Origin of the sequence: Janibacter alkaliphilus (assembly GCF_013408565.1) — a bacterium.
Classification (GTDB): Bacteria; Actinomycetota; Actinomycetes; order Actinomycetales; family Dermatophilaceae; genus Janibacter; species Janibacter alkaliphilus.
On the sequence record NZ_JACBZX010000001.1, the window covers coordinates 1,229,147 to 1,283,286 of the forward strand.

The following is a 54,140-nucleotide window of genomic DNA, read 5'->3' on the forward strand; positions in this document are numbered from 1 at the left end:
CGAGCCGGGTGCGCGGCAGCAGGATCATCATCGGCCCCAGCGACTCGACGAGCTCGAGGTAGAAGCGGTTCCCGGTCGCCGCGGCCACCGCCCGGTGGAAGGCGAAGTCGGCGGCCACCGCCCCTTCGTGCCCGGCCCGGCCGAGCTCGGCCAGCGCCTCCCCGATCGCTGCCACGTCCGCGTCGCTGCGCTGCCGCGCGGCCAGCGCCGCCGCCTCCGACTCCACCCCGAGGCGGAAGTCGATCATCGCGAGCACGTCGCCGTGCGAACGGATCTGGGCCGTCTCCCCGGCGAAGGGCGACGGCTCGGGCACCGCGAGCACGAAGGACCCACGACCCTGGTGCGTCTCCACGAGGCCCTCGGCGCGCAGCCGGGTCACCGCCTCGCGCACCACCGTGCGCGAGACGCCGAACTCGTCGATGAGCCGAGACTCGCTCGGCAGCTGCGAGCCGGGCGCCAGCGCGCCGCTGAGGATCTGCTCCTTGAGGCCGCTGACCACGCGGTGGGCGAGGGTCGTCATGACCCCAGTGTCACGCTCTCCTTCGTCAGCTGCCGCATCCGCTCGCTGAGGGTGAAGCCCAGACCCGGCCGGTCCGGCACCCACATCCGCCCGTCGTGGATGTCGATGCGCTCCTCGAAGAGCGGGTTCAGCCACTCGAAGTGCTCCACCCACGGCTCGATCGGGTAGGCCGCGGCCAGGTGCAGGTGGATCTCCATGGCGAAGTGCGGGGCGAGCGCGAGGCCGGCGTGCGAGGCCAGCGTCGTGAACCGCAGGAAGGGCGTGATCCCGCCGATCCGCGGCGCGTCCGGCTGCACGATCCCGCGGTAGCCGGCGTCGACGAGCGCCATGTGCTCCGGCACCGAGGTGAGCATCTCGCCGGTGGCGATCGGGGTGTCGAAGGTGCGCGAGAGATCGGCGTGCCCGAGGGCGTCCCAGGCGTCGAGCGGCTCCTCGATCCAGACGAGGTCGTAGCCCTCGAGCTCGCGGCACATCCGCCGCGCCCGCGCCCGGTCCCACTGCTGGTTGGCGTCGACCATGAAGGGGACGTCGCCGAGGTGCTCGCGGATCGCCTCGACCCGGCGCAGGTCCTCGCGCCAGTCCGGCTGCCCGACCTTGATCTTGATGCCGCCGATCCCGTTCGCCAGGGAGGCGTCCGCCTTCTCCTTGATCTCCTCGACGCTCGCCTGGAGGAAGCCGCCGGAGGTGTTGTAGACGGCGCACGAGTCGCGATAGCTGCCGAGCAGCTTGGCCAGCGGCAGGTCGGCGCGGCGGGCCTTGAGGTCCCAGAGGGCGACGTCGAGGGCGGCGACCGCCTGGGTGGCGACGCCGGAGCGGCCGACGGACGCGCCGGCCCACATGAGCGACTGGTAGATCCGGTCGATGTCGGCCGGGTCCTGCCCGATCGCGACCTCGGCGATCTCCTTGAGGTGCGCGTACTGCGCCGGGCCGCCGGCCCGCTTCGAGTAGCTGAAGCCCATGCCCTGGTGGCCCTGCTCGGTGCTCACCTCGACGAAGAGGAGGACGGTCTCGGTGAGCGGCTTCTGCCGGCCGGTGAGGACCTTGGCGTCGCTCACCGGGTTCTCCAGCGGGAGGACGACGTGGGAGAGAGTCAGGGAGCGGATCGCGTCTGCCATGAGGGTCCTTCGACGGTGGAGGTACGTGCTTATAGCATGAGTATGTAATTTGTATGATGAGTTTGTCCAGCGGGTGGTGTGCGACCTTCTGGGTGGACCGGCAGATCGAGACGAAGGGCGGTGACGGCGCGTGGTCGTCGGGTTCGTGACGATCCTGCTCGTCATCGCCGTCGGCGCCGGGCTCGCCCACCGCAGGGTGCTCGACGAGCGCGCTGTCCAGACGATGGGGGAGATCGCCTTCTTCGTCGCCACCCCGGCGCTCATGGTGGTCACCATCGCCGGGATCGACCTGGCCGCCGCGGGCAGCAACATCGTCGCCTCCGCGGTGGCGCTCGGCCTGGCGCTGACGACCTACGCACTGGTCGCCCGGCTGCGGTGGCGGCTGCCGACCGGTGAGGTGGTCATCGGGTCGCTGGCCGCCTCGTACGCCAACGTCGGCAACCTCGGCGTGGCCATCGCCGCCTACGTGGTCGGTGACGTGGCGGTGGTCGTGCCGACGCTGCTGCTGCAGATGATGATCGTGCAGCCGGCGGCGCTCATGGTGCTCGACCGAGCGCGCAGCGCGGGACTCGGGCTCGGGGCGGTGGTGCGTCGGCTGGTGACGAATCCGCTGACTGTGGCGGCCGTCGTCGGGGTCGTCCTGGCGACGACCGGCTGGACGCTGCCCGAGATCGTCGACGCGCCCCTGCAGCTGCTCGCCGGCGCGGCGATCCCGCTCATGCTCGTCTCCTACGGGGCGGCGCTGCGCCTGTCACCCCCGGTGGGGCGCACCGGCCACGTCCGCGAGGTCACGCTCGCCGCCGGGCTGAAGCTCATCGTCATGCCGGTGGTGGCCTGGGCGGTCGCGGTCTCGCTCGGCCTGAGCGGCCCGGCCCTGCTCGGTGTCGTGCTCACCGCCGCGCTGCCGTCGGCGCAGAACATCTTCCTGCACGCCACCCGCTACCGCACCGGCCGGGACGTCGCCCGCGAGACCATCCTCGTCACCACCCTCGCCGCCCTGCCGCTGGCGATGGTGCTGGCGTGGGTGCTGGGCTGAGGGAAGGGCGCGAGGCCAGGCGGCGCCGCGCAGCTGGCCTCCTGACTGGCGGCCGACGAGCCGCCGCTGCCACACTGCGCTGGTGCTGGGCATCACCGACCTCTCGAGCTACCTCGTCGGCCTCGTCGTCATCATCCTGCTGCCGGGGCCGAACTCGCTCTACGTGCTCTCGGTCGCGGCCCGCCGCGGGGTGCGTCAGGGCTTCCAGGGCGCGGCCGGGGTGTGGGTCGGCGACATCATCCTCATGACCCTCTCGGCCGCCGGGGTGGCCTCGCTGCTGCAGGCCAACGAGCTCGCCTTCGCCGTCGTGAAGTACCTCGGCGCCGGCTACCTCGGCTGGCTGGCCCTCGGGATGCTGCGCGGCGGCTGGTCGCTGTGGCGCAGCCGCCGCAGCGTCAGCGAGGAGATCGACGCGGCCGCCGCCGACCAGGGGCTGACGCCGGTCGCGGGGGAGCGGCCCTTCCGCCGGGCGCTGGTGATCAGCCTGCTCAACCCGAAGGCGATCCTCTTCTTCGTCGCCTTCTTCGTGCAGTTCGTCGACCCGGGCTACGCCCAGCCGTGGCTGTCCTTCCTCGCGCTCGGCACGCTGGCCACGGTGGCGAGCATGGCCTACCTCAGCGTGCTCATCTTCGGCGGCACCCGCCTGGCTGATCTCTTCCGCCGGCGTCGTGGCCTGTCCGCGGCCGGCTCGACCGGCGTCGGTGCCGTCTTCCTCGGCTTCGCCGTCAAGCTGTCCATCGCCAGCGCTTGACGCAGCAGGGGCAGTCGAGCGGGGCAGCCTCGCCCGCGTCCGGGCACCCCCGCAGGCACGACGATGAGCTGCGGTTGCACCACGGGTACGGGGGCCCAACCCGTTCAAGATGCGCCCTTGTGGGAACCGCTCTACTGTTCGATCACGAACCATCGAACGACGAGGAGTCGACATGCGTGAGAACACTGCAATGTCGGTGCGACGGACTGGAGTCGCCTTGGCAGCAACGGTTTCCGCCGTGGCGTTCGCATCACCCGCCTGGGCGGAGGGCTCCTGGAGATCCAGCCTCCGAGGCGTCATGGAAGGGTACGGATCCCGGACCTGGGTCGACAAGAACACCGACAGTTACAAGGGTCGTGTGGCCTTCTACGGATGCTCGGGCACCCAAACCAGCCGGCACGTCAAGGTGGCCGTGTATCGGAATCGTCAGTGGCCGGTACCTGACGTTAACGTCAAGCAGGGCAACACGTGCTCCAATACGACGCTGTACTACGGCGATGTCCAGCGTGGTGACTACCATTTCTCGATTAAGGATCTGTACGGCCGGTACAGCCTGAACGCTAACACCGTGATCGTGAGGTACTGACTCTGTGGCAATCGCGCCCGGCCCTCTCGTGTTCTCCGAGCTCACCTACTCGTACGGGAGGGTCCGGGCGCTGACCACCGCATCAGGCTCGGTGCCGACGGTGGGCCGGACCCTGCTGCTGGGAGAGAACGGTGCGGGCAAGTCGACACTGCTCAAGGTCCTCTCAGGAGCGACACGTCCGAGTAGCGGTCGCATCTCCATCGGGGGCCGCTCGCTGGACGAGCGGCGACGCCGCCAGCTGGTCGCCCTGATGCCTCAGCAGATCGTTCCGGTCCCTGGGCTGACCGTCCTGGAGCAGGTCACCTATGCCAGCTGGGTCGGCGGGTGCAGCAGTGCGGAGGCGGCGCGTCGAGCGAGCGAGGCTACCGGGCAGGTGGCGATGGACGAGCTGGCGGGGCGACCGGCCACCCAGCTCTCCGGGGGCCAGCTGCGCAGGCTCGGCGTCGCCGAGGCGCTGGCACGGCCGGGTCAGATGGTGCTGCTCGACGAACCGACCGCAGGGCTCGACCCCAAGCAGCGGGCCAGGTTCCGCACCCTGATCAGCGAGCTCACTGTCCCCTGCCTGCTGTCGACGCACCAGGTGGACGACGCCTCGGACATGTACGAGCACGTGATCGTCCTGCACCAGGGCACGGTCGCCTACCAGGGAGAGATGGTCGACTTCCTCCGGCGTGGTGCCGGACCACGGCCCGCGGAGAGCGCGTTCCTGAGCACGATCGGCGACTCCAGGTGACCCTCGCACGATCCGTCCGCTGGTCGCATCTGATCCTCATCCTGCCGCTCATCCTGGTCGCCACAGCGCTTGCCCTGGCGGACGGCGCGCAACCTAACCGATACTCGGTGTCGGCCACGGCCCAGGCATGGATCTCGGCTGTCCTCAGCGCTCCCCTTCTCAGCGCATGGGCGGCGTGGGAGAGCGGTCGGCTCCGAGCGTGGGTGCGGGGACACGCTGCCGGGGGCGAACGTCTCCGAGCGTTGGTCCCGACCGTGCTCCGCCCCCTCGGCGCCGCTGCACTGATCACTGCTGCGATGATCGCCGTTGCCAACCCTGACCTCGGTAGCGCTGGGGCGGTTGCGTGGAACGTGCTCGGCGCGATGACGCTGGTGACCGCGGTCGTCGCGGGAGCCGTCGCAGGCATCGTGCTCCCGCGGTACGCCGCGACCCCGGTGGCCCTCATCGGCTGGTACGCCTGGCTCGCCTTCCCTCTCGTGCTGATCGAGCCGTGGTGGCGGGCGTCGACCATCACCGGAGGCGGAGCGATGTGCTGCCTCCCGCAGGAGCAGCTGGCGACGCGGACTCTGGTGACGACGCTTCTCGTCGCGGGGATCCTGCTCGTGGGCAGCCTGGTCACCCTGGCACGGCACCGTCATCTCGCGGCGACGGCGCTCGCGGTTCTCGTGGTCGCCGGATCGACGGCCTTCGTCCTCGGCAGGGGCGGCAGCGAGACCGCGACGGAACCACGGCAGAGCGAGCTGGTCTGCCGGTCTGGTGAGGGCGTGGACGTGTGCGTGTGGCCGGAGAACGAGGACGACCTCTCCGCCATCGTGTCTTCGACAGCGTCAGTGACGACAGACCTCGGGGCCCTGGGCTCCCGGCTCCCCACGTCGTGGTCGGAGAACCCCGATGCCGCTGGTGTGACGTTCTCGTGGTCGCCGGACACGACACCTGAGGAGCAGCGCGGTGCCCTTGCGCTGTCCGTGGTTCAGCATCTCGGGTGCGACTCCGCGGGAGGCTCGGACGTGCGCTCGTTCGTGCTGCTGCAGAGCGGTCTCAGTCAGCAGGAGATCGACGAGAGGTTCGGTCCTGTATCGGAGCAGGCCGCGCGCGCATCGTCGCTCGGCGCTCCGGCTCAACGGGCATGGATCCAGCAGGCCGTAGCCGAGTGCGACGGATCTTCTGCATGACGTGGTACCTCGCCTCCCGTCGAGCAACGGCGCTGGGTCTCGTCTCGCTGGTCGTGGTGCTGCTGGCCTCAGCCGCCGGCGGGATCGTCGAGCTGCCGGCCGTTCTCGGCGGCGGGAGCAGCGTCCTGCCCTGGACCGCGCTGCTCCCCCTCGCCTCGGCCATCGTGCTCGGCTGGGCCTTCCGGTCGCGCCTGACGCACCACGCGCAGACGGCGGCACGGCCGATCTTCGTCTTCGACGCGATCCTGCTGGCGTCCGTCGGGCTCTGCTCTCTGGCAGCCCTATCTCTCTCGGGCAGCGCCTCCCTCATGACAGGGCGCAACCTGCTGCTGTGCCTCGGCCTCGTCGGCGCCGCATCAGTGACCAGCTCCGTCGCGCTGGGACCTCTGGCAGCCGCCGGCGTGACCATGCTCTCGTTGGTGTACGGACCGGGGAACCCCGCAGCGCGGTACGTGCGGATCGTGCAGGCCGAACCGTCAGCGGAGTGGCCGTGGCTGGTCGCCGCAACGGTCTTCCTCATCGGCCTGGTGCTCACTGCGCTCGGCCCGCGACGACGGGACCCGGACGCGCACCACTTCGGTTGACCTCGCCCGGGCTAGCTCTGGCCACCCATCGCGTCGACCCGGGCTAGCTCGCACCGGGCCGCGTTACGAACGCGTCCTACCCAGGTATCAGTCGAGGATCCGCCCTCCGACGGACGACCTGGGCACCGTGCTCCGGGAGAGTCGAGGACATGGATGTCGTTCGTACTCATCACCTGACCAAGCGCTACGGCAGGCGCACGGTCGTCGACGACCTCAACCTGCGGATCCCCGCCGGCTCGGTCTACGGGTTCCTCGGGCCCAACGGGTCGGGCAAGTCGACGACGATGAAGATGCTGCTCGCCCTGGTCCGCCCCACCGAGGGTGACGTCGAGATCTTCGGTCGCCAGATGACCCGGGACACCCGCCGCCAGCTGCTCGGGGGCATCGGGTCGCTCATCGAGGCCCCGCCGGGCTACGGGCACCTCACCGGTGCCGAGAACATGATGATCGTCCAGCGTTCCCTCCGCCTGGAGCGGGCCCAGGTCGAGCGCGCCGTCGCCACCGTGCGGATGACCGAGCAGATGGACAAGCGGGTGCGCGAGTACTCCCTCGGGATGAAGCAGCGCCTCGGGATCGCCATGGCGCTGGCCCGCGAGCCCCACCTGCTCGTCCTGGACGAGCCCACCAACGGTCTCGACCCTGCCGGCATCGAGGAGATCCGCGGGCTCCTGCGTTACCTCGCCGATCAGGGCATCACAGTGATGATCTCCAGCCACCTGCTCGAGGAGATCGACAAGGTCGCCGACCATCTGGGAATCCTCAGCGCGGGGCGGGTGATCTTCCAGGGCACCCGGGATCAGCTCTTCGCCGCGTCCGCACCCGATCTGCTCATCGACACCTCGCAGCCCGAGCGTGCCGGCGAGGTCCTGCGGGACAAGATCTCGGTGCAGCTGGACAGCACCGGCCATGCCGAAGGGGGAACCCTCCGTCTGCCGGGGGTGGACACCCCGACCACCGAGCGGATCGTCGAGGACCTGGTCTGCGCCGGGGCGGCCGTGCACGGGGTGCGTCGCGACGAGCAGTCCCTCGAGCACGTCTTCATGAAGCTCACCAGCGGGGGCCAGCTGTGACCGCCCTCGCCGTGCGTACCGAGTACGCGAAGATGCGCCACCTGCGCGTCGGCCTGCTCGCCGTCGTCATGGTTCTCGGGATCGCCGGGCTGAGCCTGGTGAGCACCGCCGCCAGCGGAGCCGACACTCGAGACCTGTGGGCCACCGCCCTGGCCGGCCTCGGGTTGTCCACCGCCATGGTCTCCCCCCTGCTCCTCGCCGTGATCGCCAGCCGCACCATGGAGATCGAGCACCAGAGCAACGGCTGGCTGATGAGCATGACCGCCGGTTCCAGCCGTGGTCGACTCTGCCGGGCGAAGCTGGTCAGCACCGGCCTGGTCGTCGCCGTCGCCACCACCGCTGCCTCGCTGCTGGTCCTCGCCGCCGGATCCCTGCTGGGCGCGGTCACTGCGACGCCGACCGGTCTCTGGGTGGGCTACACGCTCAGCGCGATCGTCGTGAACCTCGTCGTGCTCGCCCTGCACCTGATCGTGTCGGCACGCGTCGAGAACCAGCTGCTTCCGCTCGGCCTGGGCATCCTCGGGACCGTCATCGCGCTGTCGGCCGGCGCCTTCCCGGCATGGCTGGCCCACCTCACGCCGTGGGGCTACTACGCACTGATCGAGGCCGCCGAGTACCAGGGTGACCACGCCGTCACGCTGACACCCTCCTACCTCAGCGTGGCCGTGCTCGCCGCCCTCGGCGGCGCCCTCTTCTACTGGTTCACCCGTCGACTCGACCGCCAGGAGGTCTGAGCATGCCGACCCTTCGTCCCGAGCTCATCAAGCTCAAGCGCTCGCAGAGCTGGATCATCGTCGTCCTGCTGCCGGTGATCATGGCCGGCGCGGGCACCGTCAACACCGTCGTCTCGGGCGCCGCGCTCGACGACGGCTGGCACACGCTGTGGTTGCGCACCGTCGTCTTCTTCGGGCTCTTCCCGCTCGCCCTCGGCGTCGCGATCCTGGCGTCCTTGTCCTGGCGGGCGGATCACCGGGACGGCAACTGGAACGCCCTCATGGCCGGCACCGCCACCTCCGGCAGCATCGTGCGGGCCAAGACGGCGGTGATCGCCGGCCTGGCGGCGATCATGCAGCTCGTCATGCTCGCCACCGTCCTCGTGCTCGGCAAGGTCGTCTTCGGGCTGCCCGGGATGCTGCCGGCCGACCTGCTCGGGGTGAGCGTGCTCATCATGCTGGGGTGCATCCCGCTGGCGGCCCTGCAGTCCTGGCTCTCGATGCGCACCCGCTCCTTCGCGGCTCCGATCGCGGTCGCGCTCGTCGGGGCCGGCATCTCGGTGCTGCTGCTCAACGCGAAGGTGACCGGCGCGATCTTCGTCCTGCCGTACGCGCTGGCGGCGCGCAGCACCCAGCTGTCCACCGGCACCTTCGGTGACTCCGGCACGCTCACCCTGGGCGCGGTCGGCGCCGTGCTCGCGGCCACCGCCCTACTCACGGTCGTGGTCGTGGCTGTGGCGGGGCGGTCGCTGGACCGTCGGGACGTGGCTGCCTGACGTCGGGCGGTGGGGTCCGATGCGGTCGAGGTCCGACCCCGTCGCTGGGCTCAGTTGCCGTTCAGACCGTGCCGCGTCGTGTCCAGCGCCTGCTTGAAGTGGGACTCGGCGTCGTTGATCACCGCCTGGGGAGTGGCCCGGTCGAAGACGCGCAGCACCGAGTAGCGGAAGGTGCTCGGGTCGAGGCCTCGCAGCCCGACGTTGCCGCCGTGCCCGTCGGCGGCGTACGCCGACCAGCGCTGCCGGATCGTCTCGGCGCCGTCGGCCTTGCCGACGTACTGGCGTCCGTCGCGGGTGTCGGTGATGAGGTAGATGCCGGCGACGGACGACAGCGCGCTGCGCCAGTGCTCGTACCGGTGCTCGCGTAGCACCGCCTGCAGCGTCGCGTGGCTCAGCCGCAGCCGGTCGAACCCGGGGAAGGGCTCGCGCGCCGCGTCGGCGATCTCCAGCACCGGGTAGTCGGCGGCGGTGGCGCCGTGCACCCGCCAGGTGATCGGTGCCGGCCAGTGGATGACCAGCCGGTCCTGCAGGTCGGCCAGCGCGCCGGTCTCTCGGAGGTCGAAGTGGCGCAGCGTGTCGTCGCGGTGCACCTCGCCGTGGTTCTCCAGCACCCGCCACAGGCGGGCCCGGTAGGAGCCGTCGGTGACGAAGACGAGCCAGGTGCGCGGCGGGTCCGCCGGGAAGTGCCGCGAGGTCAGCGACTGGCGGCTGGTGTAGGCAAGGATCTCGGCGTCGGTCGAGTCCGCGTGGATCCCTGCCTCGCCGTCCTCGTGCATCGCCACGAAGCTGTGCCGGATCGCCAGCGCCTCACCAGGATCGATCGTCTCGCCCTGCAGGATGGTGCCGAGAGTCAGTGCCATGACCGGCAGTGTGCCTCGCCGGGTCAGCGTGGGACGTGCATGAGCGAGACGTGCACCGTCGCGGGGTCACCAGGGTCCACGAGGACGTACCGCCACCAGCTCGGGTTGTCCGGGTCCACCGCGTCGCACGAGCGTGACTCGGACGAGACCGGCAGGGCGCCCAGCACCGGCTCGTGCGTGGGGTTGAGGGTGACCGCCGGCAGCGAGCCGCCGAGGCCGCCCGAGCTGCAGAACTCCTCGACCTGGCTGCGGGCCAGCTGGAAGCTGACGGCGTAGGCCTCGTCGGCGTCCTCGACCTCGACGACGTCCAGTGACGCGGCCGTCGCCCCGGAGGGAAGGGCGAGACCCGCCCGGCCCAGAGCCTCGGCAGGGTCCGTCGCCACGTCAGAGCTCGAGGAGGCGCCGCTGCTGCGGTCGGTGCCCGGGGCATCGGTCGAGCAAGCCGCGAGCGCGAGGAGAGTGAGGGTGACGACGGCGAACGGGCGAAGGCTCATGAGACCTCTCCTGACGTGGTCTGCGGGGACGAGTTCCCGTACATCGTGTACTCCCGAGCCAGCCCGGCACGGTGCAGCTCGGCGAGCTGCGCGTCGGTGACCTCGATCCCGAGGATGTCGACACCCTTCCCTTTGTCCCAGTTGTACTGGTCCCGGTAGTTGACGGTCCTCTCCGTCTCGTACCGGTAGGGCCCACCAGGCGTCTCCGGCGGGTAGACGGTGATCTGTCCGGTCTGGTTGTAGCTCATCCCGCCGGTGGCGAAGAACCAGTTCTTGCTCTCATCCTCGCCCAGGTAGTGCCCCGCCCATGGGGTGTTCACCGGGTAGGTCACCGGCTCGGTGATCCCGTCGGCACGCGCCTGGTCGACGGCCTCCTGAGCCAGCTGGTCGGTCTGGGTGTCGACCTGCGCCTGGAAGCTCTCCACGTCCTCCAGCATCGCGTCGACATCCTGCTCCAACGGGTCTCCGGAGTTTCCCAGGAAGTGCTGCAGGTTCCGGGACGCATCCGGCCAGGCACCGGCCAGCGCCAGGGCGCCCGCCTCTGCCGCGTACTTGGTGGCGAAGTCCTTGGGGCTGGCCCACTCCGAGTCGTACTCACCGGCACCCTGGTCGGGAGGAGACCACTTCGGTGGTTCGGGTTGCTCGTCCAGATCGGTCCCGGGGACGGGCTCACCGAGTCCCTTGGGCGGCGGGCTGCCACCGTCGGTCCCGTCCGAGCCCTCGCCGCTGCTACCTCGTCGGTCGACGCTCGTACGCCCACGGTCCTGTCGGGCGCCCTCGGCCTCGCGAGCGTGGTCGTCAGGACCAGCGTCGGTCGGCGGAGGCAGGGCCGCAGCGACCGTCGCGGCGAGCGGGCTCGCGGCCGACGCCGCAGAAACCCCGTGCGGCGCCGCTGCTCCGGCGTGGGCGGCGCTGCCGTCGTCCTGCTGCTGTGCCTCCTCTTGCAGGCGTCGACCGAATGCACCCAGTGCGTCACCAGCGGCGACGATCTGACCGCGTGCGTGCTGCCAGTCGACCGACATGCGGTCGAGGTCGGGTCCTGCCCACGAACCAGCCAGCACCTCGATCATGCCCGTTCCGGAGCTCTCGACCTCGCGCATCCGGCCCGCCAGTGTCACCAGCTGGCTGCCGGTGCTCCTGAGCGCGGCCGTGTCTGCGCCATGCGTGACCGGAGCCATCTCCACTACCCCCATGGTTGTCAGTCTCGGGCAACACGTGCTCGTCGGGAGGCTAGCCGTGCCCTGGCGTGCGCGCGATGGGTAGCGCTCCCCACCACCAGCATGGTCGCCTCGGGAGGTGCGCCGGCGACGCGGCACGATGGAGGCATGAGCACCCAGCGGTGGCGAGCAGCACGCGAGCGCGTGCAGCCACGCCTGGACGAGCTCGCCGCGCGCCGGGACGCGCTGCGGCAGAGGGTGACCGACCGCGCGACGACCGCGGTGGAGGCATCCCCGGCGCCGGTGCGGACCGCCCTTCGCCTGGGGATCGCCACCGTTCGGGACGCGATGAAGGACCGGGTGCCCGGGCTGGCCGCCGAGGTCGCCCTCTTCACCCTCATCTCGCTGCCGGCGCTGGTGCTCGTCGTCCTCGGCTCGCTCGGCTACGTCGCCGAGGCGCTCGGAGAGGACGGCCAGGAGGAGCTGGAGCGGCTGGTCTTCACCGTGCCGAGCGCGGCGATGTCCGACTCCACCTACGCCGCCTACGAGTCGCTGGTCCGCCCGGTGCTGGAGTCGGGGCGGGTCGACGTCATCGGCATCGGGCTGCTGCTCGGCCTGTGGACCGGCTCGCGCGCGATGAACCGCATCCTCGAGACGATCACCATCGCCTACGATCTGCCGCCGCGCGCCAGCCGCGGCCGCACCCGGCTGCTGGCGCTGGGCCTGACCGTGGCCGGCCTGCTCGGTGCGGTGACGATCCTGCCGCTGCTCGTCCTGGGGCCGCGGCTGATCCGCGCGCTCGCCCCTGACGGCATCGCCGACGCCACCCTGCAGCTCCTCGACTGGGCGTACTGGCCAGCGATGGGCGCACTGGTCATCGCCGCTCTGGCCACGCTCTACCACGTCGGGGTGCCCTGGCAGACCCCGTGGCGTCGCGACCTGCCCGGGGCCGTGCTGGCGATGGCGCTCTGGCTGGCCGCGGCGGCCGGGCTGCGCGCGTACCTCTTCTTCGAGGGCAGCAGCATCGAGGGCGGCGAGCAGGTCTACCAGCAGCTCGGCACTCCGATCGCCGTCGTGCTGTGGCTGTGGGTCTCGGCGATCGCGGTGCTGCTCGGGGCCGAGCTCAACGCCGAGATCGAGAAGGAGTGGCCGACCCGCACGACCGACTCCTCGGTGGCAGGGTGAGGTCATGGCTCCTTCGCTGACCACCGTCCTGCAGCGCGCCGTCGACGACGGCACCGTCCCCGGAGCGGTCGCCCTGCTCTCCCGCGACGGGCAGCGCGAGCTCGTCGCCGTCGGGCGGATGGCGCTCGACGGGCCGCCGATGCGCGCGGACGCGGTCATGCAGGTCCAGTCGATGACGAAGGCGGTGACCGCCGTCGCCGCCCTCCGCCTCGTCGAGCAGGGGCGGCTCGACCTCGACGAGCCGGTCGCGCGGTGGCTGCCCGAGCTCGCCGAACCGCGGGTGCTGGCGCGCCACGACGGGCCGCTGGAGGAGACCGTGGCCGCCGCGCGGCCGATCACCGTGCGCCACCTGCTCACCTGCACCAGCGGCCTGGGCATCGTCGACCCGACCAGCCCGCTGGGCGCAGCCATGCAGGAGGCCGGGCTGGAGGCCGGGGCCGAGCCGCCGCCGGTCGGCGCCGACGAGTGGCTGGCCGCGCTCGCCGATCTGCCGCTGGTGGGGCAGCCGGGCGAGGTGTGGCGCTACCACCACTCCTTCGCCGTACTCGGGGTGCTGCTCTCCCGGGTCGTCGACCGCCCGCTGGGCGAGCACCTGCGCGCGGATGTCTTCGACCCGCTCGGCATGCCCGACACCGGCTTCTGGGTGCCGCAGGACGACCTCGAGCGGCTGCCCGCCGCCTACCGCCACGAGCCGGGCGGGCTGGTCGAGACGATGCCGCTGCACGGCGGCTTCTACGCCGGGCCGGCCCCCTTCGACGTCAGCCACGGGGAGCTCGTCTCGACGGCCTCGGACTACGCCACCTTCGCGCAGATGCTCGCCGGCGGCGGCATGGGTGGCGGGCGGCGCTATCTCTCCCGGGAGTCGGTGGCGATGATGACCAGCGACCAGGTCGATGCCGCGCTGAAGACGCCGGAGAGCTTCCCGTACGGGCCGGGCTTCTGGGATGGGATGGGCTGGGGCTTCGGCGTCGGGGTGCAGACGTCCGGGCCGCACGCGGGCCGGTTCGGCTGGTCCGGTGGGCAGGGCAGCGACGTGTGGGTCGATCCCCGCGGCACCCTCGCGGTGCTGCTCACCCAGGTCGAGATGGGACCGGAGGTCATGGGGCTCTTCATCGAGATCCAGGAGCTCGGCTGACCCGTCCGGGCGCCACTCCTAGGGTGAGCGCATGCGCGCTGTGGTGATCGACGAGGTCGGGGTCGAGCCGACGGTCCAGGACGTACCGGACCCGACGTGCCCGCCGGGCGGGGCCGTCCTCGATGTTGCGGCGACCGGCGTGTGCCGCTCGGACTGGCACGTGCTCGCCGGCCACGACCCGGTGACCCTGCCGCACGTGCCGGGGCACGAGTTGGTCGGCACGATCCGTGAGGTCGGCGAGGGCGTGACCCGGTGGCGCGTCGGCGACCGGGTGACCACCCCCTTCGTCTGCGGGTGCGGACGCTGCGCGCTCTGTGCGGCGGGGGAAAGCCAGGTGTGCCCGGATCAGCGGCAGCCCGGCTTCAGCGACTGGGGCTCGTACGCCGAGCAGGTCGCGCTGCATGCCGCCGACCACAACATCGTCGCCGTGCCGGAGACGATGCGCGACGAGACCGCAGCCGCGCTCGGCTGCCGCTTCGCCACATCCTACCGGGCGGTGGCCCAGCACGGCGGGGTGCGTGCGGATCAGTGGGTGGCGGTGCACGGCGCGGGCGGCGCGGGGCTGTCCGCGGTGCTCGTGGCGAAGGCGCTCGGCGCGCGTGCCGTCGTAGTCGACCTCGCACCGGCGGCTCTGGAACGCGCCACCGCGCTCGGAGTCGACGCCGCCATCGACGGACGCGGGCTGGACCCGGCCGCGATCGCTGCGGCGGTGCACGAGGTGACGGACGGTGGGGCGCACGTGTCCATCGACGCCTTCGGGTCGCCCGCCGCGGCTACGGCATCCGTGCTGTCGCTGCGCCGCCGCGGACGGCACGTCCAGGTCGGCCTGCTCTTCGGCGACGCGGCGCAGATCCCGCTGCCGATGGACCGGATCATCGCCTGGGAGCTGGCCGTCCACGGAAGCCACGGCCTCGCCGCCGCCGACTACCCGGTGATGCTGGATCTCGTGACGCGTGCCGGCATCGACCTCGACACCCTCGTCGGCCGGGTCGTCGGGCTGGACGAGGCTCCGGCCGCGCTGGCCTCGCTCGGTGAGACACCCGCCAGCGCTGGCGTCACCGTCATCCGTCCCTGAACTCTTGCGTCCGGGCTGCATCTCGAGGCTAGGCACATCCCCCTTCGGGTGCCTCCGTCGGTGCGTCACCTCATGAGCCAGAGGCCTGCGACTTGAGGGGGAGACGACTTTGGGACGGAAGTGGCTTGGGGAGCGGGCAAGCCTGACCGGCGCAGTGCCAGCCGTGCGCCCTGGTCCGCCACACGGGGCACCGACGTAGGCGCGCGGACGCGCTGCCCGGCGGCTCTGGCCGGCGTGACCGGCGACGTCTCGATGCGACACGCTACAGATGTATGCAGTGAAGACTAGACAGCCGGATAGGTTGCGATCTCATGGATCCGGTGACTAACCCCTACGCCCCTGGTGCGGGTCAGCGCCCGCCCGAGCTCGCCGGTCGCGACGACCAGCTGGACACCTTCGCGGTCGTGCTCAAGCGGGTCGCGGCCGGGCGCCCGGATCGTTCGCTCGTGCTCACCGGTCTGCGCGGGGTCGGCAAGACCGTGCTGCTCAACCAGCTCCGCTCGGCGGCGGTGCGGGCGAAGTGGGGGACCGGCAAGCTCGAGGCCAGGCCGGATCAGCGGCTGCGGCGCCCGCTGGCCGGCGCGCTGCACCAGGCGGTGCGCGAGCTCGGGCACACCCGGGACGAGGAGGTCGAGCACGTCCTCGGGGTGATCAAGTCCTTCGTGCAGCGCGACGCCGCGCCCGGTACCAAGCTGCGCGACCAGTGGAACCCCGGCATCGATGCACCTGCCGTCAAGGGCCGCGCCGACTCTGGTGACATCGAGATCGACCTCGTCGAGCTGCTCACCGACGTCGGTGGGCTGGCCGCCGACCTCGGCCGCGGGGTGGCGGTCTTCATCGACGAGATGCAGGACCTCGGGGCGGACGACGTCTCGGCGCTGTGCGCGGCCTGCCACGAGATCAGCCAGTCGGGGCTGCCGGTGATCGTCGTCGGGGCCGGGCTGCCGCACCTGCCCGCGGTGCTGTCGGCGAGCAAGTCGTACTCCGAGCGGCTCTTCCGCTACGTGCTCATCGACCGGCTGCCGCGGGAGATGGCCGAGCGGGCGCTGACTCTGCCCGCCTCGGACGAGGGCGCGGAGTACGAGCCGGCCGCGCTGGAGGCGCTCTACGCGGCGACCGGCGGCTACCCCTACTTCATCCAGGCCTACGGGAAGTCGGTGTGGGACAAGGCCCCTCGCTCACCGATCACCCCCGACGACGTCACCGTGGCGGCACCGGAGGCTGAAGCGGAGCTCGCCGTCGGCTTCTTTGGCTCTCGCTACGAGCGGGCGACGCCGGGGGAGCGTGAGTACCTGCGGGCGATGGCCGACGTGGCTGCCGACATCGCCGAGAAGGGGGAGGAACCGCTCGACGAGATCCAGTCCGTCGCCACCTCCGAGGTCGCCACCCACCTCGGCAAGAAGCCCCAGTCCCTCTCGCCCGCGCGCGACGCCCTGCTCAAGAAGGGCCTCATCTACTCCGGGGAGCGGGGGCGTATCGCCTTCACCGTCCCCCACTTCGGGCGGTACCTGCGCGAGCAGACGTGATACAGGTGGCGCGAGATCGACCTCAGCCCCAGTCCTTCGCCGCGGCGCGCAGCGATGACCGGTCGAACGTGGTGCCACAGTGCTCCGATAGAAGCTTGAGCAGCTCGCTCTCCTCGCGACTCACCCGACCTTCGACCGCAGCGGCGAGGAGGGCCCCGTCGTAGATGTGCTCACGCGCTCCCTTCGCCTCCGCGATCTTCGTCAGCACCAGATCTCGATCGACCTGGATCGTGTCCCGGACCGCTCCGAGCGCGTCGAGCTCGGGGGCATGCTCTCCGGCCATCTTGGTCAGCCAGTAGTTCGTTCCCGCAGTGAGCGGGATGCCCACCACAGGCACGGAGAACTTGATGAGGTTCCGCTGCAGGAGGTATCTCCCCACGACCGGCAAGCTCCTGACCGACTGCAGGACCGCGCCGCTGAAGACCTTCCTGACCAGCGGGCGTACGAAGGCTGGCGCGGCCTTGACAGCGACCCCGCTCGTTGCTTCGCCTGCCTTGATCGCGAACGTGATCCGGATGAACTTCCACAGGTCCTCGGGATCCTCCAGATCTAGTGGGATCCCGTAGAGCGCCGCGATGTCGTACGCCAACCGCAGCTGAAGCTGCGAGGTGAAGGTCAGATCTACCGCGAAGCTCGTCGCGCCGGCAGGCACTGTCAGAGCCGAGGCTCCACCTCCTGAACCGATTCGGCTTGCTGCCCAGGGCTTCTCGCTCGTCGGTGGCATCGGCGAGTGGCAGGACCAGTGGCGGATGACCTACGTCCGCGGCCCCGAGGGGATCATCGTCGCGCTCGCGGAGCGGCTCACCTGATCGTCGGTGCCTGACCGCCAGCATCTGCCCGGGTGAGTTGGCGCCGATGGCCGCCGAGACGTCCTCGGCGGAGGCGGTGTCGAGCCCGAGGTCCCGGAAGACCGCCGCGTTGTTCACCCACCCGGTCAGCGGCGCCAGGTCCTCCGCGAGCTCCGCGGCCTGCACCGCAGCAGCAGGATCCGCAGCATCGGCACGAAGGTGGTGGACCCGCGAGTGGTCGTGGTCGCTTGGGCTCGGGTCGAGGACGACGACGTGTCCGTCGTGGGCGAGATGCGCGGCGACCTCCCGCCCCACCCCGCCGGAGCCGCCGGTGACGACCACGGAGCGCTCCTGGCCGGTAGAAAGGTCTGTCGCTGAGGTCACCCGCCCAGGCTAGGAGCTGCCACCGCCCGACGGTGTCGGTGAGCGGGGCAGGATGGACCCATGCCCGCCCCCTTCACCGGCATCCCGCACGCCGCCACCGACTTCTACGCCGGGCTCGAGCTCGACAACACCAAGGCGTACTGGGACGCCCACCGCGAGGCCTACCAGCGCGACGTCCGCGAGCCGATGACGGCGCTGCTCGCCGAGCTCGACGACTACGGCGAGGCCAAGCTCTTCCGCCCCAACCGGGACGTGCGCTTCTCGGCGGACAAGAGCCCGTACAAGACCCACCAGGGCGGCTACATCCCGGCCGCCGACGCCACCGGTTGGTACGTCGAGGTGTCGGCCGACGGCTTCAAGATCGGGGGCGGCTGCTACCGGCTCGACCCGCCGCGGCTCACGGCGCTGCGCGCCGCCATCGACGCCCCGAGCACCGGCCAGGAGCTGCAGCGGGTCACCGACCGGCTCCGCGAGCAGGGCTGGTCCATCGACGGCGACCAGGTCAAGACGACCCCGCGGGGCTGGAGCGTCGACCACCCCCGCATCGAGCTGCTGCGGCACAAGACGCTCAGCGCCTCGGTCTGGATCGACGACGGCGACATCGTCACCACCGAGCGCCTCGTCGGTGAGGTGCGCGAGCGCTTCGAGCAGGTCCGGCCGCTCGTGGAGATCATCGCCGCCACCGCCCGCTGAGAGGGCAGTGCTCCCCATGGTGGGCCGGCGATCCCCGGCATAGCGTCACGGCCATGACGAGTGACAGCACCGCCAGGTGCCGGACCATCCGCCCACCGCGACCCAGCGCCGCCGGGATGCCGACGGCCACGCGGCGGGCGGCCGCGCTGTCCACGCTCGCCCTGTCGGCCCCCGTGCTGCTGGCCGCGTGCGGCACGAGCGGCCCTGCCGAGCCGGCCGGCACGATCACCGTGACGGCCACGGACTGGAGCGGCTGGCGGACCCCATCTCCCTCGCCCCCGACCTCGGGCACCGCGAGCAGCGCCAGCACCCCCGACGGCCCGACCGAGGTCGAGCTGCCGGCGAGCGAGGGCGCTTCGGTCGACGTGGAGACCCTCACCGGGGAGCTCACCATCACCGTCACCGACGTCGACGACGACGAGGTCGAGCTGGAGACCAGCCAGGGCATGTCGCTGAAGGGAGAGGGCGGGATCAGCCTCACCGACGTGCCGGACGAGTTCACCCTCGCGGCCGGGGAGACCCTCGCTCTCTCCACCCCGACGATGGACGCGGGCACCACCGTCGAGCTCACCTGGGAGCAGCCCGGCGCCACCTCCTAGCGGCGCACCCGCGACAGGAACGCCCGGGTCCGCTCCTGCTGCGGGTCGCCGATGACCTGCTCGGCCGTCCCCGACTCGTGCACCGTCCCGGCGTGCAGGAAGCACACGTGGTCGGCGACGTCTCGGGCGAAGTCGATCTCGTGGGTGTTGAGCAGCATGGTCATCCCCTCGCTGCGCAGCCGCCCCAGCAGCTCGAGCACCTCGCCGACGAGCTCGGGGTCCAGCGCCGAGGTCACCTCGTCCAGCAGCAGCAGCCGCGGCCGGTTGACCAGCGCCCGGGCGATCGCCACCCGTTGCTGCTGGCCACCGGAGAGGTCGTCCGGACGGGCGTGCGCCTTCTCTGCCAGGCCCACGTCGGCCAGCGCCGCGTGCGCCCGCTCTTCTGCCTCCCCCTTCGCCACCTTGTGCACCTTGCGCGGCGCCAGGGTGACGTTCTCCAGCACCGACAGGTGCGGGAAGAGGTTGTAGCTCTGGAAGACCAGCCCCATCGTCGAGCGCACCTCGTCGGCGTCCACCCGCGGGTCGGTGATCTCCTGCCCGTCGACCTCGATCACCCCGTCGTCGACGACCTCGAGCAGGTTGGCGCAGCGCAGCAGCGTCGACTTGCCCGACCCCGAGGCGCCGATGAGCACGACGCACTGCCCGGCCTCCACCGACAGCGACACGTCCCGCAGCACGACGTGGTCGCCGAAGGACTTGCGCACCCCGCGCATCTCCAGCAGCGCCATCAGAGCATCCCGCCCGCACCGTGGAAGCCCTGTCGCCGGGCGAAGGCATCGGTCAACCTGGCCATCGGCACGGTGAGGCAGATGAAGAGCACCCCGGCGACAACGTACGGCGTGTAGTTGAAGTCGCTGGCCGTCTCGATCTGCGCCGCCCGGATCGCGTCGACGACACCGAGCACGGCGATGAGCCCGGAGTCCTTCTGCAGCGACACGAGGTCGTTCATCAGCGGCGGCAGCACCCGGCGCCAGGCCTGCGGCAGCACGACATGCCGCAGCGTCTGCGCGTGGCTCAGCCCGAGCGAGCGGGAGGCCAGCCGCTGGCTGGCGTGCACCGACTCGATGCCGGCGCGGAAGACCTCGGCCACGTAGGCGGAGTAGCTGAGCACCAGCGCGCTGGCTCCCCAGAAGAGCGCCGACGTGGGCAGCCCCTGCAGCTCCAGCGCCGGCCCGCCGAAGCCGAGCAGGAAGAGCACGAGCAGCAGCGGCAGCCCGCGGAAGGTGTCGACGTAGGCGGTGCCGAGCAGCCGCAGCGGGAAGGCCACCGGCCCCCGCAGCGTCCGCGCGATCGCCACGGTGAGGCTGACCAGCAGGATGAGCAGCGCGCACAGCACGGTCACCCGGATGTTCAGCCACAGCCCGTCGAGCACCGCCGGGAAGGAGTCGACCGCCTTGTCCCAGGAGAAGTAGGTCTCCTGCACCCGCGGCCAGCCCGGCGAGCTGACCACGGCCAGCGCGGCGCCGCCGACGACGACGATCGTGCTGACCGCGGCGATCGCCGCGCTGCGGATGGTCTGCTTGCGCCGGTAGGCCTCCCGCTCGCGCTCGTGCGCCGAGGGCTCCCAGGCGTCGGTGCCCGGCTCAGAGGTGCTGGTGCTCACGACAGCTCGGGCGCGCCCTGCTCGGTGAGCCACTCCTGCTGCAGCTCCTCGAGCGTGCCGTCCTCGCGCAGCGCGTCCACGGCCTGGGTCACGCAACCGGTGAGCGGGCTGTCCTTCGCCAGCACCGCGCCGAACTGCTCCGGCTGCTCCTCGGCCGGCAGCTGGCCGACGATGACGCCGTCGTCGAGCTGGGCCGCGGTCATGTAGTAGGCGGTCGGCAGGTCGACGACGATCCCGTCGATCTGCCCGTTCTTCAGCGCCTGCACGGCCTGGTCGTTGGTGTCGTAGGTCGACGGGTCGGGGCCGGGCTGGATGGTGTCGGTGATCGCGGTGTAGCTCGTCGTGCCGACCTGCGCGCCCAGCGTGCTCTCGGCCAGCTCGTCCACGCTGGTGACGTCGGCCAGCGGGGAGCCCTCGGTGGTGACCACGGTCTGGCGCACGTCGTAGTAGCCGGAGGAGAAGTCCACGGACTGCTTGCGCTCGTCGCTGATCGAGACCTGGTTGAGGTCGAGGTCGAAGTCCTTGTCGCCGGGGGCCACCACCGTGTTGAAGGTGGCCGTGGTCCAGGTGACCTCGTCCTCGGCGAAGCCCAGCTCCTCGGCGATGGCGAAGGCGACCGCCGACTCGTAGCCCTCGCCGTTGCTCGGCTCGTTGTCGACGAACCACGGCTCGTAGGCCGGGTCGTCGGTGGCCACCGTCAGGGTGCCCTCCTCGAGAGTCTCCAACGACTCCTTCGAGCAGTCCTGCGACGCGGACGACGAGGTCTCGGACTCCTCGGCGGGAGCGGTGCAGCCGGCGGCCAGCAGGCCGCCGAGGGAGAGCAGGGCGAGGGTGGATCGGGTGGCGCGCACAGGGACTCCATCGGGGGTGAAGGGGGTCGAACCCGCCCCATTATTCGTGCCCCCGCCCGCATCCGTCTGCGGGGTCTCGGATGTCGGCCCTCGGGTCAGCCCGAGGGGGTCGTGGGCTGCAGCACCGCCTCGGCCAGCGCCTGCGACCGCAGGTGCGTGACCTGCTGGTACTCGGGGTCGGCGACCATCTCGCTGAAGGCGCGCCGGGTCGGGTAGCGCACCAGCAGCACCGCGTCCCACGCCTGGCCGTCCTCGGCGACCAGCGGGCTCGACCCGTCGCCGGAGTAGACCACCTCGCCGCCGTAGCGCGGCAGGAAGGTGGTGGTCACCGCCTCGGCGTAGCGGGCGTAGCTCTCCTGCCCGCCGTCGCGGAAGCGCAGCAGGTTGAGCATCACCACCGGCTCGTCGGGTCGGTCGGCCAGGAAGGCCTTGAGGTCGGCTCCGGTCGGGTCGATCGCCATGACCCGACCCTGCCATCCGGGCCCGCGCCGGGACAACGGGTGCCTATGCTGCCGTGGCGTCCGCTGCGGGCGCCCGTCCGTCCGTTCGCCGTCCCCCAACCCCTCGAGGTCCCCGTGCCCGTCCCCCGCCCCTTCGCCGAGGTCTGGCCGGCCGCCGAGCCGATCGACGGCTGGCTGACCCGCGACCAGGCCCAGGTGCTGCACGAGCAGGCGGCCCGGGTCGCCCCCGGGCTCGTCGTCGAGATCGGCAACCACCTCGGCCGCTCCACCGTCGTGCTCGGCGCCAGCGGCGCCGAGGTGGCGGCCATCGACCCCTTCCCCTCGGGCTGGAAGTACGGCGGCGAGGACACCGCGGCCCGCTTCGCCGCGAACCTGCGCACGGCCGCTGTGCACGACGCGGTCACCCAGCACCCGCGGCCGAGCACCGACGTGCTCGCGGACTGGGAGACGCCGATCCGGATGCTCTACGTCGACGGCAAGCACGACGCCCGCTCGTGCCTGCAGGACCTCGGCTGGACCCGGCACCTCGGGCGGGGCGACCGCTTCCTGGTGCACGACGCCTTCACCTCGGTGGGGGTGACCCTGGCGCTGCTGTGGTGGCTGGTCACCGACCGTCGCTCGCGCTACCTGGGGCGTACCGGCAGCCTGGCGCTGTACGAGATGACCCGGCCCACCGTCACCGACCGGGCGCGGGTGCTGGGCGAGCTGCCGTGGTTCGCCCGCAACCTGCTCGTGAAGGTGCTGCTGCGGCTGCGGCAGCGTCGGCTGGCCCGGCTGCTCGGGCACACCATCGCCGCCGACCCCTACTGAGAAGCCCGGGTCACTCCAGCCCGAGCGCCCACCCCAGGTGGTGCCGGGCCGCGACGCCCCAGTCCGCCAGCGAGGCGCGCGGCGCGTCCCGCACCGCGCCGAACCAGGTCTCGGCCCGCCCGACCGCCCAGACGATCGAGACGTCGTCCCACAGCCGCCGCACGTCGGCCAGGTCGAGGTCGCCCTCCCAGCCCTCGACGTAGGCCTCGAGCACGGTGTCGGCGACCACCTCGGGCTGCTCCTCGATCATCGCCTGCGGCACCCGCAGCACCTCCAGCGCGCACCCCCAGAGGGCGTCGCCGAAGTCGAAGACCCGCAGGTCGTCGTCGACGATGAGCACGTTGTTCGGGTGCAGGTCGCCGTGCTGCAGGGACAGCGGCAGCCCGGCCTCGGTGATCGCGGCCGCAGCCTCCACCACCCGGTCGCGTCGTCCGGCGAAGGCCTGCTCCTCGCGCCCGGTGAGGTAGGAGGGGTGCGTCGGCGGCAGCGAGCGCAGCCCGGCGAGCAGCGCGTCGAAGCGCTCCGGCGCGCTCGCCGGTGGCCGGTCCGGCAGCCCGGTCGTCAGCAGCCGCTCGCGGTGCTCGCGCAGCCGGCGCTGCAGCCGAGCCGAGTCGCGCACCACCCGGGCCCAGTCGACGGTCGTCGGTGGCCGGGTCGCCGCCAGGGTCTGGCCGCGGTCGCGGGTGAGGATCCAGCCGCGCTCGGGGTCGGTCCCGAGGGGCCGGTCCACCTCGGCCGGGGCGAGCTCCGCCAGGGCCAGGTGCAGCGCCGGCTCGAAGGCCATCGACGGGCAGCCCGCCTTGAACCAGGCCGGTCCGTCGGCGGTGGGGGCGACGAGCTGGGTCGACCAGGGCCGCACCCGGGTCTGCTCGATCTCACCGTCGACCGTGAGCCCGTGCTCGGCGAGGCGGTCGCCGATCCAGGTCCGCGCCTGCTCCAGCCACGCCTGGGTCGCCACCTCCTCGACGAAGGGCGTCGGCGTGGGCTGCTCCGCGTCGGACGTGCTCGGGGACATCCGGTCAACCTACCTGCACGCACGTGGCGGCGATCACAGATAAGGTAAGCCTGCCCTTGCCTTCAGCCGAGAGTTCAATGCCATGGACGAGAGCCCACGACGTCGCGGTCTGCGTGAGCCTGTCACCGACCTGCACCCCACCGACGAACGCACCTGCCCCGAGGGCCCGGCTCCGCCGCTGGCGGCCCTGCTGGAGCGCACGGCGCTGTCGGTGGCCCGGCGGCTCGCCCGCGGCGCCGGACGATGCAGCCTCGTCGCCTACCGCGAGGACCCGGGCCGCAGCCACGTCGCCCTGGCGCACGGGCTGTGCTCCACCGGCGAGGTCGCGGTCGCGCTCGCCGGCGCCCGCCCGTGCGGGCTGGGCGAGGGCCACCCCGAGGTCCGGCTGCGGGTGGACCAGCTGAGCGCGCACCACGAGCTGCGGGCGGCCATGGCCAGCCTGCACGCCCTGGGCCGGCTGCGCCTCGTCGGCCCGGACGAGGCGGCCGCGATGATCGTCGCCCACGTGCTGCCCCCGGCGGTCGAGGCTGCGGCGGCCGCCGGGGCCCGGGTGGCGCTGGTCGCCACCGAGCGGGTCCTCGTGCACGGTCCGCTGGGGATCGACGCCTACGCCCCGCAGCAGCTGGCCGGTCAGGGCTGCTTCCCGACCGTCGAGCAGGAGTGGGCGGTGGTCGAGGTGGTCGAGCGCCGTGGCGAGGCCTGGGCGCGGGCCCGGGTCACCGAGGTGCTGGCCGGGAGCAGGGCAGGTCGTCGCGGTGACCAGCGACCCCTGCCGGAGGTGGTCGCCCACCTGGCCGGCCGGGTGCTGCTCGCCGACGTGGACTCGGCGGCGCTCACCTGGCTCGTGCTGGACGCGACGTCGATCCGGACGGTGGTGCTCCCCTTCGCCGAGCCGGTGCGCACGCCCGGCGAGCTCGAGGCGGCCCTGGACTCGCTGACCTGATCCGAACCGACCCGGCCTGATCTGCCCGCCGTCCCTTCGCCCGGGGAACCGGACCGGATCCGCTCACGTCACACTGTCGTGGACCGGTCGCGGGGAAGGGGATCTGGGATGAGGCAGGGACGAGGTGCGCGCTCGCGCGCCAGGGCGGCCGTGACGCTCGGCCGCGCGGCGCTGGTCGCGGTGCTGGTGGCGCTGCTGCAGGTCGGCGGCCTGGCCGCACCGACCTGGGCGTGCGCCTGCGGCGGGCTGGAGCCCCTGGCCGACGGTGGCCCGGTGGTCATCGACGGGGAGACCGCGCTGGTGCGTCACGACGGGCAGACCGAGGACATCCTGCTCTCCTTCGACATGGCCACCGACTCAGAGTCGGCGGCCCTCATCCTGCCGCTGCCGGCCCGGGCCCAGCTCTCCCTCGCCGACACCGACACCTTCGAGGACCTCTACGAGCGCACCCGCCCCGAGGTCGTCGAGCGCACCCGCTGGCGCGGTCTCGGGATGCCCGGCTTCGGCATGTCGGGGGACGGCTCCGGAGGCGCCCAGGTCGGCAGCGGGGTGGACGTCCTCGAGCAGCGCGAGCTCGGCCCCTTCACCGTCACCCAGCTGACCTCGGACGACGCCGGCGCGGTCACCGACTGGCTCGGCGAGCACGACTACCGGGTGCGGGAGCCGGTCGTCGAGGCGACCCAGCCCTACCTCGACGAGGGCTGGGTGATCGCCGCGATCCAGCTCTCCCCCGGAGCCGAGGCGGACGGCTTCGACGGCGGGCTGCAGCCGGTCCGGGCGAGCTTCCCCAGCGACGAGATGGTCTACCCGATGCGGATGCAGGCCGAGGCCGAGCGCAGCCTGCCGGTGCGGATCTACACCCTCACCGAGCACCGCACCGTGCCGGCCCTCGGCGACGTCGAGCCCGAGCTGAAGTTCGCCGGAGACATCTCCGGGGACGTCACAGATGGTACGACCCTGGCCGAGCTGACCGACGGCGCCGGCTACCTCACCCGGCACGACCTCACGGTCCGGCCCGAGGACGCGACGACCGACATGACCTTCGCCGCCGACTCCACCGACGCGCCGTACCGGGAGCAGGTCGTGCACTGGCAGGACGCGCCGTGGGTGCTGCGGCTCTTCATCCCCTCGGCCGGCACCTTCCTCGCCTGGGCGGTCATCGTGCCGGTGCTGGCGGTCCCGACCCTGCTGGTGGTGATGCTGCGGCGCGCCTGGCGGGCCGGTCAGGGCCCCGGCTGAGCGGACGGCGAGAGGCCCGGCCCCCGACGGGGACCGGGCCTCTGGTCACGAGTGCTGACCGCTCACTGCTCCGGCTCGTCCTCCTGCGCCGCCTGACCGGCGGCTGCCGGCCGCTCCGCTGCGCGGGCGGCGCGAGCCTTGGACTCCACCTTCTCCAGGACCCGGGCGGCGGTCTCCCGGCCACCCAGACCGAAGGCGAGCGCCGCGGCGACCGCGGACCCGACGACCAGCGAGCCGAAGGCCAGCTCGATGATCGAGTCGGCGACGCCCATGTAGGTCAGGCCCATCGCGGCGAAGAGGATGATCGTCGCCCACCGGACCACCTGACCGGCGATCCCGGTGATCGCCCGGGCCAGCAGCCCGGCGACGTAGAAGCCGGCGGCGATGATCGCCCCGCCGAAGAGCACCCGGCCACCGAGGGCGAGCACCTCGGAGAGGAAGGTGGTGATCTGCGGGAAGCCCAGCATCTGCGCGGCCATCACCGAGAAGAACAGGACGATGGCGACCTGGGCGATCTTCGTGATCGTCGGGACCGCGCTGGACCCCTCGGGCAGCACCTCGGCCTCGCGCAGCGCCTTGTCGACCCGGACCCCGGAGAGGATCTGGCCCAGCAGGTCGCCGGCGAAGCGGGCGATGACGACGCCGATGCCGAGGATGATCGCCGCGGCGACGATGCTCGGCAGCGCGTCGAAGATCGTCGTGAGCATCTGCTCGGCCGGCCGCGAGATCGAGGAGATCCCGAGGATCTGCAGGGCCGCGATGGCCACGACGATCATGATCAGCGCGTAGACGATCGTCGCGATCGTCGACCCGATCGACGGACCGTCGCCCTGGCCGCCCGAGGGGCCCTGCGCCGACTGGCCCTGCGGCGGAGCGGGCTGACCCGACGGCGGGGCGGGCTGGCCGGACGGCGGGCCGCCGCGCAGGTCGGTGGCACCGGCCACCCGCTGCGAGGCGGAACCGGCGATCTTGCCAAGGTCCACGGTGGCCAGGCTGGTCTCGATGAGCTGACGCACGATCTTCGCGATGAGTGCGCCGATGAAGAAGACGAAGGCGGCACCGATGAGGTTGGGCAGGTAGCCCAGCACGGTGTCGAGCATCGAGGTGATCGGGCTGAGCACCTGGTCCAGGCTGAAGACCTGGAGCACGGCGACCAGGCCGAGCAGCCAGACGAGCAACGAGGCGATGCTGCCGATCGAGCTCCCCAGCGTCTGTCCGTCGCTGCCGGTGCGCTGCAGCGCCGGGATCCGGGTGACCAGCTTGGCGACGGCCCACCGGACCGCCATGGCGATGAGCCAGGTGACCACCAGGATCGCGATGACGGTCACCGCGTTGATGGCCATCTCGGCCCAGTTGATGTCCTCGAACGAGTCCACGAGATTCCTCCCCTTCGACTGTGGCGTCAGGTCGTGAAGCACCTCCACCATGCCCGCCGAGGCGCATCTGTGCAGGTCAGAGCCAGGTCACCGGTTCGCAACGACTGGTCCGGCCGGGCTCGAGGGCTCAGCCGGCCAGGCTCGGAGGGTGTGGCTCGGAGGGTGTGGCTCGGGGGGCCGGGCTCACGGTGCCGGGCGCAGCAGCTCCCGGGTGATCCCGGCGATGTCGGGGACGCCGACCAGGCCCATCGTCAGGTCGAGCTCGGCGATCACCGCGTCGATCACCGCGGCCACCCCGGCGGCCCCGTCGAGGGCCAGGCCGTAGACGTGCGGGCGACCGAGCAGGGCGGCGTCCGCGCCGAGGGCGAGGGCGACGAAGAGGTCGGCGCCGGTGCGCACCCCGCTGTCCAGCAGCAGCGTGGCCTCGGGCCCGACCGCCTCACGGATGGTGACCAGGGCGTCCAGGGCGGCGATCGACCGGTCCACCTGCCGGCCGCCGTGGTTCGACACAACGAGCGCGTCCACCCCGCTGTCCAGGGCGCGGCGGGCGTCGTCCTCGTGCAGCACGCCCTTGAGCACGATCGGCAGCCGGGTGCGCTCGCGCAGCGTCGCCAGGTGCTCCCAGGACAGCGCCGGGTTGGAGTAGATGTCGAGGAAGGTCTCCACCGCCGCCCGCGGCTCGGGGGAGCGCAGGTTGTCCAGGGTGCGTCCCGGGTGGGCGCGGGAGATCGAGAGCAGCGCGGCGGCCGCCCCGGCCACCCCGCGGGCCAGGCGCAGCGGTCGGCGCGGGTCGAGCCCGAGGCCGGCGGCGCCACCGGACGTGCTGGCCGCGAGGCGCTCGCGGACCAGCTCCATGAAGCGGGGGTCGGAGGTGTACTGGGCGATGCCCTGGCCACGGGCGAAGGGGAGCGAGCCGAGGTCGAGGTCCTGGGTGCGCCAGCCGAGCATGGTGGTGTCCAGGGTGACGACGAGCGCCTGCGCGCCGGCCGCCTCGGCCCGGCCGATCATCGAGTCGACGAGACCCTCGTCGCTGGACCAGTAGAGCTGGTACCAGAAGGGCGTGCCGGCCATCGCCGACGCGGTCTGCTCCATCGGGCAGCCGCCCTGGCTGCTGAAGACGTAGGGGATGCCGGCGGTGTGCGCGCCCTCGGCGATCCGCACGTCGGCGTCCGGAGCGACCAGGGCCGCGGCGCCCACCGGGGCGAGCATGAGCGGGGCCGCCAGGTCGGTCCCGAGCACGGTCGTCGACAGGTCGCGGCGGTCGGTGCCGTGCAGCACCCGGGGCACGACCTGCCATCGGTCGAAGGCGGCCCGGTTGGCGTCCACCGTGGTCCCGGTGCCGGCGCCGCCGGCGACGTAGGCCCACGCCCGTCGGCTCATCGCCCGTCGGGCGCGGCGCTCCAGGGCGTCGGTGTCGGTGGGCACCCGGGGGGTGAGCCCGAGGGTGCCGGGGCGGTAGATGGCGTCCTGGGCGGCCCGTCCAGCGCCGCGCGACCCGTCGTTGTTACCCATGAGTCACAACGTAGCGCCTCTGTCCACCCGGCGTGCGTCGCGCAGCATCTCGGGGTCGTGGGCGTTGACGACGAGCAGCCCCGGCTCGTCCCGGGCGATGAGCTCGGCGATCCGTCGGTGGTTCTGCTCGACCCGGTCGCGGTCGATGGCCATCGAGCGCTCCATGGTGCGCAGCAGCCACGGCGTGCTGCCGCCCTCGGTGACCTGCGAGCGGTGGTAGAAGGCATCGCCGACGTGCAGCACCCACCGGCCGCCGGCGTCGACGGCGACCGCGGCGTGACCACGGCTGTGCCCGGGCAGGGCGATGAGCACGACCCCGGGCAGCACCTCCTGGGCGGCGCCGAGCCCCCACCAGGCGTCGCCGTCCGGGGTGTGCTCGACGAGCGTCGGGTGGTGGGCGAGCTGGGCGGGGCGGTAGCGCGCCCGCTCCCCGGCGGTCTGCGGGGTGGCCGCGGCGGCCCGCTCGGCGGCGGTGACGTGCACCCGGGCCCAGGGGAAGTCGGCGATGCCGCCGACGTGGTCCGGGTCGAGGTGGGTGAGCACGATGTCGCGGACGTCGCGGGGGTGGTAGCCGGCGTCGCGGACCTGGTGGACGGCGGTCTGCGCGGCGGTGAGCACCGGCCGCATCAGGGTGCGGTTGCCGCCGAGCCGGACCACCGGTCGGTCGATGTCGTGCATGCCGTAGCCGGAGTCGACGAGCACCAGGCCCTCGTCCCGCTCGACGAGCAGCACGTGGCAGGGCAGCCCGCCCCGGACGAAGGGGGGTCGCATCGTGCCGCAGTCGAGGTGCCGGACGCTCATGCACCCATCTTGCCCGAGCCGCCTCGCGGGGCCCCCTCCCGTCCCCGCCGCCCGGGCACCAGGGGAGGGTGGTGGGGCGGCGGGGTGCCCCTCAGGGGGAAGGGGCTGCTCCGGGGGGCGCGGAGCGTGGTCACCATCGTGGGAGCGCTGCCTGTGCGCGACCTGTCAGGGGGTGCGGAGCGCGGTGTGCGTCCGAGGCCTGACCGCAGCTGCCCTCAGGTCCGGTGCGCCCGCCGCTCAGCCGCGGGTGACCCGGGCCCGCAGCCGTGAGGGGAGGCCGGCGACCGCGGCCACCCCGAGCGCGGTCTTCGGCTCGTAGCCGGCGCGCCACAGCCCGCCGTGCGCCGCGGCCTCGCTGAAGAGCTCCTCCGGGTGCGCTCGGGTCGGCCGCTCGCGGACGAGGTCGCGCACCAGCAGCGCCGCCATCAGCGGCCGCACCGTCTCCGGCTGGAAGACCTCCACACCGAAGTGGTGCGCCCCGGCGTACGCCGCGCCGAGCACCGGGTTCTTGACCACCGAGCGGGTCCACGTCGCCGGGGCGACGTTGAAGGACACCCGCTGCCCGCCCCCTTCGGCGGCCACCCCGCGCCAGCGCTGCAGCCGCTTGGCGATGGCGTAGTTCGGGCCCTGCTGCGGCACGAGGATGTCGGCGACACCGGCCCCGCCGTCCGGGGCGTCGGCGTACGCCGGGGCGAAGAGGTGACCGCGCCCGGCCCGGCGCAGCGGGGCCTGCGCCCCCTTCGTCACCGCCGACCGGGTGCGCCACCGCCGCCGGGCCTCGGCGACGACCTCCGGAGGCACGACGAAGGCGTCGGTCGGGGTGGCCAGCCAGGCTAGCGCGGTGCGCGGGTCGTCTGCGGTGAGCGCGGTCATCAGCAGGTCGGCGGCGGCGCTGACCCGGACGTGCACCCCGGAGTCGGCGTAGGCGTGCATGCCGACGGCCAGCGGGTCGCCGGTGCGCTCGCGACGGATCCAGTCGAGCACCTGCGCGGGCTGGTGGACCAGGTCGGCGCCGGAGTCACCGTGGGCATCGACCGGGAAGCTGAGCCGCCCGGCGCCGCCGGCGGCCAGGCCGCGCTTGTAGCGCCAGGCCTTCGAGCGGGGCAGGTCGATGGCGTGCACGTCCACGCCCCAGGAGAGCAGCGGCTCCAGCGGGCCCATCTCGGCGCCGGCGCCGACGAGCAGCACCTGCTGGTCGGGCAGCGCCAGCCACTCGGGCGTCGCGACCACCTCGCCGACGGCCTCGGCGAAGGAGGGCTCGACCACCCCGGCCTCCACCCACCGCTGCAGCTGAGCCAGCAGCTCGTCGCCGGCGAGCTCGCGGCCCTGGTAGGGCACCCGCAGCTCGGTGACCGGGTCGGCGGTGCCGTGCACCGACTCGGTTGCGAAGGGGGCCTCCACCGGCTCCCGGTCGAGGTCGACCTCGGCGAGGGTGGTCTCCATCTCGCCGTCCACCAGCACCATCCGGCGGCGCATCGCGGCCAGCCCGTCGGCGGCGATCCGGGTGCCCGCCTCGGGGGAGGTGGCCGAGGCGGCGGTGAGGGCGTGCACCAGCGGGACGTAGTCCTTGCGCCACGCCTGCGCGTCGCGGATCCGCCCGGCGAGGTCGGGGTCGACGCCCTCGACCGCGTCGGCGAGGACGCTCCGGGTGACCGGGGTGGTCGGTCGTCCCTCGCCCTCGCGCGGGAAGTGGATGCCGGCCGAGGTCCGCTCGCTGCTCATGGGCACATCCTCGGGGCGGGCCGCGGCGCCGGGCAACCGGCCGGCCCCGGTCGGCGCGAGGCTCAGACCGGTGGCGGCGGCTGCCCCGGCGGTGGCTGGCCGGTCAGGTGCTGGTGCGGGGTCGGTGACGACCCACCCGCAGGGACGCGCCACGGCATCCGTCCCTGCTGCAGGTCCTGCCCGAGCCGCTCGATGAGCCGACCGCTCTCCCGCCAGCCGCCGGCCTCGGTCTCCCACACCGGCTCCCAGCCCTGGCGGATCTCCACCCGCCAGGCCCGGCCGAAGAGGACCCGACCGAGGATCACCAGCGGGAGCAGCAGCAGCAGGAGCAGCAGCTCCAGGGCGACGGCCGCCATGACGACGAGGGCGACGATGAGGAAGGGCAGAGCGACGATGAGGATGATGACGCCGAAGATCATGCTGATCGGGTCGTCGCCGAGGGAGAGCCCGCTGGGCGTGGACGGCATGCCGCTGATCGGGTCGAGCGAGGTGCGGCGGCGCCAGGGCAGCCAGCGCCGCGAGACCCGCCAGGTGGCGCCCGACGGGCTGGTGACCTTCACGGGGGTGAGGCTACCGGGGCGGGTCGCGCCGACGTGCCGGCCCCGGGCTGCCTACACTCGGGCTCATGAGCACGCGCCGAGCCGCCCCCTTCGCCGTCGCGCTGCTGGCTGGTGTGGCGCTCGCCGGGTGCGGCACGGACAGCACCAGCCCCGCGTCGGGGTCCGGGGGGTCCTCCCAGGCCGGCTCGGGCTCGGGCAGCAGCAGCTCCAGCGACAGCTGTCCCCCCGAGGACGGCTCGGCCGAGCGGCGGACCAGCTTCGACGAGGCGCCGCCGATGTGCATCGACACCGCGAAGACCTACACCGCGACGATGACCACCGACGAGGGCGAGGTGACCATCGCCCTGGACGACGAGGCCGCGCCGCAGACGGTGAACAACTTCGTCGTGCTGTGCCGCTACCACTTCTACGACGGGCTGACCTTCCACCGGGTCATCCAGGGCTTCATGGCCCAGGGCGGCGACCCGGCCGGGACCGGCGCCGGCGGCCCGGGCTACAACTTCGCCGACGAGCTGCCCGACGAGGGCTACGAGGTCGGCTCGGTGGCGATGGCCAACGCCGGCCCGAACACCAACGGCTCGCAGTTCTTCATCGTCCTGGGCGACGACGCGGCCGAGCAGCTCGACCCCTCCTACAGCCTCTTCGGCGAGGTCACCGGGGGGATGGACGCCCTGCAGGCGATCGAGAAGGACGGCTCCGACGGCGAGGGTCGCCCCTCGGAGGTGCACACCATCGAGAAGGTCACCATCACCGAGTCCTGACCCGGGCGCGCCCCGGCCGCGCAGGCTCAGACGGGGCCGGCTCAGGCGGGGCTGGCCAGCGGGTAGCCCCGGCGGACGGTCCGGTCCAGGATGCCGAGGGTGCCCTTGAGGGCCAGCTCGCCGATCACCGGGAAGACCCCGGAGTCGCGCCACTCCGGCGCGAGGTCGGACCAGTCGTAGTAGCTCGTCACCAGCGTGCCGTCCTCGACCGGCTCCAGCCGGTAGCCGTAGACGTGCCGCAGCGGCGGCCGGATGACGCCCTCGATCGTCCAGGCGATCTCCCGGTCCGGCTCGAGGGCGGTGATGATCACGGTGACGTCGTAGCGGCCGAGGTCGTTGTCGCCCAGCGCCTCCCGGTCCATGTGCACGACGAATCGGTCCCCGACGCCGGTGACCCGCGGGCCGTCGGCGTCCTGCAGCATCCCGGAGGAGTCGATGGCTACATGACCCTGCGGGTCGGTGAGCACCGCGAAGATCGCCTCGGCCGCCGCCGGGATGGTGCGCTGGACCTCGATGCGTTCGCTCATGCCGCCACCCTCGCACCTGAGAGGCTGGCGGGCGTGGACGAGGTGATGGTCGAGCGGGTCCTGCGGGCGGTCGAGCTCGTCCCGGCCGGGCGGGTGGTCAGCTACGGCGACCTGGCCGCGCTCGTCGGCACCGGGCCGCGGCAGGTCGGCTCGGTGATGCGGCACTACGGCAGCAACGTCGCCTGGTGGCGGGTGACCAACGCGGCCGGTGAGCACGTGCCGCACCTGCGGGAGGCCGCCTTCGCCCGCTGGGCCGACGAGGGGATCCTGCTCACCCATGGCGGACGGGGCTGCCGGATCGCCGACCATCGGGTCGATCTCGTCGCGCTGGAGCGAGCCTGGCGGGAGCGGGTGGCCGACCTGCCGGAGTGAGCCCGCCCGTCAGGCGTGCTCGGCGATCGCCTCCTGCAGGATGTCCAGCCCGCGGTGCAGCTCGTCCTCCTCGATGGTCAGCGGCGGCGCGATCCGGAAGATGCCGCCCATCCCCGGCAGCTGCACGATGTTCAGGTGCAGGCCCCGCTCGAGGCAGGTCGCGGTGACCTGCTGGCCGAGGGCGTCGGCCGGCTCCTTCGTCGCCCGGTCGGTGACCAGCTCCAGACCCTGCAGCAGACCTCGGCCGCGCACGTCGCCAACGACCGCGGACCGCTCCTGCATGCCCAGCAGCCGCTCGCGCATCTGCTCGCCGAGCGCGGCGGCGCGGGCCACCAGGCCGTCGCGCTCGACGACGTCGAGGACGGTCAGGGCGACCTGCGCCGCCAGCGGGTCCGAGGCGTGGGTGGTGAAGAAGAGGAAGCCGCGCTCGGCCGCCTTCTCCTCGATCTCGCTGCGGACCACCACCGCGGCCACCGGCAGCCCGGCGCCGAGGGTCTTGGAGAGGGTGAGGATGTCCGGGGCCACGCCGTCCCGCTCGAAGGCGTACATGTGCCCGGTGCGTCCGATGCCGGTCTGCGCCTCGTCGAGCACGAGCAGCATGCCGCGCTCGTCGCACAGCTCGCGCAGCCGGGCGAGGTAGCCCGGGGGCAGCTCGATGATCCCGCCGGAGGAGAGGATCGGCTCGACGATGCACGCGGCCAGCGCGCCGGTGGACTGCTGGTCGATGAGGTCGAAGCCGAAGTCCAGCTCGGTGGCCCAGTCGTGGCTGCCGTCGGGGCGGCGGAAGGGGGAGCGGTAGGCGTTGGGGGTGGGCAGGGTGAGCGTGCCGACCCCCATCGGGCCGTAGCCGCGGCGCCCGGCCGAGTACGTGGCCGCCGCGGCGCCGGAGGTCATCCCGTGCCAGGACCGGTCGAAGGCGACCACCTCGTAGCCGCCGGTGGCGAGCTTGGCCATCTTCAGCGCGGCCTCGTTGGCCTCGGCGCCGGTCGTCAGCAGCAGGGTCTTGGCGACCGAGCCGGGCAGCGCGTCGGCGAAGCGGCCGGCGAGGTCGACCACCGGGCGGCTGAGCATCCCGCTGTAGAGGTGGTCGAGGGTGGCCACGGAGTCCTGCACGGTGCGCACGACGTCGGGGTGGGCGTGCCCGAGCACCGCGCTCATCTGGCCCGAGGTGAAGTCGAGGATCTCCCGGCCGTCGCTGTCGATCACCACGGAGCCGGTGCCGCGCTCGATGATCCGCAGGGTGAAGCCGGAGCCGTAGCGCACGAGGTGGCGCTCCGCGTCCTGCCAGAAGGTGTCCTCGGCCAAGTCGCTCTCCTTCGTGCTGGCGCTGCCCCCGCGCGCTCGGAGGTGAGCGCCCGAGCAGGCTACGACCCCGGTCAACACCCCGCGCTCACCCGGCCCGCTCGCCCCACCCCCGCAACTGCCCGGGCAAATCACAGACCCTCTCCGCAACTGCCCGGGCAATTCACACCAGGGTCCGCAACTGCCCGGGCAAATTACGGACCCCCTGCGCAACTGCCCGGGCAATTCACACCAGGGTCCGCAACTGCCCGGGCAAATCACCTCTCCCTGCGCAACTGCCCGGGCAATTCACCTTGCGAAGGGGGTCGGTCCGTCCTGGGGGAGGAGGGTCAGAGCTCGGCTCCCAGCTCGATGAGCAGGACGCCGGCCATGATGAGCCCGATCCCGAGCAGCATCGTCCGGGTCAGCGGCTCGTCGAAGAGGACGCGCGACAGCATCGCGGTCAGCGCCACCCCGGCGGCCGCCCAGATCCCGTACGCGACACCGAGTGCCATACCCGTCCCCAGCGCCCCGGCCAGCAGCCCGAAGGCCAGCAGGTACCCGGTCCCGACCGCCAGGTACCACCGGCGGTGGCCGTCGGAGGCGACCTTGAGCGACAGCGTCGCAGCGACCTCGCAGACGATCGCCCCGGCGAGCAGCAGCCAGCTCACGGCGAGGTCACCTCCTCCGGCGGCAGGGCGCGTCCGACCGGCGCCGCCGGGTCGGCCTGCTGGGCGCCGAGCTCGACGGCCAGGACCCCGGCGATGACCAGGGCGATGCCCACCCCCTTCAGCGGGGTCATGGCCTCGCCGAAGATGGCCGTCGACAGCACCGCGGTGAGGGCCACGCCGCAGGCCGACCACACCCCGTAGGCGACGCCGAGCGGCATCCCGCGGCGCAGCACGACCGAGAGCAGGGTGAAGGAGGTGCCGTAGCCGGCGGCGACCACGAGGTAGAGGACCGGGTGGTCGAGGGCAGCCTTGAGCGAGAGCGAGGCGGTCACCTCGCTGAGCACCGCGGCTGCCAGCAGCAGCCACGGAGAGGCGTGCCAGGACGACGACCGGGCCGGTGCGGCGCTCATCGATCCACCTCCAGCAGGTCAAGCGCGACCTGCGTGACCCCGTCCGTCTCCGCGGTGGTGAGCGCCACCGCACCGCTCGCCCGGTCGAACCAGATGCCGTCCGCCATCAGCCGCGCCGCGAGCAACCGGGAACGCTGGCCGACCGGCAGCTCACGCGGGACGGCCAGCCACGGTTCGAGGCGCTCGACCCATCGGGCGATGAGGGTGTCGCGCAGCCGAGGGTCGGCGACCATCACGAGGTCCGACGGGTCGAGGTCGGCCCGGCTGGCCCAGACGAGGTAGGCCGCGAGCCGCTGGGCGACGGTGCTGGTGGCCAGGGACGCGCCGGGGGTCAGCGCGGCAAGGGTGTCGGTGATCTCGTCCTCGTACCCCTGGATCACGTGGTCCAGCAAGCCGGTCATCAGCTCGGCCTTCGTGGCGAAGTGGTACATCAGGCCGGGCTTGGTGACCCCGGCCGCCTCGGCCGCAGAGGCCAGGGACAGGCTGCCGCTCCGGCCCAGCTCCCCCTTCGCCGCCTCGAGCATCGCGGCTCGGGTGGAAGGTCGGTGCGCGGGGCGGGTCGGGGGCATGGGAGGCACTTTACTGACCAATAGGTCAAGTAACAAAGCCGGACCGATCCTGTCGGGCCGAGCTGTTGCGACGGCTGCCCGTGATTCGCCCCGGCAGTTGCGCAGGGTCTGTGATTTGCCCGGGCAGTTGCGCGCTCCCCCCGTGATTTGCCCGGGCAGTTGCGGTGGGCGAGGTGATTGGCCCGGGCAGTTGCGCAGGGTCTGTGATTTGCCCGGGCAGTTGCGGGGGAGGGGGGAGGGGGGTTGCCGGAGGGCTGAACGAGCGTTTAGTATGCTGATCGTGCGTTCAGTATCCAGTGGGTCCGTGCCGGGTCGGGGCGGGTCGAGCGGTGCGTCGGGGCGTGGTGATCTGACCGCCCGCGCGGCGATCCTCGACGCGGCGCTGCGCCTCTTCGCCGAGCGGGGCGAGGACGCCACCAGCGTCCGGGCGATCGCCGAGGCGGCCGAGGTCTCACCGGCGCTGGTGCTGCACCACTTCGGCAGCAAGGCCGGGCTGCGCGAGGCCGTCGTCGACCGGGTCCGGCAGGTGATGGACGACGTCCTCGAGGAGACCTCGGGCATCGAGACCGCCGCCGAGGTCACCGGCGGTGAGTGGGACGGCATCGGCGAGACCATCGCCCGGGCCTTCCCCGCAGGCTCGCCGGTCCCGGCCTACCTGCGCCGGCTGCTGCTCACCGGCGACCCGGTGGCCACCGAGCTGCTCCGGCGCCAGCACGCCCGCACCGTCGAGATCTTCGAGCACTGGCACCGGGCCGGCCTCATGGACCTCGGACCGGACCCGGCCGTCCGTGCCGCGCTGCTGATGAGCGCCGACTACGGGCTGCTGCTCATGCGCGAGCAGTGGGCCCAGGTGCTCGGCGCCGACCCGGTCGGCGAGGGCATGGAGCGGGTCGCCGAGGACGCGCTGCGCATCTACGCCTCGGTGTGGAACGGCCCGCCCGAGGCATCGGCCCCACCCGAGAGCAGCTCCCCACCCGAGAGCAGCTCCCCACCCGAGAGCGCCGCCTCACCCGCGACCACCGCGCCACCTCAGCGCACCTCCCCCACCGAACGAGAGGACACCCCATGAGCCCGGTCATCGACGTCGAGGGTCTGGTCAAGACCTACGGCCGCACCCGCGCTCTCGACGGTCTCGACCTGCGCGTCGAGCCCGGGGAGGTGCACGGCTTCCTCGGCCCCAACGGCGCCGGCAAGTCCACGACGATCCGCGTCCTGCTCGGCCTGGCCCGCAGCGACGGCGGCCGGGCCACCCTCTTCGGCGGCGACCCGTGGCACGAGGCCACCTCGCTGCACCGGCGGCTAACCTACGTCCCCGGCGACGTCACACTGTGGCCCGGGCTCTCCGGCGGGCAGTGCATCGACGTGCTCGGTCGGGCCCACGGCGGCCTCGACGAGACCCGCCGTGCCGAGCTCGTCGAGCGCTTCGACCTCGACACCGGCAAGCGGGCCCGGGACTACTCCAAGGGCAACCGGCAGAAGGTCAGCCTTGTCGCGGCGCTCGCCGCCGACGTCGAGCTGCTCGTCCTCGACGAGCCCACCGCCGGCCTCGACCCGCTCATGGAGGAGGTCTTCCAGCAGTGCGTCCGCGAGCGGCGCGAGCAGGGCGTGACCGTGCTGCTCTCCAGCCACATCCTCGGCGAGGTGGAGGCGCTGGCCGACCGGGTGAGCATCATCCGGGCCGGGCGCACGGTCACCACCGGGACGCTCGCCGACCTCCGCGAGCAGACCAGCACCCGGCTGCACGCGGTCACCGAGCGGGACCTCGACCTGGCCGGCCTGGCCGGGGTCACCGACGTCGAGACCGGTCAGGCCGACGGGCTGCCGGAGACCCGCTGCCACGTCGACGCCGGCGCCGTCCCCGAGGCCGTCGCCCGGGTGCACGCCGCCGGGGTGCGCACCCTGACGATGACCCCACCGAGCCTCGACGACCTCTTCCTCGACCAGTACCGCGGCACGGATGACGAAGGGGGCCGGCCGTGACCGCCGTCGGCACGGGCGCGATGGCCCGGGTGCAGTGGCGCACCGGCTGGAGGGGGATCCTCGGCTGGACCTTCGGGCTGCTCGCCGTGCTCGGCATCTCGGCCGTCTCGGTCCTCGACCTCTACCAGACCCCGGCGCAGATCCAGACCTACGAGGCGAGCACGAGCAGCGGGGCCATGGCGATGCTCAACGGCGACGTCGCCGGCACCGACACCATCGGCGGGATCCTCGCCAACGAGTTCGGCTTCGTCGTCGCCTTCTTCGTGCCACTCATGGCGATCGCCCTGGTCGCCCGCTCCACCCGCCGGGACGAGGAGGCCGGGCGGCTGGAGCTGCTGCTCGCCTCGCGCATCGGCCGGCAGGCACCGCTCGTCGCGGCGATCGTGGTGGCCCTGCTCGCCCTGGCCGCGCTCGCGCTCGGCGTCCTCGTCCTGGTCGCCTCCAGCGAGGCCTCGACCGGCGGGGCCGCGCTGTACGCCGCCGCCCTCTTCGCCCTCGGCGCCGTCTACGTCGGGGTGGCCGCCGTGCTCGCCCAGCTCGTCGAGCACAACCGCTCGGTGTGGGCGGCCGGTCTGGCGGTCGTCGTGCTGGCCTACCTGCTCCGCGGGGTCGGCGCCGTGCAGGACAGCGGGCTGATCTGGGCGAGCCCGCTCGGCTGGTACGACAGGGTCGCCCCCTTCGGCGAGGAGCCGCGCCCGTGGGTGCTGCTGCTCTCGGCGGCGCTGGCCACCGTGCTCATCGGCGGTGCGCTCGTGCTGTCGGCCCGCCGGGACGTCGGCGCCGCGCTGCTGCCCGCGCGCCGTGCCCCGGCCCGGGCCACCGGGCTGCTGCGCTCGCCGTTCGGGCTGGCGCTGCACGAGCACCGTGGGCCGATCCTCGGCTGGGTGGTCATCGCGCTCGCGCTCATGGGCACCTACGGTGCGCTCGCCGGGGACGTGCTCGAGGCGATGGAGTCCAACCCCGACCTCGCCCAGTACATCGGCGCCGGTGGTGGCGAGCAGATCCTCGAGCAGGTCGAGGGCCTCTTCGTCATGATGCTCGCCATGCTCGCCGCCGCGCTGGTGATCCAGGCGGTCGGGTCGCTGCGCAGCGAGGAGTCCACCGGCCGGCTGGAGGCCCAGCTGGTCGAAGGGCGCACCCGGCCCGCCTGGCTGGCGGTGCACGTGCTCGTCGTGGCGGTGGGCGCGGTGCTCGCCCTGCTGCTCGGTGGGCTCGTCCTCGGGCTCACCACCTCGGCCTCCCTCGCCGACGACGCCTGGACGGCGCGGCTGCTCGGAGCGTCCGTGCCGCACCTGTCCAGCACCCTGTTCTTCCTCGGGCTCGCGGTCGCCCTCTTCGGCCTGGCGCCGCGCTGGCGCTCGCTGGCCTGGGTGGTCTTCGGGGCAGGGGCGCTGCTGGCCTGGATGGGCCCGGCGCTCGACCTGCCGACCTGGCTGGTGGAGGCCTCTCCCTTCGCGGCGGTCGGCATCCTCCCGGCCGAGGACGTCGACCTCGCCGGGGTGGCGGTGCTCGTCGGGCTGGGCCTGGTCCTGCTCGTCGCCGGGGTGGTCGGCTTCCGTCGCCGGGACGTGCCGCAGCAGTAGTCAGCCAGCCGTGGCGCCCTGCTCCGCGGCCGGGACGCCGGCCGAAAGCAGGGCGCGGAAGCCGTCGGCATATCCTTCGGGGTCCATGTCTTGGAGCAGGGCCCGCTGCACGATGAAGCCGGGCATGAGGCCGGTCATGACGCGAGCCACCTGCTCGGGGTCGGCGCCCGACGGGAGCCGACCGCGGGCGATCTCACGCTCCGCGATGCTCTGCCACAGCGCGCGGACCGCTCGCATCTGCGGGGCGAGGATCTCGTGGACCTCCGGGTCGCGCATCGCCTCCGCCCAGGCCTGCACCCCGACCACGGTGAGATCGCCCTCGGGGTCGCGAGCCAGCCGGTCGATGGCGTGCACGAGGTCGTCGAGGGTCTCGGCGAGACCGAGGTCGACGTCCGACTCCAGGCGCTGCTGCACCGCCGACAGCGTCCCGCCGATGGAGAGCTGCACCAGGGCCAGGATGATCTCCGTCTTGGAGGAGAAGTACCCGTAGACCGCGCCGGCGGACAGGCCCGACTCGCGGATGATGTCGGCCATCGTCGTCTTGTGGAAGCCCTCGCGCAGCACGCAGCGCAGCGCCGCCTCGGTGATCTCGCGGCGGCGTGCGTCCTTGTGCTCCTGGCTGACCCGTGGCATGCGCCGAGATTAAAACGAACGAACGTTCTTTGACAAGCATGGTCGACGATGGTTCAGTGGTCTCAACAAGAACGAACGTTCCATTTAGGAGGAGACATGAGCACCACCACCGACGACACCACGACCCCGAGCGAAGAGAGCGGCGAGACCACCAGCGAGACCACCAGCGAGACCCGCACGGTCCTGGCCATCGTCCTGGGCCTGACCACCCTGCCCGCCGTGATGCTCACCGCGTTCGCCTGGACCACCAGCGAGATCGAGCCGCGGGAGGTGCCGATCGTCGTCGCCGGTCCCGAGCAGGCGACCGGCCCCATGGCCGAGCAGCTGAGCGCCAGCGGCGAGGAGGCCTTCGAGGTCACGACGGTCGCCGACCGCGCCGCCGCGGTCGAGGCGATCGAGGAGCGTGAGGCCTACGCCGGTCTCGTCGTCGGCGCCGAGCCCGAGCTGCTCACTGCGCCCGCCGCCAGCCCGGCGGTGGCCAGCCTCATGACCGAGGCGCTGGCCGCCGACGGCGCGGGCACCACGGTCACCGAGGTCGTCCCGCTGCCCGAGGGGGACCCGAACGGCCAGATCTTCTCCTCGGTCGCGCTGCCGCTGCTGCTCGGGGGCATAGCCACCGGTGTGCTCGCCTCGATCGCCGTGCGCGGCCGCTGGGCGAAGGTGGCCACCATCAGCGGCGTCGCCGTCGCCGGCGGTCTCGTGCTCACCGCGATCCTGCAGCCGTGGCTCGGGGCCCTCGAGGGCAGCTACCTGGTGAACGCCTCGGTCATCGCCCTGGCCATCGCGGCCACCTCGACGGTCATGGCCGGCCTGCACTCGCTCATCGGCTACGCCGGCATCGGCCTGACCGCGCTGGCGGTGCTGCTCGTCGGGAACCCCTTCTCCGGTCTGGCCACCGGCCCGAAGCTGCTGCCCTCCGGCTGGAGCACGCTCGGCCAGCTGCTGCCCCCAGGTGCCGCCGGTCAGGCGCTGCGCTCGACGGCCTTCTTCGACGGCGCCGGTGCGGCGATGCCGCTGACGGTCCTCGTCGGATGGATCGTCGTCGGTCTGTCGCTGCTCGGCCTCTCCGCGGCGGCAGCCCCAGGCGGGCTGCGGCTGTCACGGAGAGCGCGTAGCGTCGGCCGGGACAGCAACCCCTGACGGAAGGTGGCACCAATGAGCGCGACGAACGAGCGCGGCGAGTCCATCGAGACCGCGCCGACCCCGGAGGCCCGGCTCGGCTCGACCACGGACACCGGGGCGCCGGCGCAGAGCGACCGGAACAGCCTGACCGTCGGCCCGGACGGGCCGATCGTCCTGCACGACACCCACTTCCTCAACCAGATGGCCCACTTCAACCGGGAGCGGGTGCCGGAGCGCAACGTGCACGCCAAGGGCTCGGGCGCCTTCGGGGTCTTCGAGACCACGGGCGACGTCTCCGCCTACACGAAGGCGGCGCTCTTCCAGCCGGGCGTGCGGACCGACATGCTCGCCCGCTTCTCCACCGTGGCCGGTGAGCAGGGGTCCCCGGACACCTGGCGCGACCCCCGCGGGTTCGCGCTGAAGTTCTACACCACCGAGGGCAACTACGACCTCGTCGGCAACAACACCCCGATCTTCTTCATCCGCGACACGATGAAGTTCCCGCACTTCATCCGCAGCCAGAAGCGGCGCGGCGGCTCCGGCCTGAGGGACAACCACATGCAGTGGGACTTCTGGAGCCTCAACCCCGAGTCGGCCCACCAGGTCACCTATCTCATGGGTGAGCGCGGCATCCCGAGGACCCTGCGGCACATGAACGGCTACGGCAGCCACACCTACATGTGGGTCAACGGGTCGGGCGAGAAGTTCTGGGTGAAGTACCACTTCCACAGCCACCAGGGCGTCGAGGGGCTGACCAACGAGGAGGCGACCCGCCTGGCGGGCGAGGACGCCGACGCCCACCGTCGTGACCTCTACGACGCCATCGAGCGCGGCGAGCACCCGAGCTGGACGCTGTCGGTGCAGGTCATGCCGTACGAGGACGCCAAGACCTACCGCTTCAACCCCTTCGACCTGACGAAGATCTGGCCGCACAGCGACTACCCGCTCATCGAGGTGGGCACGATGACGCTGAACAAGAACCCGGAGAACTTCTTCGCGCAGGTGGAGCAGGCCGCCTTCGAGCCCAGCGCGCTGGTGCCCGGCATCGGCTTCTCGCCGGACAAGATGCTGCTCGGCCGTGCCTTCGCCTACGCCGACACCCACCGTTACCGGATCGGCCCGAACTACCACCAGCTGCCGGTGAACCGGCCGCAGGCGGTGGCGGAGACCAACACCTACACCTTCGACGGGCCGATGGCCTACGACCACTCCGGTGACGACCCCGTGTACGCGCCGAACAGCGAGGGGCGCGGGTACGCCGACGAGGTCGGGGCCGTGCCGGAGAGCTGGGAGAGCGACGGCGAGATGGTCCGCCAGGCCTACACGCTGAGGGCCGAGGACGATGACTTCGGCCAGGCCGGCACGCTCGTGCGCGAGGTCTGGGACGACGCTCAGCGGGCCGCCTTCGTCGAGACCGTCGTCGGCCACCTGCTCGGAGGGGTGCAGGGCGAGGTGCTCGAGCGGGCCTTCCAGTACTGGAAGAACGTCGACGCCGAGACCGGTCAGCAGATCGAGGAGAAGGTGCGCGCCAGCAACGGCTGACGCGCGCACGTGACGGGGCGGGTCCGGCTGGCTGCCGGGCCCGCCCCGTCGGCGTCCATGGGTGAAGGTGTGCGCGGGGACGGTCGTTCGGTCAGGCCGCGAGCAGCCCGTCGATCTGGTTGATCGCGCCGCTGGCGCCCTCGACGATGCCCATGTCGAGCACCTGCTGCAGCGCCTCGGCGCTGTCGTAGGTCGTGACGACGGTGGCCCGCGTCCCGCCCTCGTGCGGGGCGAAGCCGAAGGAGCTGTGCGAGGTCGGCATCTCCGTGTTGCGGGCGAAGGTCTCGTCGAGGGCGAAGGCGTCGTCGACGGCGAACCCGGTGGGCTCCTCGACGGTCTTGACGTCCCAGTAGGCGTAGAACTTCTCGCCCTCCGGGGAGGTCATGTAGTACGTGACCGTGCCGCCCGGGGTCAGGTCGTGGTCGACGACGGTGGCCGGGTAGGTCGGCGGGCCCCAGATCTGCTCGAGCTGGCGCGGATCGGCGTAGACCTGCCAGACCCGCTCGACGGGGGCGGCGAAGTCCGCGGTGATGGTCAGGGTGCGGGTCTCGATGTCGGTGGTGACGTCGATGACGGGCATGGTGATCAGTCCTTCTCGGTGGTTGGTGCTGCGGTGGTGGTTTCCTCGGTGATCGCCGCCGGGCCGCTGGGCTCGGCGAGCAGGTCGTCCATCCGGGCGACCCGGCCTCGCCAGATCCCTTCGAGCTCGGTGAGCATCGCGCTCATCGACCGGACCGCCTCGACGTCACCGGTGGCGAGGGCCTGGCGGCCCACCCTCCGCTTGGTCAGCAGCCCGGCGCGCTCCAGCACGGCGACGTGCTTCTGCACCGCGGCGAAGCTCATGTCGTAGCGCTCCGCCAGGGTCGACACCGAGTGCTCGCCGGCCAGCACCCGACGCAGGATGTCGCGTCGCGTGCGGTCGGCCAGCGCGTGGAAGAACGCGTCGGCGCGAGCCTCTGCGTCCTGCCCTGCTCGCTCTTCGCTCGATGTCATGCGACCAATATACAACCAATCGCTATTCCGTCAACCACTCGGTTGTACGAAGTGCGCAACTGCCCGGGCAGTTGCGAGTGGGGTCGCGCAATTGCCCGGGCAGTTGCGCTGGTCGCGCAATTTGCCCAGGCAGTTGCGAGAGGTCAGGTGGTGCGGGAGGTGAGGGGACCGGGCTCGTCGAGCCAGGTGACGACCTCGTCCAGCGGAGCCCGCGTCGTGCGCAGGGCGTTCACCGGGGCCGAGGTGTCCTCGTGGCCGATCGCCAGCCCGCAGAAGAGCATGAGCTGGTCCGGGACGTCGACGACCTGGGCGACGAGGTCGTGCTGCGCGCTCCAGGCCTCCTGGGCGCAGGACTCCAGGCCCTCGGCGCGCAGCAGCAGCATCACCGTCTGCAGCCAGATCCCGAGGTCGGCCCACTGCGGGTGGTTCATGCCGCGGTCGACGAAGAGCAGCAGGCCCACCGGGGCGCCGAAGAAGTCCCAGTTGCGCACGAAGCTCGTCATCCGCCCGGCCTTGTCCTCGCGCGCGATGCCGAGGGTGGCGTAGAGCTGCTCGCCGTTCTGGAAGCGGCGGCTGCGGTAGGGCTCCCAGAGGGTGTCGGGGTAGACCGGGTACTCCGGCGAGGGCGGTCGCTCGCCCGAAGACAGCCGCTCACCTACCTTCGACCGGAGCGCCTGCAGGGCGTCGCCGGTGAGCACCGCGACGTGCCACGGCTGGAGGTTGCCACCGGAGGCCGCCCGCTGGGCCTGCTCCAGCACACGCTCGATGCCGGCCAGGTCCACCGGCTCGTCGGTGAAGGCGCGCACGGAGCGGCGTCCGGTCACCGCCTCGGTGATGTCCATCGGTACGGCTCCTGTCAGTCGGGGTCGGTCTGGGCGATCGCGCCGGAGGCGAGCAGGGCCTCGACCTCGGCCTCGGAGAAGCCGTGGCCGAGCAGCTGGGAGCGGGTGTCGGCGCCGGCCGGCCGCTCCGGGGTCGGCTGCGGCGGCGGACCGGTGGAGAAGCGGGGCGCCACCCGTGGGGTGACGGCGCCGCCGAGGTCGGCGAAGGCGTCGCGCGCCCGCGCCTGAGGGTGCTCGGGCGCCTCGCCGAGGTCGAGCACCGGGGCCACGCAGGCGTCGCTGCCGGCGAAGTGGGCGGCCCACTCGTCGCGGGTCCGCGAGGTGAAGGCCTCGGTGAAGACCCGGCGCTGCTCGGCGAAGCCCGCCGGGTCGTGCTGCTCGTGGGCGAAGCTCACCCCGAGGCCGTCGAGCAGGGCCGCGTAGAACTGCGGCTCGAGCGCCCCGACCGCGACGAAGCGGCCGTCGGCGCAGCGGTAGGTGTCGTAGAAGGGGGCACCGCCGTCCAGCAGGTTGGCCTGCCGCTCGTCCTGCCACAAGCCGATCCCGCGCAGGCCGTGGATCATCGTCGCCAGGCTGCTCACCCCGTCGACCATGGCTGCGTCGACGACCTGGCCCTGGCCGGTGCGCTGGCGCTCGAGCAGCGCGGCCAGCACGCCGACGACGAGGAAGAGCGAGCCGCCGCCGAAGTCGGCGAGCAGGTTGGCCGGCGGGACCGGCCGCTCCGCCGGGCCGGCCAGGCTGAGCGCCCCGGCCACGGCGGCGTAGGTGATGTCGTGCCCGACCTCTTGGGCGAGCGGCCCCTCCTGACCCCATCCGGTCATCCGCGCATAGACGAGGACGGGGTTGGCCGCGTGCAGCTCCTCCGGGCCCAGGCCCAGCCGCTCGGTGACGCCGGGTCGCAGACCCTCGACGAGGACGTCCGCCTCGGCGGCGAGCCGACGGACGGTGGCGATCCCGTCGGGGTGCTTGAGGTCGACGGCGACCGACGGCCGCGAGCGGCCCAGGCCGGTACCTGCGGCCAGCGGGCCCGCGCCGCCGGGGCGGTCCACCCGGATCACCTCGGCGCCGAGCTCGGCCATCAGCAGGCAGGCGTAGGGGGCCGGGCCGATGCCGACGAGCTCGATGACCCGGATCCCGGCCAGTGGGCGGGCCGGTGCCCGACCGCCCGGGCCGACGCCGGTGTCGACCCCGGGGTCGAGGCCGCGGTCAGGGTCGGGGCCGGGGTGGTCGGCGGTCACGGCATCGTCGCCGGGTGAGTCCATGACGTCAGTCAACCGCACGAGGGTTGTGCCGGGTCGGCGGCCCGGGGTGTCGGTGCCTACGTCGCTGCGTCGTCTCGTGGTCAGTCAGCGGTGGTTCGTGAGGTGAGGCACGGACGTAGCGGTGGTTCGTGAGGTGAGGCACGGACGCAGCGGTGGTTCGTGAGGTGAGGCACGGTCGTAGCGCCCGCGCGACGCCCGGCGCCACGGTGCGACTGTCCGCCCCGAGGGCGAACGACACCCCGGACCGCGTCGCGCCTCAGCCGTCCTCGGCCTCGGGGGCGGCCGGCATCCTGCCCGGCGCGAGCTCGCGCAGCCCGGGCAGCACGTCCTCGGCGAGCTCGGTGAGGAAGCGTTCCTGGTCCTCGCCGGGGGCGTGCAGCACGAGGTGGGTGAAGCCCATGTCGGTGTACTCGCGCACCCGTTCGACGACCTCGGCCGGGTCGTCGGAGACGATCCACCGGCTCATGATCTGCTCCAGCGGAAGGGCGTCGGCGGCCTGCTCCATCTCCACCGGGGAGTGGATCGAGTGCTTCTGCTCGGCCGGCAGCGCCAGCGGCGACCAGAACCGGGTCGCCTCCCGGGCCCGCTCCAGGTCCCGGTCGTAGCTGATCTTGATCTCGATCATCCGGTCCAGCGCCTCGACGTCGCGGCCCCCCTTCGCCGCACCGGTGGCCATGGACGGCAGCAGGGTGTCCTCGTAGAGCTCGCGGCCCTTGCCCGAGGTGCAGATGAGGCCGTCGCCCATCCGCCCGGCGTACCGGGCGACGGTGCCGCCGCCGGCCGCCACGTAGACCGGGACCGGCTCCTCCGGCCGGTCGTAGATGCTCAGGTCCCGCACCCGGTAGTAGTCCCCCTCCTGGTCCACCGAGTCCTGGGTCCACAGCGCCCGGATCAGCCGGACCGCCTCGCGCAGCCGGGCGAAGCGCTCCCGGAAGTCCGGCCAGTTCTCGACCGAGCCGACGGCGATCTCGTTGAGCGCCTCGCCGGTGCCCACCCCGAGGATCAGCCGCCCGGGGGCGAGGCAGCCGAGCGTGGCGACCTGCTGCGCCAGCACCGCAGGGTTGTAGCGGAAGGACGGGGTGAGCACCGAGGTGCCCAGCAGCACCCGGTCGGTGCGGGCGGCGACGTGCCCCAGCCAGGGCAGCGCCGCCGGCGCGTGCCCGCCGGTGACCCGCCAGGGCTGGGCGTGGTCGGAGACGGTGACCGAGTCCAGGCCGACGTGCTCGGCCAGCACGGCCAGGTCGGAGAGCCGCTGCGGCCCGAACTGCTCGGCCGAGGCCTTGTACCCGATGCGCAGGGGAGGGGTGCTCACCGCAGCGACGCTACTCCCGTGCGCCTGCGTGCATCGGTGGTCGGTCCCGCCTACCGTGACGGCAGGCGTCGCCGCGGCCGGGCGCGGCCGCCGAGACGAGCGAGGGACCTCGCCGGGCGCGGTCCAGGGAAGGGCACGACGTGAAGATCAACAACGATCCCGTCTACGTCAGGCGGCGTCTGGTCGCGCTCGCGGTCGCGGTGATCGTGCTCGTCCTGCTGATCTGGCTGGTCAGTCGGCTCTTCGGCGGAGACGACTCGGCCAGCGCGGCCACCGAGGAGGCATCCACCCAGGAGTCCCCGTCAGCGGCGGTCGCGGCGACCCCGACGGTGGAGCCCGAGGAGCCCGCGCCGAGCGAGTCACCGGCCGCCGAGCGCGGCGAGCAGGCCCCGCCCGTGGAGTCGACGATGGTGCAGGTCCAGCGGATCACCGGCGGCCTGACCCCCAAGTCCGTGGTCGCCTCCAGCGCCGGGGTCGTCTTCGCCCAGAACATGATGTACAGCCACACGGTGACCGTCTACGACGCCGACGGCGCCCGGCTGAAGACCATCGACGACGCCGTCGACCTCGCCGACTTCGGCGTCGAGGGCCACCCCGGCGAGAGCAAGGGCGCGCCGGTCGAGATGGCCTTCAGCCCGGACGGGTCCACCGCCTGGGTGAGCAACTACGCGATGTACGGCGAGGGCTTCCTGCCCGAGGGCAAGGACGCCTGCACCTCCGGCGAGGGCATCTCCCCGAGCTACGTCTACGAGATCGACACCGCCAGCCTGGAGATCGAGCGGGTGGTCGAGGTCGGGGCCGTGCCGAAGTACGTCGCGGCCACCCCGGACGGCAAGCACGTGCTCGTGAGCAACTGGTGCTCGATGGACCTCAGCGTCATCGACGCCAAGACCGCGAAGGTCGTCAAGACCATCCCGCTCGGCGGCGAGAACCCCCGCGGGATCGCGGTCAGCCCGGACAGCTCGACCGCCTACGTGGCCAACATGGGCAACGACGAGACCGTCAAGGTCGACCTCGGCAGCGGCGAGGTGACCCCCTTCGCCAGCACCGGGGTCAACCCGAGGCACCTGCTGATGTCGCCGAAGGGCGACCGGCTCTACATCACCAATGCCGGCTCGGGCACCGTCTCGAAGGTGGACACCGGCAACGGCGAGGTGGTCGGCGAGGCCACCGTCGGCGCCGACCCGCGGTCGATGGCGATGTCGCCCGACGGTGCGGCGCTCTACGTGGCCAACTACGACTCGGCGACCGTCTCGAAGGTGCGCGCCGAGGACATGAGCGTGCTGCAGACCGTGGAGACCGACGACGTGCCGATCGGGATCACCTACGAGCCGACGAAGAAGCGGGTCTGGGTGGCGTCGTACAACGGCTCCCTCGTCGTCTACGACGACTCGCGCCGCGCGGCGTGAGCCTCGGCGTCGTCGTCAACCCGGCCTCCCGCCGGGCGGCTGCGGCGATGACGGCGCTGCGGGCGGTGGCCGCCGAGACCGGCTGGGGCGAGCCGATGGTTCACGAGACCGCGGTGGACGCCACCGGGACCGGCCAGGCCCGGCAGTGCGTGCGCGACGGGGCCCGGCGCGTGGTCGTCGTCGGCGGTGACGGCACCACCCGGGCGGTCGCCCATGGCCTCGCCGGCAGCAGGGTGCCGATGGGCATCGTGCCGGCCGGCACCGCCAACCTCTACGCGCACAACCTGCGCCTGCCGCTGCGCGACCTCACCGGCGCGGCCTGGCGGGCGCTGACCGGACCGGCGCGCCCGGCCGACCTGGGGCTGGCCCGGTGGCGCGACGAGGACGGCCGGTGGAGCCGGGAGCACCCCTTCCTCGTCATGGCCGGTCTGGGCCGGGACGCCGAGACCGTGGCCAGGACCAGCGAGGAGGCGAAGGCCCGGGTGGGCTGGCTGGCGTACTTCGCGCCCGCCGGTCGGGCCGCGCTGCGCCGGCCGCTGCCGGTCCGGCTCAGCGTCGACGACGGTCCCGAGCGGGAGCTGGCCGCATGGAGCGTCATCGCCGCCAACTGCGGGGTGGTCCGGGCGGGCATCACCATCGCCCACCAGGCACGGCACGACGACGGCCTGCTCGACCTCATGGAGGTCACCGTGCGCCGGCCGGACCAGTGGCTGCCGCTGGCGGCGAAGGGGGTCCTGCGCCTGCCCGGCCGGGTGCCCGGCCTGCGGCACGAGCAGGCGCGCGAGGTGCAGGTTCGCCTGGAGCAGGGCACCGTCGCCGCCCAGCTGGACGGGGACGTCGTCGCGCGGGTCACCGCGCTGGCCAGCCGCGTCGAGGCCGGCGTCCTGGACGTGGTCGGCGCCGTCTCCACGCCTGGGTAGGGTCGGGCCATGACTCACGGAACCATCGTCATCACCGGTGCCAGCTCGGGTCTGGGGGCCGAGATGGCCCGCCAGTTCGCCGCGCTCGGCTACGACCTCGCGCTGTGCGCCCGACGCACCGACCGGCTCGACGGCCTGCAGGCCGAGATCGCCGCGGCGCACCCGGGTCGGCGGGTGGAGATCTACGCCCTCGACGTCACCGACGACGACGCGGTCATCGCGGTGACCAAGAAGATCGCGGCCGACCTCGGCGGGATCGACAAGTTCGTCGTCAACGCCGGCCTCGGCAAGGGCGCGCCGGTCGGCAAGGGCAGCCACTACGCCAACAAGGAGACGCTGACCACCAACGTGCTCGGCGCCTTCGTCCAGGCCGAGGCGGCGATGCAGGTCTTCCGCGAGCAGAAGCGAGGCCACCTGGTGATCATCAGCTCGGTGACCTCGGTGCGCGGCTTCCCCAGCTCGATGACCGCCTACGCCTCGAGCAAGGCGGCCGTGGCGAGCATGGGCGAAGGCATCCGCAGCGAGATGATGGGCAAGCCCGACCTGGACATCGACGTCTCGGTCATCTGCCCGGGCTACATCCGCTCGGAGATGAACGAGAAGGTCGAGCAGAAGGTGAAGTTCATGGTCGACACCGAGCCGGGGGTGCGCTCGATGGTCGAGGCGATCGAGGCCCGCAAGGCGCACGCCTTCGTCCCGGCCAAGCCCTGGGCCGCTCTCGGTCGGGTCATGCAGGTGGCGCCGCTGAAGGTCGTCCGCAAGCTCATGTGACGGCGGGCTCGGACACGGTGCCCGGCGCCTCCGGACAGGAACTGACCGGAAGCGGCGGCACCGTGGGTGGCGACCGCTCGACCCGGCCGACCACCTGGAGGCACCGATGTACCTGCCCGCCCGCGACGACGAGACCCAGCCTACCGCGGCTACGTCGCCCAGCTGCTGGAGTCGCTGCGCGCCAGCGCCCACGGGCTGAGCGACGACCAGGCGCGGCTCGCACCGCTGCGCAGCGCGCTCTCCGTCGGCGGCCTGCTCAAGCACGTCACCTTCGTCTTCGGCAAGGACGTGCCCGAGGCCCAGGACCCGGGGGCGCCCGAGGGCTGGGCCGAGGCCTTCTACGGCAGCTTCGTCATGCGACCGGAGGAGACCCTGCCGCACGTGCTCGCGCGCTTCGACGCCATGGCCGGGTCGCTCGACGCGACGCTGGCCGGCGACCTCGACCCGGACGAGGAGGTCGAGCAGCCGCCGGCGCCCTGGTACGGGATCACCGAGCCGAGCACCGTGCGACGGCGCTACCAGCTCGTGCACATCGTCGAGGAGCTCGCGCGGCACGCCGGGCACGCCGAAATCATCCGCGAGGAGATCGACGGCGCCTCGGCGCCCGCCCTGGTCCTCGCGGTGACCGGCCGGCCGGAGAACCCCTTCGTCACGCCGTGGACCCCGGAGGACGCCACCTCCTGAACCGTCCGTCGCCCGCGCCCGCCCGACGTCTGTCAGGCTGTCCCGCATGCCTGTGCTCGACCAGCCCGTCGTCGGGGTCAGCGGGATCACCGTGGCGACCTCGGACGTCGACTCCACCCGTGAGGCCTGGAGCCGGTTCGCCGGTGCTCCGGAGGCCGACTCGCTCGTCGTCGGCGGCCTGGTCGTCGGTGTCAGCCCGGCTCGCGGCGGCCCCGAGGGGCTGACCGGGGTCACCCTCTCGGTGGAGAACGTCTCGGCCTTCGCCCGGCTGCTGCAGCGCCGCGGGCTGAGGCTGGACGGGACCACCCTCGAGCTCGGTGGCCTCACCTGGCGCCTCGCCGGGACGACCGGTGTGCACCGGCGACGCGGTCACGACGCCGGGGACATCGACGGGATCGACCATGTCGTCGTCGAGAGCAGCGACCCGGAGCGGGCGGTGGCGCTCTACGGGGCGCGGCTCGGCCTCGACCTGCGCCTGGACCGGACCATGCCCCGGCACCGGATGCGCGGGCTCTTCTTCCGCTGCGGGCAGGCGGTCCTCGAGGTGATCACCCGGCTCGACGACGAGGGCACGGTGCGCGGCGCCCCGGGCGTCCCGGACGCCTTCGGCGGTCTCGCCTGGCGGGTGCCGGACGTCGGCGTGGTGCGGGACCGGCTGATGGGTGACGGGGTGGACGTCTCCGAGGTGCGCGAAGGGCGCAAGCCCGGCACCCAGGTGGCCACCGTCCACGACCCCGAGCTGGTCGTGCCCACCCTGCTCATCGGCGCGCCCGCGGACGGGTCCGAGGACTGATCTCTCGGGGCGGGTCGGCCGCCCGCTGCTCCTCGGCAGCTGACTCCCGGCGCAGCCGCCCTTCGCCGACTCCCGGCCGCAGACGTTTCCTCGCCGACTCCCGGCCGCAGACGCTCACCTTCGTCCTATCTCCTGCGCATGCATGCGCAGCGGCTGCAGTTGCCTAGGGGGTTGGGGTCTGGGGGCGGGCGTGGTTTGACGGGAGATATATGCTTGCTGCATGCAATCAAATCCCCCTGAGGTCGGCGTCAGCCTGACCGACACCCTCGGGCGGGTCTTCACCCAGCTCTCCCGTGCGATCTCCCGGCACGCCGAGCAGCCCGGGGCGATGCACCGCACCGACTACGGCATCCTCGTCCACCTCGAGACCGTCGAGGCCGACCGGCTCAGCGACGTCGCCGCCGTCGAGGGGCGTGACGCCTCCACCGTCAGCCGCCGCTTCAAGGCGCTCACCGACGCCGGGCTGGTGGCCCGCACCCCGGACCCGGACGACCGCCGCGCCACCCTCGTGGCCATCACCGACCCGGGCCGCGCCGCCCTGCAGGTCGAGCGCCGCGCCCGCACCCGGATCATCACCGACGCCCTCGGCGACTGGTCACCGCAGGAGATCGACGACCTCGAGCGGGTCTTCGCCCGCCTGGCCGTCTCGCTGGCCGAGTACAACGGCTGCACCCCGTCGGCCGCCCGCACCGTGACCACCGAGCAGCCCACGACCAGCGAGCGGAGGCCCGCATGACCGCCGCCGCCGCGCCCGCGGCCCGCACCCCGTACCGGCTCAGCCCGCACGACCGCCGGGTCTTCATCGGGCTCATGCTCGGCATGCTCGTCGCCGCGATCAGCCAGACCATCGTCGGCCCGGCCATGCCCCGGATCGTCGCCGAGCTCGGCGGCATGGACCACTACAGCTGGGTGGCCACCGCGGCGATGCTCGTCTCGGCGATCACCGTCCCGGTGGTCGGCAAGTTCGGCGACCTCTACGGCCGGCGCGGCTTCTACCTCGGCGGGATCATCGTCTTCATGATCGGCTCGCTGATCTGCGGCTTCTCCCAGAGCTTCTGGATGCTCGTCGCCGGTCGCGCGGTGCAGGGCCTGGGCATGGGCACCCTCATGCCGCTCAGTCAGACGATCATCGGCGACATCATCCCGCCCCGGCAGCGCGGCAAGTACCAGGGCATCATGGGCGCCGTCTTCGGGGTCACCTCGGTCGCCGGGCCGCTGGCCGGAGGGATCATCACCGACACCTGGGGCTGGCGCTGGCTGTTCTTCATCGCCGTCCCGGTCGGGCTCGTCGCCTTCGGCGTCATCGCCCGCTTCCTCGACCTCGACCAGCACCCGCGGCACGCGCGGATCGACTACGCCGGGATCGCCACGCTCATCGTGGCACTCACCTCGCTGCTGCTGGCCACCTCGCTCGGCGGCACCTCGTGGGCATGGACCTCGACCGAGTCGCTCGGCCTCTACGGGCTCGGCCTGATCGCGCTGGTCGCCTTCATCGCCATCGAGCGCCGGTCCGAGGAGCCGGTGCTGCCGCTGCGGCTCTTCTCCAGCCGGGTGGTCACCCAGGCCAACATCGCCGCCTTCGCCGTGTCGATGGTGATGTTCGGCGCGATCATCTACATCCCGGTCTTCGCCCAGGGCGTCATCGGCGTGGACGCCACCAACTCCGGACTGATCCTCATGCCGCTGATGATCGGCTTCGTCGGGCTGGGCATCGTCACCGGCCAGCTCATCACCCGGACCGGGGTCTACCGGCCCTTCATGCTCACCGGCATCGCCGTCATGGGCGTCGGGGCGTGGCTGCTCACCCGGCTGGACCACACCGCCACCCAGACCCAGCTGACGCTGGCCATGGTCGTCC

The 54,140-nt window shown here is 72.5% G+C and carries 60 protein-coding genes and 1 pseudogene (2 of these 61 running past the window's edge); 33 read left to right on the forward strand and 28 right to left on the reverse strand.

Annotation, left to right across the window (positions count from 1 at the left end; all coding sequences use genetic code 11):
• Window positions 1-520, reverse strand: the 5' portion of a protein-coding gene (locus BJY28_RS05970; protein WP_179462187.1) for a FadR/GntR family transcriptional regulator. 155 nt of this gene lie to the left of the window's left edge; only the first 520 of its 675 coding nucleotides appear in the window; its start codon is at window positions 518-520; its stop codon lies off the left edge, out of view.
• The gene (locus BJY28_RS05975; protein WP_179462188.1) at window positions 517-1,635 is read right to left on the reverse strand and encodes an L-talarate/galactarate dehydratase; all 1,119 of its coding nucleotides are present in this window, start codon (window positions 1,633-1,635) and stop codon (window positions 517-519) included. The genes BJY28_RS05970 and BJY28_RS05975 overlap by 4 nt, the downstream gene beginning before the upstream one ends.
• 130 nt (window positions 1,636-1,765) lie before the next feature.
• Between BJY28_RS05975 and BJY28_RS05980 the strand changes: the two genes are divergently transcribed.
• The 9 genes from BJY28_RS05980 (at window position 1,766) to BJY28_RS06020 (ending at window position 9,056) form a co-directional block, all read left to right on the forward strand.
• Entirely contained in the window at window positions 1,766-2,671 is a 906-nt protein-coding gene (locus BJY28_RS05980) for an AEC family transporter (protein ID WP_343036989.1), read from the forward strand.
• Window positions 2,672-2,753: 82 nt separating this feature from the next.
• Window positions 2,754-3,422: a leucine efflux protein LeuE gene (gene leuE / locus BJY28_RS05985; protein ID WP_179462189.1), complete on the forward strand. Its 669-nt coding sequence runs from the start codon at window positions 2,754-2,756 to the stop codon at window positions 3,420-3,422.
• Between the two features lie 172 nt (window positions 3,423-3,594).
• A complete protein-coding gene (locus BJY28_RS05990; RefSeq protein ID WP_179462190.1) occupies window positions 3,595-4,008 on the forward strand; it encodes a hypothetical protein in 414 nt (137 codons plus the stop codon).
• 91 nt (window positions 4,009-4,099) lie between these two features.
• The gene (locus BJY28_RS05995; RefSeq protein ID WP_343037162.1) at window positions 4,100-4,741 is read left to right on the forward strand and encodes an ATP-binding cassette domain-containing protein; all 642 of its coding nucleotides are present in this window, start codon (window positions 4,100-4,102) and stop codon (window positions 4,739-4,741) included.
• Between the two features lie 296 nt (window positions 4,742-5,037).
• A complete protein-coding gene (locus BJY28_RS06000; protein WP_179462192.1) occupies window positions 5,038-5,913 on the forward strand; it encodes a DUF7224 domain-containing protein in 876 nt (291 codons plus the stop codon).
• Window positions 5,910-6,497 (forward strand): hypothetical protein, encoded by a 588-nt coding sequence (locus BJY28_RS06005; RefSeq protein WP_179462193.1) that lies wholly within the window; start codon window positions 5,910-5,912, stop codon window positions 6,495-6,497. Before BJY28_RS06000 ends, BJY28_RS06005 begins: the two co-directional genes overlap by 4 nt.
• Window positions 6,498-6,646: 149 nt before the next feature.
• Window positions 6,647-7,567 carry an ABC transporter ATP-binding protein gene (locus tag BJY28_RS06010; RefSeq protein WP_179462194.1) on the forward strand — a complete coding sequence of 307 codons (921 nt, stop codon included), beginning with the start codon at window positions 6,647-6,649 and terminating at the stop codon, window positions 7,565-7,567.
• Window positions 7,564-8,301, forward strand: coding sequence for an ABC transporter permease (locus tag BJY28_RS06015; protein WP_179462195.1), 738 nt, complete (start codon window positions 7,564-7,566; stop codon window positions 8,299-8,301). The genes BJY28_RS06010 and BJY28_RS06015 overlap by 4 nt, the downstream gene beginning before the upstream one ends.
• Before the next feature lie 2 nt (window positions 8,302-8,303).
• Window positions 8,304-9,056, forward strand: a complete 753-nt coding sequence (locus tag BJY28_RS06020) for an ABC transporter permease (RefSeq protein ID WP_179462196.1) — start codon at window positions 8,304-8,306, stop codon at window positions 9,054-9,056.
• Between the two features lie 50 nt (window positions 9,057-9,106).
• Here the strand turns inward: BJY28_RS06020 and BJY28_RS06025 are convergent, their stop codons facing one another.
• Genes BJY28_RS06025 through BJY28_RS06035 form a run of 3 tightly spaced genes read right to left on the reverse strand, consistent with a single transcriptional unit; the run spans window position 9,107 to window position 11,510 of the window.
• Window positions 9,107-9,916, reverse strand: a complete 810-nt coding sequence (locus BJY28_RS06025) for a GIY-YIG nuclease family protein (RefSeq protein ID WP_179462197.1) — start codon at window positions 9,914-9,916, stop codon at window positions 9,107-9,109.
• A gap of 23 nt (window positions 9,917-9,939) precedes the next feature.
• Window positions 9,940-10,410, reverse strand: coding sequence for a hypothetical protein (locus BJY28_RS06030; RefSeq protein WP_179462198.1), 471 nt, complete (start codon window positions 10,408-10,410; stop codon window positions 9,940-9,942).
• Entirely contained in the window at window positions 10,407-11,510 is a 1,104-nt protein-coding gene (locus tag BJY28_RS06035; protein ID WP_179462199.1) for a hypothetical protein, read from the reverse strand. Before BJY28_RS06035 ends, BJY28_RS06030 begins: the two co-directional genes overlap by 4 nt.
• A 225-nt stretch (window positions 11,511-11,735) precedes the next feature.
• Between BJY28_RS06035 and BJY28_RS06040 the strand changes: the two genes are divergently transcribed.
• The 4 genes from BJY28_RS06040 (at window position 11,736) to BJY28_RS06055 (ending at window position 16,488) form a co-directional block, all read left to right on the forward strand.
• On the forward strand, window positions 11,736-12,752 hold the full coding sequence (locus tag BJY28_RS06040; protein WP_179462200.1) for a YihY/virulence factor BrkB family protein: 1,017 nt from the start codon (window positions 11,736-11,738) through the stop codon (window positions 12,750-12,752).
• 4 nt (window positions 12,753-12,756) lie between these two features.
• Window positions 12,757-13,887, forward strand: coding sequence for a serine hydrolase domain-containing protein (locus BJY28_RS06045; RefSeq protein WP_179462201.1), 1,131 nt, complete (start codon window positions 12,757-12,759; stop codon window positions 13,885-13,887).
• A gap of 31 nt (window positions 13,888-13,918) precedes the next feature.
• Window positions 13,919-14,962, forward strand: coding sequence for a zinc-dependent alcohol dehydrogenase family protein (locus BJY28_RS06050; RefSeq protein ID WP_179462202.1), 1,044 nt, complete (start codon window positions 13,919-13,921; stop codon window positions 14,960-14,962).
• Window positions 14,963-15,273: 311 nt separating this feature from the next.
• Complete coding sequence (locus BJY28_RS06055; protein ID WP_179462203.1) at window positions 15,274-16,488, forward strand: ATP-binding protein; 1,215 nt, start codon at window positions 15,274-15,276, stop codon at window positions 16,486-16,488.
• A 22-nt stretch (window positions 16,489-16,510) separates the two neighbouring features.
• On the opposite strand, the gene BJY28_RS06060 is transcribed toward BJY28_RS06055, so the two are convergent.
• The gene (locus tag BJY28_RS06060; RefSeq protein ID WP_179462204.1) at window positions 16,511-17,077 is read right to left on the reverse strand and encodes a hypothetical protein; all 567 of its coding nucleotides are present in this window, start codon (window positions 17,075-17,077) and stop codon (window positions 16,511-16,513) included.
• A gap of 19 nt (window positions 17,078-17,096) precedes the next feature.
• Between BJY28_RS06060 and BJY28_RS16795 the strand changes: the two genes are divergently transcribed.
• Complete coding sequence (locus BJY28_RS16795) at window positions 17,097-17,297, forward strand: VOC family protein (RefSeq protein ID WP_343037177.1); 201 nt, start codon at window positions 17,097-17,099, stop codon at window positions 17,295-17,297.
• Window positions 17,298-17,318: 21 nt separating this feature from the next.
• Here BJY28_RS16795 and BJY28_RS06070 read toward each other — a convergent pair.
• A pseudogene (locus BJY28_RS06070) lies at window positions 17,319-17,660 on the reverse strand (SDR family NAD(P)-dependent oxidoreductase); the annotation flags it as partial.
• 60 nt (window positions 17,661-17,720) lie between these two features.
• Between BJY28_RS06070 and BJY28_RS06075 the strand changes: the two are divergent.
• Window positions 17,721-18,353, forward strand: coding sequence for a DUF2461 domain-containing protein (locus tag BJY28_RS06075; RefSeq protein WP_179462205.1), 633 nt, complete (start codon window positions 17,721-17,723; stop codon window positions 18,351-18,353).
• Between the two features lie 53 nt (window positions 18,354-18,406).
• Window positions 18,407-18,952, forward strand: a complete 546-nt coding sequence (locus tag BJY28_RS06080; RefSeq protein ID WP_179462206.1) for a hypothetical protein — start codon at window positions 18,407-18,409, stop codon at window positions 18,950-18,952.
• Here BJY28_RS06080 and BJY28_RS06085 read toward each other — a convergent pair.
• The 4 genes from BJY28_RS06085 to BJY28_RS06100 form a co-directional block, all read right to left on the reverse strand.
• Window positions 18,949-19,680, reverse strand: a complete 732-nt coding sequence (locus BJY28_RS06085; RefSeq protein ID WP_179462207.1) for an amino acid ABC transporter ATP-binding protein — start codon at window positions 19,678-19,680, stop codon at window positions 18,949-18,951. The two genes, BJY28_RS06080 and BJY28_RS06085, sit on opposite strands and share 4 nt — an antisense overlap.
• On the reverse strand, window positions 19,680-20,555 hold the full coding sequence (locus tag BJY28_RS06090; protein WP_179462208.1) for an ABC transporter permease subunit: 876 nt from the start codon (window positions 20,553-20,555) through the stop codon (window positions 19,680-19,682). The genes BJY28_RS06085 and BJY28_RS06090 overlap by 1 nt, the downstream gene beginning before the upstream one ends.
• On the reverse strand, window positions 20,552-21,406 hold the full coding sequence (locus BJY28_RS06095) for a transporter substrate-binding domain-containing protein (RefSeq protein ID WP_179462209.1): 855 nt from the start codon (window positions 21,404-21,406) through the stop codon (window positions 20,552-20,554). Before BJY28_RS06095 ends, BJY28_RS06090 begins: the two co-directional genes overlap by 4 nt.
• 95 nt (window positions 21,407-21,501) lie before the next feature.
• The gene (locus BJY28_RS06100) at window positions 21,502-21,867 is read right to left on the reverse strand and encodes a DUF1330 domain-containing protein (RefSeq protein WP_179462210.1); all 366 of its coding nucleotides are present in this window, start codon (window positions 21,865-21,867) and stop codon (window positions 21,502-21,504) included.
• A gap of 114 nt (window positions 21,868-21,981) precedes the next feature.
• Between BJY28_RS06100 and BJY28_RS06105 the strand changes: the two genes are divergently transcribed.
• The gene (locus tag BJY28_RS06105; RefSeq protein ID WP_179462211.1) at window positions 21,982-22,677 is read left to right on the forward strand and encodes a class I SAM-dependent methyltransferase; all 696 of its coding nucleotides are present in this window, start codon (window positions 21,982-21,984) and stop codon (window positions 22,675-22,677) included.
• 10 nt (window positions 22,678-22,687) lie between these two features.
• Here BJY28_RS06105 and BJY28_RS06110 read toward each other — a convergent pair whose 3' ends face one another.
• Window positions 22,688-23,692, reverse strand: coding sequence for a phosphotransferase (locus tag BJY28_RS06110; protein ID WP_179462212.1), 1,005 nt, complete (start codon window positions 23,690-23,692; stop codon window positions 22,688-22,690).
• 82 nt (window positions 23,693-23,774) lie between these two features.
• On the opposite strand from BJY28_RS06110, the gene BJY28_RS06115 reads away from it, so the two are divergent.
• Together BJY28_RS06115 and BJY28_RS06120 are read left to right on the forward strand one after the other, a co-directional pair.
• Window positions 23,775-24,635: a hypothetical protein gene (locus BJY28_RS06115; protein WP_179462213.1), complete on the forward strand. Its 861-nt coding sequence runs from the start codon at window positions 23,775-23,777 to the stop codon at window positions 24,633-24,635.
• 108 nt (window positions 24,636-24,743) lie between these two features.
• The gene (locus BJY28_RS06120) at window positions 24,744-25,874 is read left to right on the forward strand and encodes a DUF2330 domain-containing protein (protein ID WP_179462214.1); all 1,131 of its coding nucleotides are present in this window, start codon (window positions 24,744-24,746) and stop codon (window positions 25,872-25,874) included.
• 62 nt (window positions 25,875-25,936) lie between these two features.
• Here the strand turns inward: BJY28_RS06120 and BJY28_RS06125 are convergent, their stop codons facing one another.
• The 5 genes from BJY28_RS06125 to BJY28_RS06145 all read right to left on the reverse strand — a co-directional run bounded on the left by BJY28_RS06125 (window position 25,937) and on the right by BJY28_RS06145 (window position 31,845).
• Window positions 25,937-27,250, reverse strand: a complete 1,314-nt coding sequence (locus BJY28_RS06125; RefSeq protein WP_179462215.1) for a mechanosensitive ion channel — start codon at window positions 27,248-27,250, stop codon at window positions 25,937-25,939.
• 183 nt (window positions 27,251-27,433) lie between these two features.
• On the reverse strand, window positions 27,434-28,762 hold the full coding sequence (locus tag BJY28_RS06130) for an alpha-hydroxy-acid oxidizing protein (RefSeq protein WP_179462216.1): 1,329 nt from the start codon (window positions 28,760-28,762) through the stop codon (window positions 27,434-27,436).
• A gap of 3 nt (window positions 28,763-28,765) precedes the next feature.
• Window positions 28,766-29,563: an MBL fold metallo-hydrolase gene (locus BJY28_RS06135; protein ID WP_179462217.1), complete on the reverse strand. Its 798-nt coding sequence runs from the start codon at window positions 29,561-29,563 to the stop codon at window positions 28,766-28,768.
• A 237-nt stretch (window positions 29,564-29,800) separates the two neighbouring features.
• Window positions 29,801-31,285 carry a hypothetical protein gene (locus BJY28_RS06140; RefSeq protein WP_179462218.1) on the reverse strand — a complete coding sequence of 495 codons (1,485 nt, stop codon included), beginning with the start codon at window positions 31,283-31,285 and terminating at the stop codon, window positions 29,801-29,803.
• A gap of 62 nt (window positions 31,286-31,347) precedes the next feature.
• Window positions 31,348-31,845 (reverse strand): hypothetical protein, encoded by a 498-nt coding sequence (locus tag BJY28_RS06145; protein ID WP_179462219.1) that lies wholly within the window; start codon window positions 31,843-31,845, stop codon window positions 31,348-31,350.
• A gap of 65 nt (window positions 31,846-31,910) precedes the next feature.
• Between BJY28_RS06145 and BJY28_RS06150 the strand changes: the two genes are divergently transcribed.
• Window positions 31,911-32,606, forward strand: a complete 696-nt coding sequence (locus tag BJY28_RS06150) for a peptidylprolyl isomerase (protein WP_179462220.1) — start codon at window positions 31,911-31,913, stop codon at window positions 32,604-32,606.
• 41 nt (window positions 32,607-32,647) lie between these two features.
• On the opposite strand, the gene BJY28_RS06155 is transcribed toward BJY28_RS06150, so the two are convergent.
• Complete coding sequence (locus BJY28_RS06155) at window positions 32,648-33,133, reverse strand: SRPBCC family protein (RefSeq protein WP_179462221.1); 486 nt, start codon at window positions 33,131-33,133, stop codon at window positions 32,648-32,650.
• 33 nt (window positions 33,134-33,166) lie between these two features.
• Between BJY28_RS06155 and BJY28_RS06160 the strand changes: the two genes are divergently transcribed.
• Window positions 33,167-33,505 (forward strand): MGMT family protein, encoded by a 339-nt coding sequence (locus tag BJY28_RS06160; protein ID WP_179462222.1) that lies wholly within the window; start codon window positions 33,167-33,169, stop codon window positions 33,503-33,505.
• Window positions 33,506-33,514: 9 nt separating this feature from the next.
• Here BJY28_RS06160 and BJY28_RS06165 read toward each other — a convergent pair whose 3' ends face one another.
• The 4 genes from BJY28_RS06165 to BJY28_RS06180 form a co-directional block, all read right to left on the reverse strand.
• Entirely contained in the window at window positions 33,515-34,810 is a 1,296-nt protein-coding gene (locus BJY28_RS06165; protein WP_179462223.1) for an aspartate aminotransferase family protein, read from the reverse strand.
• 326 nt (window positions 34,811-35,136) lie between these two features.
• Entirely contained in the window at window positions 35,137-35,457 is a 321-nt protein-coding gene (locus tag BJY28_RS06170) for an SMR family transporter (protein ID WP_179462224.1), read from the reverse strand.
• Window positions 35,454-35,867 carry a DMT family transporter gene (locus tag BJY28_RS06175; protein WP_179462225.1) on the reverse strand — a complete coding sequence of 138 codons (414 nt, stop codon included), beginning with the start codon at window positions 35,865-35,867 and terminating at the stop codon, window positions 35,454-35,456. The genes BJY28_RS06170 and BJY28_RS06175 overlap by 4 nt, the downstream gene beginning before the upstream one ends.
• A complete protein-coding gene (locus tag BJY28_RS06180) occupies window positions 35,864-36,436 on the reverse strand; it encodes a TetR/AcrR family transcriptional regulator (RefSeq protein WP_246313354.1) in 573 nt (190 codons plus the stop codon). Before BJY28_RS06180 ends, BJY28_RS06175 begins: the two co-directional genes overlap by 4 nt.
• A 304-nt stretch (window positions 36,437-36,740) precedes the next feature.
• Here BJY28_RS06180 and BJY28_RS06185 point away from each other — a divergent pair, with 304 nt between their 5' ends.
• Genes BJY28_RS06185 through BJY28_RS06195 form a run of 3 tightly spaced genes read left to right on the forward strand, consistent with a single transcriptional unit; the run spans window position 36,741 to window position 39,999 of the window.
• A complete protein-coding gene (locus BJY28_RS06185; RefSeq protein ID WP_179462226.1) occupies window positions 36,741-37,505 on the forward strand; it encodes a TetR family transcriptional regulator in 765 nt (254 codons plus the stop codon).
• A complete protein-coding gene (locus BJY28_RS06190; protein ID WP_179462227.1) occupies window positions 37,502-38,416 on the forward strand; it encodes an ABC transporter ATP-binding protein in 915 nt (304 codons plus the stop codon). The genes BJY28_RS06185 and BJY28_RS06190 overlap by 4 nt, the downstream gene beginning before the upstream one ends.
• Entirely contained in the window at window positions 38,413-39,999 is a 1,587-nt protein-coding gene (locus BJY28_RS06195) for an ABC transporter permease (protein ID WP_179462228.1), read from the forward strand. Before BJY28_RS06190 ends, BJY28_RS06195 begins: the two co-directional genes overlap by 4 nt.
• Here BJY28_RS06195 and BJY28_RS06200 read toward each other — a convergent pair whose 3' ends face one another.
• Entirely contained in the window at window positions 40,000-40,632 is a 633-nt protein-coding gene (locus BJY28_RS06200) for a TetR/AcrR family transcriptional regulator (protein ID WP_179462229.1), read from the reverse strand.
• A gap of 96 nt (window positions 40,633-40,728) precedes the next feature.
• On the opposite strand from BJY28_RS06200, the gene BJY28_RS06205 reads away from it, so the two are divergent.
• Together BJY28_RS06205 and BJY28_RS06210 are read left to right on the forward strand one after the other, a co-directional pair.
• On the forward strand, window positions 40,729-41,772 hold the full coding sequence (locus tag BJY28_RS06205; RefSeq protein WP_179462230.1) for a hypothetical protein: 1,044 nt from the start codon (window positions 40,729-40,731) through the stop codon (window positions 41,770-41,772).
• A gap of 15 nt (window positions 41,773-41,787) precedes the next feature.
• Window positions 41,788-43,296, forward strand: coding sequence for a catalase (locus BJY28_RS06210; protein WP_179462231.1), 1,509 nt, complete (start codon window positions 41,788-41,790; stop codon window positions 43,294-43,296).
• A 91-nt stretch (window positions 43,297-43,387) separates the two neighbouring features.
• Here BJY28_RS06210 and BJY28_RS06215 read toward each other — a convergent pair whose 3' ends face one another.
• From BJY28_RS06215 to fgd, 5 genes are all read right to left on the reverse strand, one after another.
• Complete coding sequence (locus tag BJY28_RS06215) at window positions 43,388-43,876, reverse strand: SRPBCC family protein (RefSeq protein WP_179462232.1); 489 nt, start codon at window positions 43,874-43,876, stop codon at window positions 43,388-43,390.
• A 5-nt stretch (window positions 43,877-43,881) separates the two neighbouring features.
• Entirely contained in the window at window positions 43,882-44,289 is a 408-nt protein-coding gene (locus tag BJY28_RS06220; protein ID WP_179462233.1) for an ArsR/SmtB family transcription factor, read from the reverse strand.
• Window positions 44,290-44,432: 143 nt separating this feature from the next.
• On the reverse strand, window positions 44,433-45,131 hold the full coding sequence (locus BJY28_RS06225; protein WP_179462234.1) for a nitroreductase: 699 nt from the start codon (window positions 45,129-45,131) through the stop codon (window positions 44,433-44,435).
• Between the two features lie 14 nt (window positions 45,132-45,145).
• On the reverse strand, window positions 45,146-46,393 hold the full coding sequence (locus tag BJY28_RS06230) for a CaiB/BaiF CoA transferase family protein (RefSeq protein ID WP_179462235.1): 1,248 nt from the start codon (window positions 46,391-46,393) through the stop codon (window positions 45,146-45,148).
• Between the two features lie 256 nt (window positions 46,394-46,649).
• Window positions 46,650-47,705, reverse strand: a complete 1,056-nt coding sequence (gene fgd, locus BJY28_RS06235) for a glucose-6-phosphate dehydrogenase (coenzyme-F420) (protein ID WP_343036991.1) — start codon at window positions 47,703-47,705, stop codon at window positions 46,650-46,652.
• Window positions 47,706-47,845: 140 nt separating this feature from the next.
• On the opposite strand from fgd, the gene BJY28_RS16800 reads away from it, so the two are divergent.
• The 7 genes from BJY28_RS16800 to BJY28_RS06270 all read left to right on the forward strand — a co-directional run.
• Complete coding sequence (locus BJY28_RS16800; RefSeq protein ID WP_179462236.1) at window positions 47,846-49,114, forward strand: YncE family protein; 1,269 nt, start codon at window positions 47,846-47,848, stop codon at window positions 49,112-49,114.
• On the forward strand, window positions 49,111-50,034 hold the full coding sequence (locus BJY28_RS06245) for a diacylglycerol kinase family protein (protein WP_179462237.1): 924 nt from the start codon (window positions 49,111-49,113) through the stop codon (window positions 50,032-50,034). The genes BJY28_RS16800 and BJY28_RS06245 overlap by 4 nt, the downstream gene beginning before the upstream one ends.
• Before the next feature lie 9 nt (window positions 50,035-50,043).
• A complete protein-coding gene (locus BJY28_RS06250; RefSeq protein WP_179462238.1) occupies window positions 50,044-50,805 on the forward strand; it encodes an SDR family oxidoreductase in 762 nt (253 codons plus the stop codon).
• Between the two features lie 66 nt (window positions 50,806-50,871).
• Entirely contained in the window at window positions 50,872-51,489 is a 618-nt protein-coding gene (locus tag BJY28_RS06255; RefSeq protein WP_179462239.1) for a mycothiol transferase, read from the forward strand.
• 46 nt (window positions 51,490-51,535) lie between these two features.
• Complete coding sequence (locus tag BJY28_RS06260) at window positions 51,536-52,282, forward strand: VOC family protein (protein WP_179462240.1); 747 nt, start codon at window positions 51,536-51,538, stop codon at window positions 52,280-52,282.
• A gap of 220 nt (window positions 52,283-52,502) precedes the next feature.
• On the forward strand, window positions 52,503-53,018 hold the full coding sequence (locus BJY28_RS06265; RefSeq protein ID WP_179462241.1) for a MarR family winged helix-turn-helix transcriptional regulator: 516 nt from the start codon (window positions 52,503-52,505) through the stop codon (window positions 53,016-53,018).
• On the forward strand, window positions 53,015-54,140 hold the 5' portion of the coding sequence (locus tag BJY28_RS06270) for an MDR family MFS transporter (RefSeq protein ID WP_179462242.1). It continues 464 nt past the right edge of the window; only the first 1,126 of its 1,590 coding nucleotides appear in the window; the start codon lies at window positions 53,015-53,017; its stop codon lies beyond the right edge, outside the window. Before BJY28_RS06265 ends, BJY28_RS06270 begins: the two co-directional genes overlap by 4 nt.

What these genes read in the sequence shown, in the direction of transcription:
- BJY28_RS05975 (WP_179462188.1), bottom strand. Translation starts at nt 1,635, where the DNA reads ATGGCAGACGCGATCCGCTCCCTGACTCTCTCCCACGTCGTCCTCCCG.
- BJY28_RS05990 (WP_179462190.1), top strand. Translation starts at nt 3,595, where the DNA reads ATGCGTGAGAACACTGCAATGTCGGTGCGACGGACTGGAGTCGCCTTG.
- BJY28_RS06000 (WP_179462192.1), top strand. Translation starts at nt 5,038, where the DNA reads ATGATCGCCGTTGCCAACCCTGACCTCGGTAGCGCTGGGGCGGTTGCG.
- BJY28_RS06005 (WP_179462193.1), top strand. Translation starts at nt 5,910, where the DNA reads ATGACGTGGTACCTCGCCTCCCGTCGAGCAACGGCGCTGGGTCTCGTC.
- BJY28_RS06010 (WP_179462194.1), top strand. Translation starts at nt 6,647, where the DNA reads ATGGATGTCGTTCGTACTCATCACCTGACCAAGCGCTACGGCAGGCGC.
- BJY28_RS06020 (WP_179462196.1), top strand. Translation starts at nt 8,304, where the DNA reads ATGCCGACCCTTCGTCCCGAGCTCATCAAGCTCAAGCGCTCGCAGAGC.
- BJY28_RS06025 (WP_179462197.1), bottom strand. Translation starts at nt 9,916, where the DNA reads ATGGCACTGACTCTCGGCACCATCCTGCAGGGCGAGACGATCGATCCT.
- BJY28_RS06030 (WP_179462198.1), bottom strand. Translation starts at nt 10,410, where the DNA reads ATGAGCCTTCGCCCGTTCGCCGTCGTCACCCTCACTCTCCTCGCGCTC.
- BJY28_RS06035 (WP_179462199.1), bottom strand. Translation starts at nt 11,510, where the DNA reads ATGCGCGAGGTCGAGAGCTCCGGAACGGGCATGATCGAGGTGCTGGCT.
- BJY28_RS06040 (WP_179462200.1), top strand. Translation starts at nt 11,736, where the DNA reads ATGAGCACCCAGCGGTGGCGAGCAGCACGCGAGCGCGTGCAGCCACGC.
- BJY28_RS06045 (WP_179462201.1), top strand. Translation starts at nt 12,757, where the DNA reads ATGGCTCCTTCGCTGACCACCGTCCTGCAGCGCGCCGTCGACGACGGC.
- BJY28_RS06050 (WP_179462202.1), top strand. Translation starts at nt 13,919, where the DNA reads ATGCGCGCTGTGGTGATCGACGAGGTCGGGGTCGAGCCGACGGTCCAG.
- BJY28_RS06055 (WP_179462203.1), top strand. Translation starts at nt 15,274, where the DNA reads ATGGATCCGGTGACTAACCCCTACGCCCCTGGTGCGGGTCAGCGCCCG.
- BJY28_RS06075 (WP_179462205.1), top strand. Translation starts at nt 17,721, where the DNA reads ATGCCCGCCCCCTTCACCGGCATCCCGCACGCCGCCACCGACTTCTAC.
- BJY28_RS06080 (WP_179462206.1), top strand. Translation starts at nt 18,407, where the DNA reads ATGACGAGTGACAGCACCGCCAGGTGCCGGACCATCCGCCCACCGCGA.
- BJY28_RS06085 (WP_179462207.1), bottom strand. Translation starts at nt 19,680, where the DNA reads ATGGCGCTGCTGGAGATGCGCGGGGTGCGCAAGTCCTTCGGCGACCAC.
- BJY28_RS06100 (WP_179462210.1), bottom strand. Translation starts at nt 21,867, where the DNA reads ATGGCGATCGACCCGACCGGAGCCGACCTCAAGGCCTTCCTGGCCGAC.
- BJY28_RS06110 (WP_179462212.1), bottom strand. Translation starts at nt 23,692, where the DNA reads ATGTCCCCGAGCACGTCCGACGCGGAGCAGCCCACGCCGACGCCCTTC.
- BJY28_RS06115 (WP_179462213.1), top strand. Translation starts at nt 23,775, where the DNA reads ATGGACGAGAGCCCACGACGTCGCGGTCTGCGTGAGCCTGTCACCGAC.
- BJY28_RS06120 (WP_179462214.1), top strand. Translation starts at nt 24,744, where the DNA reads ATGAGGCAGGGACGAGGTGCGCGCTCGCGCGCCAGGGCGGCCGTGACG.
- BJY28_RS06130 (WP_179462216.1), bottom strand. Translation starts at nt 28,762, where the DNA reads ATGGGTAACAACGACGGGTCGCGCGGCGCTGGACGGGCCGCCCAGGAC.
- BJY28_RS06135 (WP_179462217.1), bottom strand. Translation starts at nt 29,563, where the DNA reads ATGAGCGTCCGGCACCTCGACTGCGGCACGATGCGACCCCCCTTCGTC.
- BJY28_RS06140 (WP_179462218.1), bottom strand. Translation starts at nt 31,285, where the DNA reads ATGAGCAGCGAGCGGACCTCGGCCGGCATCCACTTCCCGCGCGAGGGC.
- BJY28_RS06150 (WP_179462220.1), top strand. Translation starts at nt 31,911, where the DNA reads ATGAGCACGCGCCGAGCCGCCCCCTTCGCCGTCGCGCTGCTGGCTGGT.
- BJY28_RS06155 (WP_179462221.1), bottom strand. Translation starts at nt 33,133, where the DNA reads ATGAGCGAACGCATCGAGGTCCAGCGCACCATCCCGGCGGCGGCCGAG.
- BJY28_RS06175 (WP_179462225.1), bottom strand. Translation starts at nt 35,867, where the DNA reads ATGAGCGCCGCACCGGCCCGGTCGTCGTCCTGGCACGCCTCTCCGTGG.
- BJY28_RS06180 (WP_246313354.1), bottom strand. Translation starts at nt 36,436, where the DNA reads ATGCCCCCGACCCGCCCCGCGCACCGACCTTCCACCCGAGCCGCGATG.
- BJY28_RS06190 (WP_179462227.1), top strand. Translation starts at nt 37,502, where the DNA reads ATGAGCCCGGTCATCGACGTCGAGGGTCTGGTCAAGACCTACGGCCGC.
- BJY28_RS06200 (WP_179462229.1), bottom strand. Translation starts at nt 40,632, where the DNA reads ATGCCACGGGTCAGCCAGGAGCACAAGGACGCACGCCGCCGCGAGATC.
- BJY28_RS06205 (WP_179462230.1), top strand. Translation starts at nt 40,729, where the DNA reads ATGAGCACCACCACCGACGACACCACGACCCCGAGCGAAGAGAGCGGC.
- BJY28_RS06210 (WP_179462231.1), top strand. Translation starts at nt 41,788, where the DNA reads ATGAGCGCGACGAACGAGCGCGGCGAGTCCATCGAGACCGCGCCGACC.
- BJY28_RS06215 (WP_179462232.1), bottom strand. Translation starts at nt 43,876, where the DNA reads ATGCCCGTCATCGACGTCACCACCGACATCGAGACCCGCACCCTGACC.
- BJY28_RS06220 (WP_179462233.1), bottom strand. Translation starts at nt 44,289, where the DNA reads ATGACATCGAGCGAAGAGCGAGCAGGGCAGGACGCAGAGGCTCGCGCC.
- BJY28_RS06225 (WP_179462234.1), bottom strand. Translation starts at nt 45,131, where the DNA reads ATGGACATCACCGAGGCGGTGACCGGACGCCGCTCCGTGCGCGCCTTC.
- BJY28_RS06230 (WP_179462235.1), bottom strand. Translation starts at nt 46,393, where the DNA reads ATGGACTCACCCGGCGACGATGCCGTGACCGCCGACCACCCCGGCCCC.
- BJY28_RS06250 (WP_179462238.1), top strand. Translation starts at nt 50,044, where the DNA reads ATGACTCACGGAACCATCGTCATCACCGGTGCCAGCTCGGGTCTGGGG.
- BJY28_RS06260 (WP_179462240.1), top strand. Translation starts at nt 51,536, where the DNA reads ATGCCTGTGCTCGACCAGCCCGTCGTCGGGGTCAGCGGGATCACCGTG.
- BJY28_RS06265 (WP_179462241.1), top strand. Translation starts at nt 52,503, where the DNA reads ATGCAATCAAATCCCCCTGAGGTCGGCGTCAGCCTGACCGACACCCTC.